Source organism: Cupriavidus sp. OTU4054, assembly GCF_038440175.1.
Classification (GTDB): domain Bacteria; phylum Pseudomonadota; class Gammaproteobacteria; order Burkholderiales; family Burkholderiaceae; genus Cupriavidus; species Cupriavidus pauculus_D.
Window position 1 is genome coordinate 1 of the sequence record NZ_JASATF010000030.1, and the last position, 56,335, is coordinate 56,335.

At 66.5% G+C, this 56,335-nt stretch carries 53 protein-coding genes and 1 tRNA gene (1 of these 54 cut by a window edge); 41 read left to right on the plus strand and 13 right to left on the minus strand.

Translation table 11 applies throughout. The annotated features are described in order from the left end of the window. The coding region (locus AAHB16_RS27010; protein ID WP_342052461.1) for a 5-formyltetrahydrofolate cyclo-ligase at positions 1-516 on the minus strand (516 nt) is incomplete at its 3' end. A gap of 146 nt (positions 517-662) precedes the next feature. Here AAHB16_RS27010 and AAHB16_RS27015 point away from each other — a divergent pair. The 4 genes from AAHB16_RS27015 to AAHB16_RS27030 all read left to right on the plus strand — a co-directional run bounded on the left by AAHB16_RS27015 (position 663) and on the right by AAHB16_RS27030 (position 5,751). After that, positions 663-2,627, plus strand: coding sequence for a lytic transglycosylase domain-containing protein (locus tag AAHB16_RS27015; protein WP_342052462.1), 1,965 nt, complete (start codon positions 663-665; stop codon positions 2,625-2,627). Between the two features lie 55 nt (positions 2,628-2,682). Continuing rightward, positions 2,683-3,705, plus strand: a complete 1,023-nt coding sequence (locus AAHB16_RS27020; protein WP_150373030.1) for a complex I NDUFA9 subunit family protein — start codon at positions 2,683-2,685, stop codon at positions 3,703-3,705. Between the two features lie 109 nt (positions 3,706-3,814). Further along, a complete protein-coding gene (locus tag AAHB16_RS27025) occupies positions 3,815-4,498 on the plus strand; it encodes a glutathione S-transferase family protein (RefSeq protein ID WP_150373029.1) in 684 nt (227 codons plus the stop codon). Positions 4,499-4,512: 14 nt separating this feature from the next. Next, positions 4,513-5,751, plus strand: coding sequence for a multifunctional CCA addition/repair protein (locus AAHB16_RS27030; RefSeq protein WP_150373027.1), 1,239 nt, complete (start codon positions 4,513-4,515; stop codon positions 5,749-5,751). Positions 5,752-5,772: 21 nt separating this feature from the next. On the opposite strand, the gene AAHB16_RS27035 is transcribed toward AAHB16_RS27030, so the two are convergent. Continuing rightward, entirely contained in the window at positions 5,773-5,967 is a 195-nt protein-coding gene (locus tag AAHB16_RS27035; RefSeq protein ID WP_150373026.1) for a DUF2905 domain-containing protein, read from the minus strand. Between the two features lie 3 nt (positions 5,968-5,970). Further along, a complete protein-coding gene (locus AAHB16_RS27040; protein WP_150373024.1) occupies positions 5,971-7,176 on the minus strand; it encodes a class I SAM-dependent methyltransferase in 1,206 nt (401 codons plus the stop codon). 16 nt (positions 7,177-7,192) lie between these two features. Here AAHB16_RS27040 and AAHB16_RS27045 point away from each other — a divergent pair, with 16 nt between their 5' ends. The 4 genes from AAHB16_RS27045 (at position 7,193) to AAHB16_RS27060 (ending at position 10,625) form a co-directional block, all read left to right on the plus strand. Then, positions 7,193-7,993 carry an SDR family oxidoreductase gene (locus AAHB16_RS27045; protein WP_150373023.1) on the plus strand — a complete coding sequence of 267 codons (801 nt, stop codon included), beginning with the start codon at positions 7,193-7,195 and terminating at the stop codon, positions 7,991-7,993. A gap of 4 nt (positions 7,994-7,997) precedes the next feature. After that, on the plus strand, positions 7,998-8,399 hold the full coding sequence (locus tag AAHB16_RS27050) for a dihydroneopterin aldolase (protein WP_109582296.1): 402 nt from the start codon (positions 7,998-8,000) through the stop codon (positions 8,397-8,399). A gap of 58 nt (positions 8,400-8,457) precedes the next feature. Next, positions 8,458-9,387, plus strand: coding sequence for a tRNA 2-thiocytidine(32) synthetase TtcA (ttcA, locus tag AAHB16_RS27055; RefSeq protein ID WP_150373021.1), 930 nt, complete (start codon positions 8,458-8,460; stop codon positions 9,385-9,387). A 128-nt stretch (positions 9,388-9,515) separates the two neighbouring features. Continuing rightward, positions 9,516-10,625: an ornithine cyclodeaminase gene (locus AAHB16_RS27060; RefSeq protein WP_342052463.1), complete on the plus strand. Its 1,110-nt coding sequence runs from the start codon at positions 9,516-9,518 to the stop codon at positions 10,623-10,625. A gap of 48 nt (positions 10,626-10,673) precedes the next feature. Here AAHB16_RS27060 and AAHB16_RS27065 read toward each other — a convergent pair whose 3' ends face one another. After that, positions 10,674-11,561: a DUF6279 family lipoprotein gene (locus AAHB16_RS27065; protein ID WP_223851335.1), complete on the minus strand. Its 888-nt coding sequence runs from the start codon at positions 11,559-11,561 to the stop codon at positions 10,674-10,676. 199 nt (positions 11,562-11,760) lie between these two features. Here AAHB16_RS27065 and glmU point away from each other — a divergent pair, with 199 nt between their 5' ends. Further along, positions 11,761-13,125, plus strand: a complete 1,365-nt coding sequence (gene glmU, locus AAHB16_RS27070; RefSeq protein WP_342052464.1) for a bifunctional UDP-N-acetylglucosamine diphosphorylase/glucosamine-1-phosphate N-acetyltransferase GlmU — start codon at positions 11,761-11,763, stop codon at positions 13,123-13,125. Between the two features lie 29 nt (positions 13,126-13,154). Next, positions 13,155-14,993, plus strand: coding sequence for a glutamine--fructose-6-phosphate transaminase (isomerizing) (glmS, locus tag AAHB16_RS27075; protein ID WP_150373017.1), 1,839 nt, complete (start codon positions 13,155-13,157; stop codon positions 14,991-14,993). A 287-nt stretch (positions 14,994-15,280) separates the two neighbouring features. Here glmS and AAHB16_RS27080 read toward each other — a convergent pair whose 3' ends face one another. Both AAHB16_RS27080 and AAHB16_RS27085 read right to left on the minus strand, forming a co-directional pair. Continuing rightward, on the minus strand, positions 15,281-16,273 hold the full coding sequence (locus tag AAHB16_RS27080; RefSeq protein ID WP_342052465.1) for a tripartite tricarboxylate transporter substrate-binding protein: 993 nt from the start codon (positions 16,271-16,273) through the stop codon (positions 15,281-15,283). A 118-nt stretch (positions 16,274-16,391) separates the two neighbouring features. Continuing rightward, the gene (locus AAHB16_RS27085) at positions 16,392-17,558 is read right to left on the minus strand and encodes a mandelate racemase/muconate lactonizing enzyme family protein (protein ID WP_342052487.1); all 1,167 of its coding nucleotides are present in this window, start codon (positions 17,556-17,558) and stop codon (positions 16,392-16,394) included. 120 nt (positions 17,559-17,678) lie between these two features. On the opposite strand from AAHB16_RS27085, the gene AAHB16_RS27090 reads away from it, so the two are divergent. Next, positions 17,679-18,575, plus strand: coding sequence for a LysR family transcriptional regulator (locus AAHB16_RS27090; RefSeq protein WP_150373004.1), 897 nt, complete (start codon positions 17,679-17,681; stop codon positions 18,573-18,575). A 451-nt stretch (positions 18,576-19,026) separates the two neighbouring features. On the opposite strand, the gene AAHB16_RS27095 is transcribed toward AAHB16_RS27090, so the two are convergent. Next, positions 19,027-19,314 carry an ArsR/SmtB family transcription factor gene (locus tag AAHB16_RS27095; protein WP_150373003.1) on the minus strand — a complete coding sequence of 96 codons (288 nt, stop codon included), beginning with the start codon at positions 19,312-19,314 and terminating at the stop codon, positions 19,027-19,029. Between the two features lie 440 nt (positions 19,315-19,754). Here AAHB16_RS27095 and AAHB16_RS27100 point away from each other — a divergent pair, with 440 nt between their 5' ends. The 23 genes from AAHB16_RS27100 (at position 19,755) to AAHB16_RS27210 (ending at position 41,162) form a co-directional block, all read left to right on the plus strand. Then, a complete protein-coding gene (locus AAHB16_RS27100; protein WP_150373001.1) occupies positions 19,755-20,042 on the plus strand; it encodes a Flp family type IVb pilin in 288 nt (95 codons plus the stop codon). A gap of 22 nt (positions 20,043-20,064) precedes the next feature. Further along, a complete protein-coding gene (locus AAHB16_RS27105) occupies positions 20,065-21,597 on the plus strand; it encodes a Tad domain-containing protein (protein ID WP_342052466.1) in 1,533 nt (510 codons plus the stop codon). Between the two features lie 8 nt (positions 21,598-21,605). Continuing rightward, entirely contained in the window at positions 21,606-22,385 is a 780-nt protein-coding gene (locus AAHB16_RS27110) for a hypothetical protein (protein ID WP_342052467.1), read from the plus strand. Further along, positions 22,382-23,092 (plus strand): hypothetical protein, encoded by a 711-nt coding sequence (locus tag AAHB16_RS27115; protein WP_342052468.1) that lies wholly within the window; start codon positions 22,382-22,384, stop codon positions 23,090-23,092. Before AAHB16_RS27110 ends, AAHB16_RS27115 begins: the two co-directional genes overlap by 4 nt. Next, entirely contained in the window at positions 23,089-23,253 is a 165-nt protein-coding gene (locus tag AAHB16_RS27120) for a hypothetical protein (RefSeq protein WP_191002151.1), read from the plus strand. The genes AAHB16_RS27115 and AAHB16_RS27120 overlap by 4 nt, the downstream gene beginning before the upstream one ends. Before the next feature lie 62 nt (positions 23,254-23,315). Continuing rightward, positions 23,316-24,410: a Flp pilus assembly protein CpaB gene (cpaB, locus tag AAHB16_RS27125; RefSeq protein WP_342052469.1), complete on the plus strand. Its 1,095-nt coding sequence runs from the start codon at positions 23,316-23,318 to the stop codon at positions 24,408-24,410. A 53-nt stretch (positions 24,411-24,463) separates the two neighbouring features. Continuing rightward, entirely contained in the window at positions 24,464-26,044 is a 1,581-nt protein-coding gene (locus AAHB16_RS27130; RefSeq protein ID WP_223851333.1) for a type II and III secretion system protein family protein, read from the plus strand. A gap of 11 nt (positions 26,045-26,055) precedes the next feature. Continuing rightward, positions 26,056-27,960 carry an ATPase, T2SS/T4P/T4SS family gene (locus tag AAHB16_RS27135; protein ID WP_342052470.1) on the plus strand — a complete coding sequence of 635 codons (1,905 nt, stop codon included), beginning with the start codon at positions 26,056-26,058 and terminating at the stop codon, positions 27,958-27,960. A 40-nt stretch (positions 27,961-28,000) separates the two neighbouring features. Then, positions 28,001-28,849, plus strand: a complete 849-nt coding sequence (locus tag AAHB16_RS27140) for a type II secretion system F family protein (RefSeq protein ID WP_150372993.1) — start codon at positions 28,001-28,003, stop codon at positions 28,847-28,849. A 10-nt stretch (positions 28,850-28,859) separates the two neighbouring features. Then, positions 28,860-29,741 (plus strand): type II secretion system F family protein, encoded by an 882-nt coding sequence (locus tag AAHB16_RS27145; protein WP_150372992.1) that lies wholly within the window; start codon positions 28,860-28,862, stop codon positions 29,739-29,741. Beyond that, the gene (locus AAHB16_RS27150; protein WP_342052471.1) at positions 29,738-30,112 is read left to right on the plus strand and encodes a DUF192 domain-containing protein; all 375 of its coding nucleotides are present in this window, start codon (positions 29,738-29,740) and stop codon (positions 30,110-30,112) included. The genes AAHB16_RS27145 and AAHB16_RS27150 overlap by 4 nt, the downstream gene beginning before the upstream one ends. Beyond that, positions 30,109-30,804 carry a TadE/TadG family type IV pilus assembly protein gene (locus AAHB16_RS27155; protein WP_223851331.1) on the plus strand — a complete coding sequence of 232 codons (696 nt, stop codon included), beginning with the start codon at positions 30,109-30,111 and terminating at the stop codon, positions 30,802-30,804. Before AAHB16_RS27150 ends, AAHB16_RS27155 begins: the two co-directional genes overlap by 4 nt. 43 nt (positions 30,805-30,847) lie before the next feature. Beyond that, positions 30,848-31,288, plus strand: coding sequence for a hypothetical protein (locus AAHB16_RS27160; protein ID WP_150372991.1), 441 nt, complete (start codon positions 30,848-30,850; stop codon positions 31,286-31,288). Positions 31,289-31,350: 62 nt separating this feature from the next. After that, positions 31,351-32,757: an OmpA family protein gene (locus AAHB16_RS27165; RefSeq protein ID WP_342052472.1), complete on the plus strand. Its 1,407-nt coding sequence runs from the start codon at positions 31,351-31,353 to the stop codon at positions 32,755-32,757. A gap of 257 nt (positions 32,758-33,014) precedes the next feature. Further along, entirely contained in the window at positions 33,015-34,133 is a 1,119-nt protein-coding gene (locus tag AAHB16_RS27170; protein WP_342052473.1) for a transglycosylase SLT domain-containing protein, read from the plus strand. A gap of 24 nt (positions 34,134-34,157) precedes the next feature. Beyond that, positions 34,158-34,520 carry a hypothetical protein gene (locus AAHB16_RS27175; RefSeq protein WP_342052474.1) on the plus strand — a complete coding sequence of 121 codons (363 nt, stop codon included), beginning with the start codon at positions 34,158-34,160 and terminating at the stop codon, positions 34,518-34,520. 292 nt (positions 34,521-34,812) lie between these two features. Beyond that, a complete protein-coding gene (locus AAHB16_RS27180; RefSeq protein WP_150372988.1) occupies positions 34,813-37,059 on the plus strand; it encodes a catalase in 2,247 nt (748 codons plus the stop codon). Positions 37,060-37,248: 189 nt separating this feature from the next. Then, entirely contained in the window at positions 37,249-37,845 is a 597-nt protein-coding gene (ribA, locus tag AAHB16_RS27185; RefSeq protein ID WP_150372986.1) for a GTP cyclohydrolase II, read from the plus strand. Between the two features lie 144 nt (positions 37,846-37,989). Beyond that, positions 37,990-38,445: a PA2169 family four-helix-bundle protein gene (locus AAHB16_RS27190; protein WP_150372985.1), complete on the plus strand. Its 456-nt coding sequence runs from the start codon at positions 37,990-37,992 to the stop codon at positions 38,443-38,445. Positions 38,446-38,634: 189 nt separating this feature from the next. Further along, positions 38,635-39,120, plus strand: a complete 486-nt coding sequence (bfr, locus tag AAHB16_RS27195; protein ID WP_150372984.1) for a bacterioferritin — start codon at positions 38,635-38,637, stop codon at positions 39,118-39,120. A gap of 77 nt (positions 39,121-39,197) precedes the next feature. Then, positions 39,198-39,272, plus strand: a tRNA-Cys gene (locus tag AAHB16_RS27200). Positions 39,273-39,627: 355 nt separating this feature from the next. Next, entirely contained in the window at positions 39,628-40,071 is a 444-nt protein-coding gene (locus AAHB16_RS27205; RefSeq protein WP_150372983.1) for a GNAT family N-acetyltransferase, read from the plus strand. A 107-nt stretch (positions 40,072-40,178) separates the two neighbouring features. After that, entirely contained in the window at positions 40,179-41,162 is a 984-nt protein-coding gene (locus AAHB16_RS27210) for a quinone oxidoreductase family protein (protein WP_150372982.1), read from the plus strand. Positions 41,163-41,190: 28 nt separating this feature from the next. On the opposite strand, the gene AAHB16_RS27215 is transcribed toward AAHB16_RS27210, so the two are convergent. Next, on the minus strand, positions 41,191-42,108 hold the full coding sequence (locus AAHB16_RS27215; RefSeq protein WP_150372981.1) for a LysR family transcriptional regulator: 918 nt from the start codon (positions 42,106-42,108) through the stop codon (positions 41,191-41,193). A gap of 109 nt (positions 42,109-42,217) precedes the next feature. Here AAHB16_RS27215 and AAHB16_RS27220 point away from each other — a divergent pair, with 109 nt between their 5' ends. Then, positions 42,218-43,096 carry an alpha/beta fold hydrolase gene (locus AAHB16_RS27220; RefSeq protein ID WP_150372980.1) on the plus strand — a complete coding sequence of 293 codons (879 nt, stop codon included), beginning with the start codon at positions 42,218-42,220 and terminating at the stop codon, positions 43,094-43,096. 529 nt (positions 43,097-43,625) lie between these two features. Then, positions 43,626-44,243: an acyloxyacyl hydrolase gene (locus AAHB16_RS27225; RefSeq protein WP_150372979.1), complete on the plus strand. Its 618-nt coding sequence runs from the start codon at positions 43,626-43,628 to the stop codon at positions 44,241-44,243. Here AAHB16_RS27225 and AAHB16_RS27230 read toward each other — a convergent pair whose 3' ends face one another. Then, positions 44,244-45,698, minus strand: coding sequence for an aminotransferase-like domain-containing protein (locus AAHB16_RS27230; protein WP_150372978.1), 1,455 nt, complete (start codon positions 45,696-45,698; stop codon positions 44,244-44,246). 322 nt (positions 45,699-46,020) lie between these two features. Here AAHB16_RS27230 and AAHB16_RS27235 point away from each other — a divergent pair, with 322 nt between their 5' ends. Both AAHB16_RS27235 and AAHB16_RS27240 read left to right on the plus strand, forming a co-directional pair. Next, the gene (locus AAHB16_RS27235; protein WP_342052475.1) at positions 46,021-47,352 is read left to right on the plus strand and encodes an aspartate aminotransferase family protein; all 1,332 of its coding nucleotides are present in this window, start codon (positions 46,021-46,023) and stop codon (positions 47,350-47,352) included. A 24-nt stretch (positions 47,353-47,376) separates the two neighbouring features. Further along, a complete protein-coding gene (locus AAHB16_RS27240) occupies positions 47,377-48,894 on the plus strand; it encodes a CoA-acylating methylmalonate-semialdehyde dehydrogenase (RefSeq protein WP_150372976.1) in 1,518 nt (505 codons plus the stop codon). A 72-nt stretch (positions 48,895-48,966) separates the two neighbouring features. Here AAHB16_RS27240 and AAHB16_RS27245 read toward each other — a convergent pair whose 3' ends face one another. Next, a complete protein-coding gene (locus AAHB16_RS27245) occupies positions 48,967-49,881 on the minus strand; it encodes a LysR substrate-binding domain-containing protein (RefSeq protein ID WP_150372975.1) in 915 nt (304 codons plus the stop codon). A gap of 127 nt (positions 49,882-50,008) precedes the next feature. On the opposite strand from AAHB16_RS27245, the gene AAHB16_RS27250 reads away from it, so the two are divergent. Genes AAHB16_RS27250 through AAHB16_RS27260 form a run of 3 tightly spaced genes read left to right on the plus strand, consistent with a single transcriptional unit; the run spans position 50,009 to position 52,990 of the window. Next, positions 50,009-50,815, plus strand: a complete 807-nt coding sequence (locus tag AAHB16_RS27250) for a citryl-CoA lyase (protein ID WP_342052476.1) — start codon at positions 50,009-50,011, stop codon at positions 50,813-50,815. 11 nt (positions 50,816-50,826) lie between these two features. Next, entirely contained in the window at positions 50,827-51,969 is a 1,143-nt protein-coding gene (locus AAHB16_RS27255; protein ID WP_342052477.1) for a CaiB/BaiF CoA transferase family protein, read from the plus strand. 37 nt (positions 51,970-52,006) lie between these two features. Next, positions 52,007-52,990, plus strand: coding sequence for a Bug family tripartite tricarboxylate transporter substrate binding protein (locus tag AAHB16_RS27260; RefSeq protein ID WP_150372972.1), 984 nt, complete (start codon positions 52,007-52,009; stop codon positions 52,988-52,990). Between the two features lie 88 nt (positions 52,991-53,078). Here the strand turns inward: AAHB16_RS27260 and AAHB16_RS27265 are convergent, their stop codons facing one another. The 3 genes from AAHB16_RS27265 to icmF all read right to left on the minus strand — a co-directional run. Then, on the minus strand, positions 53,079-53,933 hold the full coding sequence (locus AAHB16_RS27265; RefSeq protein ID WP_150372971.1) for a 3-hydroxybutyryl-CoA dehydrogenase: 855 nt from the start codon (positions 53,931-53,933) through the stop codon (positions 53,079-53,081). A 31-nt stretch (positions 53,934-53,964) separates the two neighbouring features. Further along, positions 53,965-54,411: an HIT family protein gene (locus AAHB16_RS27270; protein WP_342052478.1), complete on the minus strand. Its 447-nt coding sequence runs from the start codon at positions 54,409-54,411 to the stop codon at positions 53,965-53,967. A gap of 77 nt (positions 54,412-54,488) precedes the next feature. Beyond that, a protein-coding gene (gene icmF, locus AAHB16_RS27275; RefSeq protein WP_342052479.1) for a fused isobutyryl-CoA mutase/GTPase IcmF crosses the window boundary here: on the minus strand, positions 54,489-56,335 show its 3' portion. Its footprint extends 1,483 nt past the window's final position; the window shows 1,847 of its 3,330 coding nt (coding positions 1,484-3,330); its start codon lies off the right edge, out of view — the gene reads right to left on this strand; it ends in the stop codon at positions 54,489-54,491.

Sequence of the window (56,335 nt, forward strand, 5' to 3'; positions counted from 1 at the left end):
CACGGGTCGTGGCGACATGGCCGCGAGCGTGCGGTCGTAGAAGCCGCCTCCATAGCCAAGGCGGAACTTATCGGCGCTGAATCCGACACAGGGAATGATCAGTGCGTCGGGCGATGCCGCCTCGGTGCCATCGGGTACCGGAATGCCGTAGCGCCCCTCGCGCATCGGCGTGTCGGGCGTCCACAGATGGAAATCGAGCGGCGTGGCCGGCGCGCTGACCACGGGCAGCGCCGCGCGCCGCCCGGGCATGCCGCCGAGCCAGCGCGTCACGACCGCGCGCGCGTCGTATTCCTGATGAATCGGCCAATAGAATCCCACGCAGTGCACGGCAAGGCGCTCGAGCAGTTCGGCGAGTGCCTCGGCGATGTGTGCATCGGCGGTGGCACGGTCGGGCAGCGACGCCCGCCGTGCCAGCAGCCGTGCGCGCAGCGCACGGCGGTCTTCGGGCGCGGCGGGCCCGGACGCGGGGAATAGAGGGCTGTCGGGCGGGTTGTCTGGCGCTTTGGCGGGGGGCATGGCGTGCAATAATGTTCGGCCAAATGTCTGGTTCCGGTCCGATTTCGATCGCAGACCCGAACCCATACCAATTCCGGCGGCGCGGTCAGCGGCGAGTGCAAGAGCGTGCACCCGTGACCGCGTGCCATCGACGAGGAAGACGAAGCATGTTCAAGGGAGTATATCTGCGCCACGTGGGGCGTGCCGCATGGATCGCATTCTTGGGCGGTCTGTCGGGTGCGCTGCTGACCACCCCGGTATATGCGCAGAAACGCCCGGCAGCCGCCGCCCCGGCTCCGGTGCTCACGATTCCGAGCAATCCCGACGACGCGTTCGTCGCGCTGCGCGAGGCCTCGCGCAAGAACGACGCGGACCGCGCGGCCACGCTGTCGGCGGCGCTGGTCGACTATCCGATTCCGTCGTACGTCGAATACTTCCGCATCAAGCCCCAGATGTTCGATGCCAGCGGCCTCGCGCGCATCGATGCGCCCGACGAGCAGGTGCGCACGTTCCTCCAGCGGTACCAGGGCGAGGCGATCGCCGACCGCATGCGCAACGACTGGCTGCTGGTGCTGGGCAAGAAGCGCGACTGGGCCAACTTCGACGCCGAGTATCCGAAGTTCGTGCTCAAGGACGACACGCAGGTGGAGTGCTATGCGCTGCTGTCGCGCGCGCTCAAGGGGCAGAACGTCGCGGCCGAGTCGCGCGCGGCGCTCTCCGACGTGCGTTACTACGGCGAGGGCTGCGTCGATCTGATCGGCTACCTCGCGCAGAGCCAGCAGATCCAGCGCAGCGATGTCGCGTTCCAGGCGCGGCAGGCGCTCGAGCAGAACTACACGACGCTGGCCGCGCGCATCGCCGCGACCGCGCCCGACTCGCGCGGCGACAGCGACACGCTGGCCACCATCGTCAAGATGGCGCGCAACGATCCGTCGCAGGCGGCCGCCTATCTGAACGCGAGCGCGGCGAGCCTGTCGCGCGACGAGCAGGGCGCGGCATGGGGCGTGGTGGGCCAGTATGCGGCGAAGAAGCTCGCGCCCGAGGCGGCCGGCTATTTCCGCCGCCAGATCGACCTCGGCGGCAATCAGTGGCTTTCCGATGAAACGCAGGAATGGCGCGTGCGCGCGGCGCTGCGCCAGGGCGACTGGCGCCAGGTGCGTCAGTCGATCGAACTGATGCGTCCGGAGCTGCGCGCCAAGGATCCGGCATGGACCTACTGGTACGGCCGCTCGCTGGCCGCCGACAAGCGTCCGGACGAGGCCCGCGCGCAGTTCGAGTCGATTGCCGGCCAGTTCAATTTCTACGGCCAGCTGGCCAGCGAGGAACTCGGCAATCGTATCTCGCTGCCGGCCCGCACGGCGGTCAGCGACGCCGAGGCGATGGCCATGCGCACGCGCCCCGGTTTCGTGCGCGCCCAGAAGTTCTATGACCTGAACCTGCGCTTCGAGGGCAACCGCGAGTGGAACTGGGAGCTGCGCGGCATGAGCGACCGCGAACTGATCGCCGCCGCCGACTACGCGCGCCGCATCGAGCTGCTGGACCGCGCCGTGAACACCGCCGACCGCACGCGCACCGAACACGACTTCGCGCTGCGCTTCCTGATGCCGTACCGCGACATCATGCAGCGCGCGACCGACGACGTGGGCCTCGACATGGCATGGGCGTATGGCCTGATCCGCCAGGAATCGCGCTTCATCATGAATGCACGATCCTCCGCGGGCGCGCATGGCCTGATGCAGGTCATGCCCGCTACCGCGAAGTATGTGGCGCGCAAGATCGGCATGAACGACTTCTCGCCGTCGATGATGGGGGATCCCAATATCAATATCCTGCTCGGTACGAATTACATGAGCATGGTATTGACGGATCTGGACAGTTCGTGGACGCTGGCCTCCGCGGCCTATAACGCGGGCCCGGGACGGCCGAAGAACTGGCGCAGTTCGCTGAACCGTACCGTGGAAGGCGCGATCTTTGCAGAGACGATCCCGTTCACGGAAACGCGAACTTATGTGAAGAATGTGCTCTCCAATGCGACGTACTATGCTGCATTGATGAGTGGCCGTTCCCAGTCGCTCAAGGATCGCCTGGGTTCGGTTGCACCGTCTTCGGTCACGACCACCAGCCTGCCCTGATGGCTGGCTCCGTGATCGCATGACTGTCTTGTAGACCAGCGACACGGAGCCAACCATGCAGACCAGCAATGTCCTCGTCATCGGGGGCGCCGGTTTCATCGGCAGTCACCTCATCTCGCGCCTGGCCGGCGCGGCCTCGGCGTCGGGCGCACCGCTCGACCCCACCTCCAATCCCGATAGTCCCATCGCGCCCGAGCGCATTCTCGCGGGGTCGCGCAACCTCGAGCACGCGCAGCACCTGTTGCTGCTGCCGCGCGTGGAAGTGGTGGAGCTCGGGCTCGCCGATGGCGCCGCGCTCGACGACGCGATCGGTTCGCTCGGTGTCGATGGCATCGTCGTGAACCTCGTCGGCGTGCTGCATGGCGAGCGCGGCGATCCGTACGGCGAAGCGTTTGCCACCGCGCACGTGGAGATGCCGCGGCAGATCGTCGAGTCCTGCCAGCGCACCGGCGTTCGCCGCCTGCTCCATATGAGCGCACTCGGCGCGGACAGCGCGGGCCCCTCGATGTACCTGCGCAGCAAGGGCGATGGCGAACGCATCGTGCGCGAGTCGGGCCTCGACTGGACCGTGTTCCGCCCCTCCGTCGTGTTCGGTCCCGACGACCATTTCCTGAACCTCTTCGCGCAGATGCAGCAGATGGCGCCCGTGGTGCCGCTCGCCTGCGCCCATGCGCGCTTCCAGCCCGTGTTCGTGCAGGACGTCGTGCAGGCCTTCCTGAATGCGATGGTCACGCCCCAGACTATCGGGCATGCATACGATCTGGGCGGTCCGCAGGTCTATACGCTCGAGGAACTCGTGCGCTTCGCGGGCCGCGCCTCGGGGCATCCGCGTCCCGTCATCGCGCTGCCCGACGCGCTCGCGCGCGTGCAGGCCGCGGTGCTGGAGCATATGCCGGGCGGGCCGGTGATGACGCGCGACAACCTCGACTCGATGCGGCTCGACAACGTCCTGGAAGCGCCGCTCGCGCACGAGCTGAACCTGCGTCCGGCGAGCCTCGAATCGGTCATGACGGATGTGCTGGCCGGCCGCAATCGCGAAGAGCAGCTACAGGTCATGCGCGGGAGCGTCCACCGCTGATGTGAGTCCCGCTCACACCGTTGCGAGCGCAATTCATTTGATGGCTGCCGGTGACGCTGGCTACAATGGCCGGCTGCAGGCCACAACCGTTCCCCCAAGGATTTGCGTCATGAAGCTCGTCATCGGCAACAAGAAATACTCGTCCTGGTCGCTGCGCCCGTGGCTGCTGCTGCGGGAGGCGGGCATCCCGTTCGAGGAGATTCCCGTGCGCCTGTCGACGCCGGAGTTCGACGCCGAGATCCGCAAGCATTCGCCCGCGGGCAAGGTGCCGGTGCTGATCGACGGCGACGTGCATGTATGGGACTCGCTCGCGATCAGCGAGTACGTGGCCGAGCGCTTTCCGGAGAAGCGGCTGTGGCCGGCCGACACCGCGGCGCGCGCGCATGCGCGCTCGATCTGCGCGGAGATGCATTCGGGCTTTCCGCACGTGCGGAGCCAGTTGCCGATGAATTGCACCGCGGTGCTGCCCGGCATGGGGTGGAACACGTCGGTGCAGCGCGACGTCGATCGCATCGCCGCCATCTGGAGCGATCTGCGTGCGCGACACGGTGGCAAGGGGCCGTTCCTGTTCGGCACGTTCACGGTCGCCGATGCGTTCTATGCGCCCGTGGTGTCGCGCTTTGCGACGTACGGCATCCATCTGCCCGACGACGCGAAGGCATACGCGGACTTCATCCTCTCGCTGCCGTCGATGCAGGCATGGGTGGCCGCCGCGCGCGAAGAGCGCGACTTCCTGCTCGCCGACGAGCCGTATCGCACGACGCCCGATCGCGACGACGCGATCGTGCTCTGAGCGGGCATCGCGACATGCAGGTCTACGCCGTGGGTGGCGCCATTCGCGACGAACTGCTCGGCAAGCCGAGCCAGGATCGCGACTACGTGGTCGTGGGCGCCACGCCCGAAGAGATGGAGCGCCTTGGCTACAAGCCCGTGGGCAAGGACTTTCCGGTATTCCTGCATCCGCAGACGAAGGCCGAGTACGCGCTCGCGCGCACCGAGCGCAAGACCGCCGTGGGCTACAAGGGGTTTGCGTTCTACTGCGGCGCCGACGTGACGCTCGAGGACGACCTCGTGCGGCGGGACCTCACGATCAATGCGATGGCGCGCGCCGTCGATGACGCGGGCAACCTCGTGGGTCCGGTCATCGATCCGTACAACGGGCGGCAGGACCTTGCGGCGAAGCAGTTCCGCCATGTGTCCGATGCATTCGCCGAGGACCCCGTGCGCATCCTGCGCGCGGCCCGGTTCGCGGCGCGCTTTCATGACTTCACGGTCGTGCCGGAGACCGTCGCGCTGATGCGCGCGATGGTGGAGGCGGGCGAGGTCGATGCGCTGGTGCCCGAACGCGTGTGGCAGGAGCTCGCGCGCGGGCTGATGGAAGCGAAACCGTCGCGCATGTTCGCGGTGCTGCGCGAGTGCGGGGCGCTGGCGCGGCTGATGCCCGAGCTCGAGCGTCTGTGGGGTGTGCCGCAGCGCGCGGACTACCACCCCGAGGTCGATACGGGCGTGCATGTGATGATGGTGCTCGACTACGCGGCGTCGGTCGGCGCGTCGCTGCCCGTGCGGTTCGCCGCGCTCGTGCACGACCTAGGCAAGGGCACCACGCCCGACGATGTATTGCCGCGTCATACCGGCCACGAGGAGCGCAGCGTCAAGCTGCTCGAACAGGTCTGCAAACGCCTGCGCGTGCCCAACGAATGCCGCGAGCTGGCACTCGTGGTCGCGCGCGAGCACGGCAATATCCATCGCTCTATGGAATTCGGCGCGGCGGCCGTGACGCGGCTGCTCGAACGTTGCGATGCGCTGCGCAAGCCCGAGCGCTTTGCGGAGGCCCTGCGTGCGTGCGAGGCCGATGCGCGCGGCCGGCTCGGGTTCGAGGATCGCGACTACCCGCAGACCGCGCGCCTGCTGGAGGCACTGGATGCCGCGTCGTCCATCGACGCGGGGGCCATCGCGCGGGAATGCGCGGATGACGTGTCGCGGATCAAGAGCCGCGTGCACGAAGCACGCGTGGCGGCCGTGGCCGGGCGGCTGGGCGTGGCGTAACGCTGTCTGGCGGGACGCGTCCTACAACAGCCGGCCGATCACCAGCGCGGCCAGCGACAGCAGGATCGTCGATGCGAACGGCAGCACGTATTCGCGGCCGAACAGGCGGAAGCGCACGTCGCCGGGCAGTCGGCCGAGGCCGAGCTTCTGCAGCCACGGCAGCGCGGCCGACAGCACGATCACGCAGAAGAAGATGGTCAGCGTCCAGCGCAGCATGGGTCAGAGGGAATGGGTGCGATCGCCGCGCTGGAATCCGGCGAGGACGGGATGGAGGTCGTCATCGGCACCGATCGTACCGAAGCCGCGCGACAGCGCGATGACCTTGAACAGTTCGCCCATCTCCGCCTCCGACAGCAGCTTCTGCACCGCATTGGCGGCCGGCAGGAAAGCCCGCGTGTCATTGGGATCGAGCGTCATCAGCAGTTCGGTGATGCCGGCGTTCATCAGGAATCGCGCCTGCGAGCAGAATCCCGCGACCTGCATCCCGGCCTCGACCGCCGCTTCGGCCACGCCCGTGAAGTTCACGTGCGCGGTGATGTCCTGCAGGCCGGGGTAGAGGAACGGGTCGGGGTGCGCGTGATGGCGGTAGTGACACATCAGCGTGCCGCCGGAGCGCTGCGGGTGGTAATACTCGCTGGCCGGAAACCCGTAGTCGATGAAGAATGCGACCCCGCGCGTGAGCAGCCCGCCCACCGCGCGGATAAAGCCCTCGGCCTCCGCATGGGTTTCGGTGACCATATCGTGGTCGCCTGGGATGGCCGCGATCGTGGCGGGGATTTCGGCGTCGGCGAGCACGCGGTCCTGATAGGCGAAGCCCGCGGTGCCTTCCCGCTTGACGCCACGTTCATGCCAGCGGCCGCCCTCGCGCGCGAACAGCCGCACAGGCATCGCGTCCAGCACCTCGTTGCCGACGATCACACCCTCGAAGCGCTCGGGCAGCATGTCGTGCCAGATCACGCGGTCCGCGAGGTGCGGCGCGCGGTCGGCCAGTGTCTGGCGCTGGCGCTCGCGCAGCTCGCCCGACAGCTCGACGATCGCATATTGCGCCGGCAGCGCGCCTTCCGACTCGAGCGCGAGCAGCAGGTCGGCGGCCAGGCGGCCCGTGCCGGCGCCGAATTCCATGACCGCGGGGAGGCCCTGTTGCACGATCAGTGGCGCGAACTCGCGCGCCAGCGTGCGCGCGAAGAACGGCGTGAGCTCCGGCGCGGTAATGAAGTCGCTGCCGTCGCGCGCGTCGCGGCCGAACTTGGCGGCGCCGCCGCTGTAATACCCAAGGCGAGGGGCGTACAGCGCCATCGACATATAGCGGTCGAAACCGATCCAGCCGCCGCCGGCGTCGATCGCATCGCCAATGCACACGGCAAGGGCATTCGACGCTTCCTGCGCGTCCTGAGGGGGAAGGGGTAGACTAGCGACTTTCTGCATACCGCGAATTGTAGCAATGCCCGCATCCCAGACCCCTGACACCTCAACCGCGCGCGGCGTCGCGCTGGTCACCGGTGGCGCGCGCCGGCTGGGCCGCGCCATCTCGCTCGAACTGGCCGCGCACGGCTGGGACGTGGCCGTGCACTGCAACCGCTCGGTGGCCGAGGCCGAGGCGCTGGCCGGGCAGATCCGCGCGCTGGGCCGCCGCGCGGCCGTGCTGCGCGCGGATCTCGCGAACGAGGCCGAGACCGGCCGCCTGATCGCCGACTGCGCGGTGGCGCTCGGCACGCCGACCTGCCTCGTCAACAATGCCTCGCTGTTCCAGTACGACGTGGCAACGAGCTTCTCCTATGCGTCGCTCGACACGCATATGCGCACCAACGTGGCCGCGCCGCTGCTGCTCGCGCGCGAGATGCACAAGGCGCTGGCCACGGACGCCGACGAAGGTCCCAGGGGTGTCGTGATCAACCTGCTGGACCAGAAACTCGACAACCTGAACCCGGACTTCCTGTCGTACACGCTGTCCAAGGCCGCGCTGCAGACGGCCACGATGCAGCTGGCGCAGGCGCTCGCGCCGCGCCTGCGCGTGGTGGGCGTCGCGCCCGGCATCACGCTGGTGTCCGGCGAACAGACCGGTACCGGCTTCAGCCGCGCGCATCAGATGACGCCGCTCGGCAAGTCTTCCACGCCGGAGGATATCGCGCAGGCCGTCGCCTATCTGGCGGCGGCCCGTGCGGTGACCGGCACCACGCTGTACGTCGACGGCGGGCAGCACCTGATGCCGCTGCACCGCGACGTGATGTTCCTCACAGAATGACCCCATGACCATGCTCGCCGCACTATCCCACCCCAGCCTGACCGATTGCCGCCGAATGTTCCTGCGCAACTATGAAGTGCAGATCAATATCGGCGTGCATGAATTCGAGAAGAAAGGCGAGCAGCGTGTGCTGGTCAATATCGACCTGTTCGTGCCGCTGGCCGAATGCACGCCGCACGCCGACAAGCTCGACGAGGTCGTGGACTATGACTTCATGCGCAGCACCGTGGCCGCGCGCATGGCGCAGGGCCATATCCACCTGCAGGAAACGCTGTGCGACGACCTCGCGCGCGCGATGCTCCAGCATCCGCAGGTGCGCGCGGTGCGCGTCTCCACCGAGAAGCCGGACGTGTATCCGGATTGCGACTCGGTGGGCGTGGAAGTCTTCCACATCAAGCCGGTCTGAACGTTCGGGGCGGCTCAAGTAGAATACGGGCCCGCCGCCGATCTCCCTGCAATGCCCTATGAGTCACTCCGCTAACTTCTATCGTCTCGAAACGCGCCTCCAGTCGCTGACTGGCAAGGCCATTGGCGACTTCGGCATGATCGAGGACGGCGATACCGTGCTCGTGTGCATGAGCGGCGGCAAGGACTCGTACACGATGCTGTCGGTCCTGATGGCGCTGCAGAAGCGCGCGCCCATCCAGTTCAAGCTGATCGCGATGAATCTCGATCAGAAGCAGCCGGGTTTCCCCGAGCACATCCTGCCCGAGTACCTGAAGTCCACCGGCGTGGAGTACGTGATCGTCGAGGCGGACACGTATTCGATCGTCAAGGAGAAGGTGCCCGAGGGCAAGACCACGTGCTCGCTCTGCTCGCGCCTGCGCCGCGGCGTGATCTACCGCACGGCGAAGGAGCTCGGGGCCAACAAGATCGCGCTGGGCCATCATCGCGACGATATCGTCCAGACGTTCTTCCTGAACATGTTCTTCGGCGGCAAGATGAAGGCGATGCCGCCCAAGCTCGCCACCGACGATGGCCAGCATATCGTGATTCGCCCGCTCGCCTACTGCCCGGAGAAGGAGATCGCGAGCTATGCGCGCGCGATGGCCTTTCCGATCATCCCTTGCAATCTGTGCGGCTCGCAGGAGAACCTGCAGCGCAAGAAGGTGAGCGAGATGCTGCAGTCGTGGGAGCGCGAGAATCCCGGCCGCATCGACAATATCTTCGCGTCGCTGCGCAACGTCGTGCCCTCCCATCTGGCCGACACCGATCTGTTCCCGTTCACGGGGCTGGCCACGGGCCTGGCCAAGGTGGACGAGGCCTCGCTGTTCGGCGAGACCACGTTCTCGCAGCAGCCGCTCGTGTTCGCGGGCAGCGCCGAGGAGAACCGCATCGAGTTCGTGCGCTTCGAGCGCGGCGATGCGGGGGCCGAGGCCAAGGCGCACTCCTGAGCAAAACGTTCGATCCATGCTGGCGAAATGTCAGCGCGGCTGCGTTTTCGTCACGAAACGGTGGCTTCTGCGTGGCGCGGGCCGCTGGAACAATGGATCCGGTTATCACTGCATTGGATTACCGGACCATGGCCCGCTCGCTTACCCACTCGTTTACCCGCTCGTTTACCCGTTTCCTGTCTCTCACCGACGTCTCCCGCATCGTCGCCGTCCAGGGCCTGCCGCACGTGCTGCGGCAGATGGCGCGCTACATCGAGGAGGACTACCTGCGCTGGCAGGACTTCGACAAATCCGCGCGCACCGCTGCCCATTCGGCGCGTGGCGTGATCGAGCTGATGCCGATCGCCGACGCGGATCTCTACAGCTTCAAGTACGTGAACGGCCATCCGGCCAACACCGCCGACGGCCTGCCCACCGTGATGGCCTTCGGCACGCTGGCCGAGGTCTCGACGGGCATGCCGCTGCTGCTGTCGGAACTCACGCTGACCACGGCGCTGCGTACCGCGGCCACGTCGGTGGTGGCGGCGCGCCGGCTGGCGCGGCACGACGCGGCCACGATGGCGCTGATCGGCAACGGCGCGCAGGCCGAGTTCCAGGCGCTGGCGTTCCACTACCTGCTCGGCATTCGCACGCTGCGCGTGTATGACGTGGATGCGGACGCCACGCGCAAGCTCGCGCGCAACCTGCACGGCATCGACGGTCTGGAGATCGTGGCGTGCGCCAGTACGGCCGAGGCCGTGCGCGGCGCGGATATCGTCACCACCGTTACCGCCGACAAGGCCTACGCGACGATCATCACGCCGGACATGCTCGCGCCGGGCCTGCATCTGAACGCCGTGGGCGGCGATTGCCCCGGCAAGACCGAGCTCCATCCGGACGTGCTGCGCCGGGCAAGCGTATTCGTCGAGTACGAGCCGCAGAGCCGCATCGAGGGCGATTGCCAGCAGATGCCGGCGGACTTCGCGGTGACGGAGCTCTGGCAGGTGCTGGCCGGTAGCGTGCCCGGCCGGACCGAGGCAAGCCAGATCACGGTGTTCGACTCGGTGGGCTTTGCGCTCGAGGACTACTCGGCGCTGCGTTACCTGCGAGACAGCGCGGAGGCACTCGGCCTCGGCCAGGCGCTCGATCTGGTGCCGCGGCAGGACGATCCGAAGGATCTGTTCGCGCTGCTTCGGGAGGTCGCGCCGGCTGGCTGTGCGGCCTCCGGGCGGGTCACGGCCGAGGCGGCCATCGCCTGACCGCCGGCCGACGTCTGAAGCGGCCGTCTCAAACGGCCCATTGCGCGATCAATTGTTGGACGCCTGCGACGGCGACGGACCGTTGCCTTCCCGGATCAGCGAGCGCGTATCGTCGATCCACTTCTGGAACCGGTCCACCGCGTGGGCCTTCTGCTCGGGCGTCGTCAGGTTCGCGATCGTGACCGTCAGGTCCACGCCCGGCTGGCTGTTCTCCTTGCCGGGGCGCTGCCACTGGTCCGCATAGCGGCGCAGCATCTGCTCCACCTGCGGTTTGGGCGGGTGCGAGCCCTGGACTTCCTTCGCCAGCGCCACCCACTCCTTCTGCCGCTGCACACGCTGGGCATAACGGGCTTCCGCGCCCTGCATGTACGGCCCCATGGCCTCCCGGATGGCCTTTTCCTGCTCGGTCGAGAACCGGCCGTAGATCAGCTTCGCGTACTCCATCACCTTGTCGAAGCGCGCATCGGTGCGTGCTGCCTCGTTGCCGCGCAGGAACTCCTTGCGGTATTTGGCGTTGCTCTCGTCGAACTTGGCCTGCATTCGCTCGATCTGCTCCGGCGTCAGCGTCAGCAGCAGGTCGGCCAGATCCGGCACCGCGTTCTCGAAGGCCTGCCGGCCCAGCCGCTGGGTGTCCTGCTGGACCTGCTGGACCATCGCGGCGCTGACGGGCTGGGCGACCTCGCCCTTGACGCGCGTCAGCACCGTGGCGATCTCGGGCAGCTGCTGGCGGCGGTGCCAGCTGAAGAACCGGTGGATGGCCTCGCGCGTCGGCGGCTCCTGGGCGTCGGAGACGTCCACATACCGGTCCACCCACCAGTAGGCCAGCCGGTCACCCTGCTGATAGCCAAGCTTCATCGCGTTGCAGCCGCCCAGTGCCACGAGCGCCACACAGGCGGTAATAGCTGCAAACCATGAAAAAATGCGCTGTCGTTGCATATGTTGCGTTTTGTGAGAATCGGAAACCACGGGGCGTCGGGCATAACCCGCCATGCTAGAATCGGCGCGCATGTTTACTGGGGTCGCAGAACGTCCCGCAACCCAGTCCTGACAACGATTTCGCCGCATTGGATGGTGAAACGATCCGTGGCGCGGATTTTCAAGTTTCTCTCCGGACACACTCACTTAGGACCTCCTTGTGAATATCGTCATTCTTGCCGCGGGCATGGGAAAGCGCATGAACTCGGCGCTGCCCAAGGTACTTCATCCGGTTGCAGGCCAGCCCATGCTGGCTCACGTCATTGCGACCGCGCGCACGCTTTCGCCGGGCAAGCTCGTCGTCGTCGTGGGCCACGGTGCCGAGCAGGTTCGCGCGGCCGTCGGCGCCAGTGACGTCCAGTTTGCCGAACAGGCCCAGCAGCTCGGCACGGGCCATGCGGTCATGCAGGCGCTGCCGCTGATCGACGACAGCCAGCCGACGCTGGTGCTGTACGGCGATGTGCCGCTCACGAGCGCCGCGACGCTCAAGGCGCTGCTCGATGCCGCGGGCAACGAACGCCTGGGCGTGCTGACGGTCGAGATGTCCGATCCTACCGGATACGGCCGCATCGTACGGAACGCGGCGGGCAGCATCACGCGCATCGTCGAGCAGAAGGACGCGAGCGACGACGAACGCGCGATCCGCGAGATCAATACCGGCATCATCGTATGCCCCACCGCGCGTCTGCGCACATGGCTCTCCACGCTGCGCAACGACAACGCGCAGGGTGAGTACTACCTGACCGATACCATCGAGCGCGCCGTGCAGGACGGCGTGGAAGTCGTGTCGGCACAGCCGGCCGCGCTGTGGGAGACGCTGGGCGTCAACAGCAAGGTCCAGCTTGCCGAGATCGAACGCATCCATCAGCGCAACATCGCGCAGAAGCTGCTCGAGAGCGGCGTGACGCTGCTCGACCCCGCGCGGATCGACGTGCGTGGCGAGCTGACGTGCGGCCGCGATGTGACGATCGATGTCGGCTGCGTGTTCGAAGGCATCGTGCATCTGGAAGACGGTGTTCATATCGGCGCGCATTGCGTGATTCGTCATGCGAAGATCGGCAAGGGTTCGCGTCTGCAACCTTTCTGCCATATCGACGAAGCAACAATCGGGCCGGACGGACGCATCGGTCCGTATGCGCGCCTGCGCCCGGGTACGGAACTCGGCGAGGACGTGCATATCGGCAACTTCGTCGAGGTCAAGAACAGCCAGATCAGTCACCACAGCAAGGCGAATCATCTCGCCTACGTGGGGGACTCGACGGTGGGGCAGCGCGTCAATATCGGCGCGGGCACCATCACCTGCAATTACGATGGCGCGAACAAGCTGCGCACGGTGATCGAGGACGACGTGTTCATCGGTTCGGACACGCAGCTCGTGGCGCCGGTGACGGTGCGGCGTGGCGCGACGATCGGCGCGGGCACGACGCTGACCAAGGAAGCGCCCGAGGGCAAGCTGACGCTGTCGCGCGCGAAGCAGATGACCCTGGAGGGCTGGACGCGTCCGGTCAAGCCGGCCAAGAAGTAAAGCAAGCAAAATTCATCGGGGGTTTAAAAATGTGTGGCATTGTCGGCGCGGTTTCTACCCGCAATATCGTACCGGTCATGATCGAGGGCCTGCGGCGCCTCGAGTATCGTGGATATGACTCGTGTGGCGTGGCCATCGTGCGCGACGAGATGCTGGAACGCGCGCGTACCGTGTCGCGCGTGGCCGATCTCGACACGCAGACGCAATCGTCGGGCCTCGCCGGCATGACGGGCATCGCGCATACGCGCTGGGCCACGCACGGCAAGCCCGATACGCTGAATGCCCACCCGCATTTCTCGGACGAGACCATCGCGCTCGTGCACAACGGCATCATCGAGAACTATGAGCCGCTGCGCGAAGAACTGCGTGCCGCGGGCTACGGTTTCGAGTCGCAGACCGATACCGAAGTGGTGGCCCACCTGATCCATCAGGCCTACACGTATCCGAGCAGCGCGACGCGCGGCGACCTCTACGCCTCGGTGCGTGTGGTGACCAAGCGCCTGCATGGCGCGTATGCGATTGCCGTGATCGCCAAGGACCAGCCGCAGCGCGTGGTTGGCGCGCGCGCGGGTTCGCCGCTGGTCGTGGCGCTGGGCGACAACGAGGCGTTCCTCGCCTCGGACGCGCTGGCCGTGGCCGGTACCGCGAACCGTATCGTCTATCTGGAAGAGGGCGACGTCGCCGAGATCTCGCTCGATGGCGTGGTCATCCGCGATGGGTCGGACCATGTGGTCGAGCGTGAAGTGCGTGTGGTGGAAGCCCACGCCGCGGCGGTGGAGCTTGGGCCGTTCCGACACTTCATGCAGAAGGAAATCTTCGAGCAGCCGCGCGCGCTCGGCGACACGCTCGAGGGTGTGGACGCGATTACGCCGGAGATGTTCGGGGAGGGCGCCGAGGCGGTGTTCGCCGGCATCGACAGCATCCTGATTCTCGCCTGCGGCACGAGCTACTACTCGGGCTGCACGGCCAAGTACTGGCTCGAGTCGATCGCGAAGATCCCGACGCAGGTCGAGGTCGCCAGCGAGTACCGCTATCGCGACACGGTGCCGAATCCGCGCGCGCTTGTGGTCGTGATCTCGCAGTCGGGCGAGACCGCCGACACGATGGCCGCGCTGCGCCATGCGCGCTCGCTGGGCCATACGCATACGCTCGCGGTCTGCAACGTCGCGACGAGCGCGATGGTGCGCGAGACCGAACTGCGCTTCCTGACGCGCGCGGGCACCGAGATCGGCGTGGCATCGACCAAGGCGTTCACCACGCAGCTGGCGGCGCTGTACATGCTGACGCTCGCGCTGGCGAAGGTACGCGGTTACCTGAGCGGCGACGACGAAGCCAGGGCGCTGACGAACCTGCGCCACCTGCCGGCGGCGCTGCACGGCGTGCTGGCCCTGGAGCCGCAGATCATCGCCTGGTCGGAAGACTTCGCCCGCCGCGAGAACGCGCTGTTCCTCGGGCGTGGCCTGCACTACCCGATCGCGCTGGAAGGCGCGCTGAAGCTCAAGGAAATCTCGTATATCCACGCCGAAGCGTACCCGGCGGGCGAACTGAAGCACGGCCCGCTGGCGCTCGTGACGGAGGCCATGCCCGTGGTCACGGTCGCGCCGAACGATGCGCTGCTGGAGAAGCTGAAGTCCAACATCCAGGAGGTCCGCGCACGCGGCGGCCGCCTGTATGTCTTCGCCGACTCGGATACGCATATCCAGTCGTCGGACGGCATCCAGGTCATCCGCATGCCCGAACACTACGGCGCGCTGTCGCCGATCCTGCACGTGGTGCCGCTGCAATTGCTGGCGTATCACACGGCATGCGCACGTGGCACGGATGTGGACAAGCCGCGGAATCTGGCGAAGTCGGTGACGGTGGAGTAAGGCGGGTTGCGGTAAGCGATTCGCGTACGAAAAAATGGCCTCCGACTGGAGGCCATTTTCTTTGTCCACGGGTCAGCTCGGCGGGCCCCGCCCGGGACTCATCTCCTCGGGATCAGCGTGAACAATTCCGTCGATCTGCGTGCGTCGGCTGCGCAAAACGAAAGGCCTCCCATCGGGAGGCCCTTCACCTTTCGCATCGTGGCGACAGGCCGATCGATGCGTGATGGCAACTCTATGAAACAGCGTGCAGCGCGTACATCGCCGCGCTACGAAATCGCCTTACTCGTTCACTCCGGCTGGATCCCCGCGTCCTGGATGATCTTGCCCCAGTGCGCGACCTCCGCGTCGTAGAACTTCTTGTGGCCCGCCGGCGACAGGCGGTCGTCGGTGACCATCGTGATGCCGAGCGCCTCTTCTCGTTTGATGAGTTCGGGATCTTTCAGCGCGGCGCGCAGGGCCGTGTTGAGTTTGGTGAGGACCGCGGGCGGGGTGCCGTGTGGCGCGTAGAGGCCGTGCCAGACCGTGAAGTTGAAGCCGGGCAGGCCCGCTTCGTTCAGCGTGGGGACGCTTGCCAGCGCGGGCACGGCGGAGCGCTGGAGGCTGCTGACGCCGTAGGCCTTGACCTTCTTGCCTTCGATTTGCGGCGTGCTGTTGGTGGCCTGTTCGCACATCAGGTCCACCTGTCCGCCCATCAGGTCCGACATCGCCGGGCCCGTACCCTTGTACGGCACGAACGTCATCTTGCTCTTGAGCATGCTCTGCAGCATGAGCCCGCACAGGTGCGAGGCCGACCCTACGCCTGCATTCGCGAGGTTCAGCTTGTCGCCGTCCGCGGAGATCAGCTTGCGCAGGTCGGCGAGCGTGTTCGGCGCGAGCTGGGGTTTGCCGATCAGCGTCGACGGCGCTTCGTTGATCAGCCCGAGAAACTCGAGGTCGGAGCTCTTGTAGCCGAGCTTGCGGTAGAGCGACGGCGCGGTGGCCAGTCCGATATGGTGCACCAGTAGCGTATAGCCATCGGGCGTCGCGCGCGCGCCGCGGGCGGTGCCGATCGTGCCGCCGGCGCCCGTCGTGTTCTCCACGACCACGGTCTGGTTGAGCTGCTTGCGCAGCGCCTCCGCCACGTCGCGGGCGATCTTGTCGCTGGGCCCGCCAGCGGCGAACGGCACGACGAGCGTGATGGGTTTGTCGGGATAGTCGGCGAGGGCGATGGCGGGGGTGACAGCGATACCACAGGCTACAGCGAGGCCTGCGGCACGGAAGATCGTGCGCGGGTTCAGCATGTTGTCTCCTGATTCTTGTGGTGGTACTGCGGTGCAAAGCGTACAGCGAAAAAGCGAAGCCCGCCTGCGTCGCAGGCGGGGGGCGTGGGATCAGAACGAAGGCATCAGGCCGACAGCATCAAGCCGACAGCGCCTGCATCACGCTGTAGAGATCGGACTTGCCCTCGAAGCCGATGCCGGGCAGATCGGGCATGGTCACGTAGCTGTTCTCCACCTTCACGCCATCGGGGAAGCCCCCATACGGCTGGAACAGGTCGGGGTAGCTCTCGTTGCCGCCGAGGCCCAGGCCCGCGGCGATGTTCAGCGACATCTGGTGCCCGCCGTGCGGAATGCAGCGGCTGGCCGACCAGCCATGCTGCTTGAGCATCTCGAGCGTGCGCAGGTACTCGACGAGGCCATACGACAGCGCGCAGTCGAACTGCAGCCAGTCGCGATCGGGGCGCATGCCGCCGTAGCGGATGAGGTTGCGCGCATCCTGCATCGAGAACAGGTTCTCGCCAGTCGCCATCGGCTTGTCGTAGTAGTTGCGCAGCGTGGCCTGCAATTCGTAGTCGAGCGGATCGCCGGCTTCCTCGTACCAGAACAGGTCGTATTGCGACAGCGCCTTGGCGTACTGGATCGCGGTGTCGAGATCGAAGCGGCCGTTGGCATCGACGCAAAGGCGCTGGCCGTCCTGCAGGATGCTCAGGATCGAATCGATGCGGCGCAGATCCTCATCGAGCGACGCACCGCCGATCTTCTTCTTGACCACCGTGTAGCCGCGGTCCAGATAGCTGCGCATCTCGTCCTTGAGCTTGCCGTGGTCCTGGCCCGGATAGTAGTAACCGCCCGCGGCATAGACGAACACCTTGCGGTTCGGCTTGCCGTCGCCGTAGCGGTCCGCGAGCAGCTGGAACAGCGGCTTGCCCTCGATCTTCGCGACGGCATCCCATACGGCCATGTCGATCGTGCCGATGGCCACCGAACGCTCGCCATGGCCGCCAGGCTTTTCGTTCGTGAACATCGTGTCCCAGATCTTGTGCGGATCGAGGTTGTTGCCGGTGGCGTCGACCAGCGAGTCGGGGTCCGCCTCCATGATGCGGGGGATAAAGCGCTCGCGCATCAGCATGCCCTGGCCGTAGCGGCCGTTGGAATTGAAGCCGTAGCCGACCACGGGCTTGCCGTCGCGGATCACGTCGGTGATCACGGCCACGAGGCTCAGCGTCATCTTGCTGAAGTCGATATAGGCATTGCGGATGGGCGAGCTGATCGGCAGCGTCTTCTCGCGAATTTCAACGATTCTCATCATGTCTCCGGGGGCGTCCGCCTGAACAGGATGGCGGAAACGAGTCGGTAGCATAGAAGCCACGATCGCACCTAGAATTCACCGGCAGTCAATTGACTATTAACCGACGGTGAATAGACGATGAAGTCCGACCTCGCGTCCGAACTCGAATTCTTCGTGCTGATCGCGCGCCGCGGCAGCCTTGCCGCGGCCGCGCGCGAACTCGACCTCACGCCGCCCGCCGCGACCAAGCGGCTTGCGCAGACGGAGGCACGTCTCGGCGTGCGTCTGGTCAACCGTACCACCCGCAGCGTCAGCCTCACCGACGAGGGCGAGACCTACCTGCGCTACGCCACGCGCATCCTCGCCGAGTTGCGCGCGATGGAAGAGGCCGTCTCCAGCGGGGGCGTGGCGCCGCGCGGCCTGTTGCGCGTCAACGCCACGCTCGGCTTCGGCCGCACTACCATCGCGCCGCTCGTGTCGGAGTTCGCGCGCCGCTTCCCCGAGGTCGAGGTGCAGCTGCAGGTGACCGATCGCCCGATCGACCTCGTGGAGACGGGGTTCGACCTCGCTATCCGCTTCGGTACGCTGCCCGACAGCCGCCTGGCCGCGCGCCGCATCATGTCGAACCGGCGTTTCCTGTGCGCGTCGCCCGGTTACCTCGAACGCCACGGCACGCCCCGCACGCTCGCCGACCTCGCACGGCACCGCTGCATCATCCATCGCCAGAACGACGATGCGTATGGCATCTGGCGTTTTACGCATCAGGAACATAGCGAAGCGATCAAGGTGGAGGGCAGCCTGTCGAGCAACGATGGCGACATCGTGCTGGGCTGGGCGCTCGATGGCCACGGCATCCTGATCCGCTCGGAATGGGACCTCGCCAAGTATCTCGAAAGCGGTCGCCTGCGCGTGGTGTTGCCGGAATGCACACTGCCGTCCGCGGACCTGTTCGTCTACTACCCCAACCGCCGTAACCAGACCGCACGCGCGAGGGCGTTCATCGACTTCCTCGCGGAAGCCTTCGCGCGCGGATGATTGCGTTTGAAACGAACGGCGACGCGCGGCGCGCGTGCAGCCGCCGTTCGCCCCGTTCTCGGCAAGGTTCTTTGCTACGGGCGGCGCGCCAAACAGCGTCGTTGATTAAGTAAACGCTGTAATAAGGCGAAGGTCGCAAATCGCCGTCGAAACGCTGGCGAAAAACCGTGCGAATGCGCGCATTCCAATGTGAAAGAAATAACAGGAGTGACAATCCGCGGGCGGATGGTGCGATTGCGCGGTGCCGCAAATGCTTCAAAACTGAAACAAAATCGAGACAAGCGGTCGGCAATTGGACATGTTGCTTATACCCCTCATCGGAGGGGTAATTGCCGCCGCCATCCTCCCGACGAGGGGAGCATATGTCACGCGAAAGTCATCGAGCGGCGCAGCCCCGGACCGGCCCCCGGCCGACGCCCCGAAAGCCGCCTCCGGCGCGGCTATCGGGCCATCAGCAAAGCATGGCGCATTTGGTATTGAGAAAATCGAGAACGGGCGCGATGCCCTCGCAGGTGGCGGAATAAATCATGAATCGACCCTGCTGCCGGCACTTTACCAGACCGGTCCTGACTAATTCCTTCAAATGAAATGTCACCGCGGAAGGTGTCAAATCGGAAGAGGCGGATATAATTCCCGCCGAAATACCTTCTGGCCCGGCTTCTGTTAATAATAAAAATATACGCAGACGATTCTCCTGGGCGAGTGCTCCCAGAATATCTGCAGCGTTCTTGATATCCATCGGATTATACTTCCCTGCTTATTATTGAATTCCCGACAAATACAACGGCATGCCTGCCGCCGCTCCCCTTAGCCTGCCATTCTCGCTCCCAGTGCCTTGTACTGCAAGGCCCCGCGCGGGATAGAAGAACGGCATGTCGAACGTTCCATACAACGAAATTTCAAACGCGGACCATGTAAAAATGACACATCCGCGCAGAATTTATATACCGTAGCGAACGCCGAATAATAGGCTTACCAGCATTAAACTACAAACTATTCGTGACATTTCAATGCTGCTAAAAACATTGAAACTATTCTGCTTCAGACAAAACGGTGGCTTTGCTACGATTCTCGCCGCCGTCCCATTGGACCGGTGTCCGGGATGGGGCCGCTTAATCGAGCCATTTGGCCCAGCAGGTGCCATCCATTTCCCCGTATTCCACGCAGAAGGAGTCCGTCATGAAGTTCGCACAGCTTCGCCGCAAGTTCCGCCAGGCCGGTCAGGGCATGACCGAATACATCATCATCGTGGCCCTCATCGCGGTGTCCGCGATCGGCGTGTACGCGATGTTCGGCCAGACCATCCGCAACCAGACCGCCGCGCTGGCCTCGGAAATGTCGGGCAAGACCGACGAGTCGCAGAACAACATCAACCGCGCCGGCGAGTCCTCGGGCCAGGCCACGAGCAAGGCCAATCAGGGCAAGGGCCTGAACAACTTCAACGTCGGCAACGACACCGGCAAATAATTAGAAGATTGGTGTCGATATCATGTGCAGCGTGCGTCACCGGCGCACGGCCGCGCCCGCCCGGCAACGAGGGCAGGCGCTGGCCTTCGCCCTCATCTTCCTGGCCGTGGGCGCGGTGGCGCTGTACGTGGCGTTCAACGCTTCGCAGCTGACCACCGCCAAATCCAAGCTGCAGAACACGGCCGATGCCGCCGCGTACAGCGTGGCGGTGATGCAGGCACGGGACTACAACTTTGCCGCGTACACCAACCGCGCGATGGTCGCGAACCAGGTGCACGTGGCCCAGCTGCTGAGCCTCAAGTCGTGGATCGAGGAAGTCGACGAGACTGACGGCAAGGATCACGTCACCGACGAACTGGTCAACATTTTCGCGGACCTCGGCGCCGTGCAGTGGACCCTGCCCAAGCAGGTCGCGCGGCCCATCATCGCGCCGCTGAAGGCGACCGTGAATTCGGTCGCGCCAACCGCGGTGAAGGGCCTCGACGTGCTGATCGAGGGCCTGTCCCTCGCGCAGCAGGCCTATACGGTGGCCACCAAGCTCAACATGCCGTTCGTCGCCGAGGAGGTCGCGCAGGCGAACCAGCGCGACACGCATGCCGACAAGGGCTACCTCGCCACGCTCGGCGCGCCACGCATCGCGGCATGGCAGAAATTCACGACACGCACGGACCCGCAGGCTACCGGCGCCAAGGGTGCGGGCGGTACGGGCGACCGCTTTGCGGACGTGGTGACCGACGACGCGAGCATGGACGGTTTTACGCCCGAGCGCGGCAATATCCGCACGCCGTTCGTCGCCAGCACCGCGTACAAGGGCTGCACGGGCGCCTCGGTAACGTTCATGCTGGTCGGTCAGCCGCATTCGGGCGCCACGCAGCTGCGCCCGGACATGAAGGGCTGGGAAGCGCTCGACGCAACCGCGGCCGAAGGCTTTATCAGCTGCCTGTTCCTGCCGGAACCGGTGCCGCTGATCATCCCGATCATCGAGTCGATGGGCCGCGGCGGCGCCGCGAACGGCCCCGGCAATCGCTACTCGGGCACGAGCGGATATCGCGGCACGGGCCATATCGGCGATGCGATCGCCAGCGCGGCGGCCGTTGCCGCCGGCATGCAGTACTCGGCCGGCCCCGGCACCTCGCTCGACAACAGCAGCCGCGCCGGCCTGCAGCAATACTACGACCTTTCCACGCCGGCCAATGCCACGCCGGCGAAGGGCGCGGACTTCAATCGCGCGCCGACCCTCACGCTGCAGGTCTCGCGCAATATCGCAAGCACGCGCACGACGTCCACGCTGCGGGTCGGGGTGGGCCGCGTGGGCCTGCAGGAAGGCGCCCCGTCGAGCGAGCTGCGCGCGCTCGCAAGCGCCAGCGCGTACTTCATCCGGCCGCGCAATAGCAGCGGCGCGGGCGCGCTGCTGCGCGCGGCGTCGTGGAACCGTTCGGACAACCGCTACGAGTATCCGAGCCTGTTCAATCCGTACTGGCAGGCATCGCTCGTCGATACGCCGACGGTCGAGCTCGAAGCGGCCGCCGCCGCGCAGGCCGCGGGAGCGCCATGATGCGAGCGATGCGTCTTCGTCAACGCGGCCAGGCCCTCGTCGAACTCGCCGCGGCCGCCGGCGGCGTGCTCGTGCTGCTGTTCCTCGCGCTTGCGATGCTCGGCCGTTTTCACGACGTGCGTACCAAGACGCTGATGGCCAGCCGCTATGCGGCGTGGGAACGCACCGTGTACCTCGACGACGCGGGCTGGAACAAGTACGGCGCGTCCGTCACCAAGACGCCGCAGGCGCTGCGCAGCGAAGCGGTGCAACGCGTGTTCGGCCACGACGCGCCGGCATTGCGCGCGGACGACGGTACGCGCAATGCCCTGCCGCAGGGCGGCCTGCCGATGTGGCATGACGTCGCGGGCAAGGACCTGCTCAAGCGATACGAAGACATACAGCTGCGCACCTCGCGCACCAGCACGGGCACGGCGCTCGACACCGCGATCGGCGTCCTCGATGCGGGCGGCGCGGTCGGCGTGGGGCCGGACCTGTCCATCACGAACCAGCAGCGCGCGCAGATCGACGTCGCCGTGGGCGCGGACAGCCAGACGCTGCGCAAGCTGTGGCCGGGCTGGACCGGCTTCACGGCCAGCGACGCCAACGTGCTGCTCACCAATGCATGGACACCGGACGGGCGTGACGGGACGCTCGCGCAGGTGACCAACCTCGCGCCGCTGCATCGCGGCGAATTCCTCGGCAGCGCCATCTTCATGCCGCTGGCCGTCTTTGCGCCGGATATCACGGGGCTCGATCTCGGCAAGATTGCGCCGGACGTGGTCCCGGCGGACAGGGTGGGTCAATGAACTTCGCAGCCTTCATGCGCGCCGCATCGGTCGCGCTACTCATGACGTGTGCCGCGCACGCGGCCGCCGCGGGCGCGTGCGCGCGCAAGCCGATGAAGCCCGACGCGGCCGCGTGGCTCGGCGAGGACACGCTCGTCGATGGCATGCCCGTGACCGTGATGGCGGTCTCCTACAAGGACAGCCCCGACGAGGTGGCACGCCGCTGGCGCGCTTACTGGGAGGACGCCGGCGTGCCCTCTCGCGCGTTGCGCAGCCGCAAGGGTTGGCTGATCACCGCGATCGAGAACGACTGCAGCTATGTGCTGCAGATGCCCGCGCAGCGCGGCGCGGATGGCATGAGCGGCGGCCTCTTCAGCGCCATGCGCCTGCAGCGCGCCGATCTGCCAACGGAAGTCGGCGCGCGCGCCATGCCGTTGCCCGTGGGCGGACGCGTCGTGTCCGATACCGTGAGCCGCGACCCGATGGCGGTCGCGCGCACCGTGGTCGTCGATGTCGACGGCAGCGCGCGCGGCACGCATGCGCGCTTCCTGTCGAGTCTGCTCGCGAGCGGCTGGCGCGTGCTGGCCGATGCCGGCGTCCCGCGCGCGGCCGGACTGCGCGGCGGGCGTGCCATCGCGCTGCAAAAGGAAGGCTACAAGCTGGACGCGACCTTCGTGCCGCGCGGGGCCGCCACGCGCGCGGTCATCAACGTGTCGAGGACGCTGTGAAGCGGGGCCAGGCCGGTCAGGCCTACGCCGAGTACGTGGTCATGCTCGTGGTCGTGATCCTGTTGCTCATCGTGGGGGGCGACAACTCCGTGATCAATCAACTGCTCGCGGCCTTCAGGACCTTCTACCAGTCGTACAGCTACGCGATCGCCGTGCCCTGAGCGCGTCGCCGCCTCTGCCGCTTCTGTCGCTTCATCGGGTTTTTTCATCGGGTCTGTCTCTCATGCTGAAGAAAATAAAAGTCCAGTCACTGGCCAGTAATCCCTGGGTCCTGCTCGTGATCGCCGTGCTTGCCGCCGGCCTGCTGACGTTCTGGGTGTACCGCTTTCTGGAGGGGCGCGAGGACGCGCTCAAGGCCAGGCTCGCGGAGGAGATGAACCGCCAGCAGCGCGTATCGGTCATGGTGCCGACGCGAGATCTGCCGGTCGGCACGCCCGTTGACAACAGCGCGTTTGCCGCGCGCGACGTGCCCGCGGATCTCGTGTTCGAGGACGTGATTCGCGCGAGCGACTTCGACGCGGTGTCCAACCTCAAGCTCGTGCGCCCGGTCAGCCGCGGCCGTCCCGTGCGCCGCGCGGATCTGGAGGCGCTGCAGGCGCGCGACTTCTCGGACATGCTCGAAGTGGGCAAACGCGCGCTGACGATCGAGATCGACGCCACCAACTCGGCGGCCAAGATGCTCAAGCCCGGCAACCATATCGACCTGTATCTGCTCACGTCGGGGGCGGGCGGCAGCGGCGCCAAGGCTGGCGGAGCCCCCGGACCGAAGGACACCGACAAGACCGCGCGCATGCTGCTCTCCAACGTGGTGGTGCTGGCCACCGGCCAGGACGTGCGCCCGCGCGACCTCGGCGAGGCATTCGAGCGTCAGCGCGCGGCGCAGCGCAATGGCGACCCCAACGACGAAGCCGCGGGCTACGACAGCCTGACGCTGTCGGTCACCTCCGAGCAGGCCGCGCGCATCGCGCTGGCGCAGAAGGTCGGCGCGCTGCGCGCGGTGCTGCGCAATGCGGCGGACAAACGCGAAACGCCCGCCATCGCGCTGCACGAACGCACGTTGTTCTCCGCCGAAGACACCGGCGACACCGTGCAGTACATCGTCGGCAACAGCGGCGGCAACATGCTGGGTACCGTGCCCGAGTTGCCCGCGGCCGCGGTGGCCGGCAATGCGGCGGGCAATGACGGTCGCGGCGCGCAGGCCGATGCGGCGCTCGCGGCCGCGCAGAAACTCGCGGCCGCGCAGCAGGCGAACATGGAGCGCCTGGCCAGTGCCCTCAGTGGCAGCCCCCCCGGAAGTGTCTCCGGCACCGGCAACTAGCCGCGCGAGCCTCCCTCTCTCCCCGAGTCCATCCATTACAGAAGAGCGATTGCATGTCCAGTCAAAACAGAGCCGCCCGCAACGCGGCCAGCCAGGGTAGGGTCCTCGTGTGGTTGATCGGCGTGGCGATGGCCGCGCCGTACCTGCCGGCCCGCGCGGCCACGGCCACCGCAACCGAAGGTGCGAGTCAGCCCAATGCGAGCGGCGTGGTGCGCGGCGTTCCGGGCAGCGTGAAGCCAGAAGCCGCGACGCTTGCCATGGTCACGCCAACGCCCGTGACGGCGGGCGCGCGCGCCCAGTACGAGATCGTGCTGTTCCGCGGCGAAGTGCGCGTGGTGGATGTGCCGGGCACCATCAAGCGCGTGGCCGTCGGCGACGGCAGCCTCGTCAGCAGCACCGTGGTCGATCGTCGCCTCGTGCTGCTGGCGGAAAAGGCGGGTGTCACGAGCCTGGTGATCTGGAACGAAGCGGGCATCGCGATGCATGTGCGCGTGCGCGTCACCGATCAGGACCTCGGCGATGCGGCCGATCAGATGCGCGTGGCGCTGTCGCCGTTCGTGCGCAAGCTCGAGATCACGCAGCGCGGCGGATCCGTCATCGTGCGCGGCTATGTGCATCCGGAACGCAAGGACGATGCGCGGGCGGTGGTCGAGCGGTTCCGCATGGCGACCAACCTGATCCAGACCGAGGACGGCGGGCCCATCAAGAAGGCCGTGATGTTCAAGGTCCATATCATGGAGATCACGAAGACCGGGCTCGAGAACATCGGCATCTCGTGGGACCAGCAGATCAACGGCCCGCAGGCGTCGGTGGCCGGTAATGCCGTGCACACGGGCCGTTACCGCACGGTGCCGCCGATCCAGAGCGGCTCGCCGTACGACTCCATTCCGGGCTCGGTCAACGGCGCGGCCGGCGGGGTGTTCCTCGGCATCGCCACGTCGATCTTCTCGAAGATCAATCTCGCGGTGAGCCGCGGCGAAGCCTACGTGCTGGCCGCGCCCGAACTCAACACGCGCAGCGGCGGCACCGCGAGCTTCCTCGCGGGCGGCGAGGTGCCGATTCCGCTCGCGGGCGCGCTTGGCGCGCAGACCGTGATCTACAAGCAGTACGGCATCAAGCTCGACGTCAAGCCCGCGGTCGATGGCGACAACGTCATCAGCACGTCGCTCGGTACCGAGATCAGCCAGATCGACCCGTCGCTGTCCGTCAACGGCTATCCGGCGTTCCTGACGCGGCGCACGTCGTCGGAACTCACGCTCCGGCCGGGCGAGACCATCGCGATGTCGGGCCTCGTGCAGGCACAGGCCAGCAGTGCGGTGGACAAGCTGCCGCTGCTCGGGGACATCCCCGTGCTGGGCCAGCTGTTCCGCTCGACGAATTTCCGCAGCAACAAGAGCGACCTCGTGATCTTCGTGACGCCGGTGCTGTACGACCCGGCGGAGCCCATGGCCGCGGACGTGATGAACCGCGGCGAATCGATCGATCGCAACTTCCGGTACGAGAACGGGGATCCGAGCCCGCTGCCGGAGATCGACCGCCGCCGCGAGCAGGAGATCGATCGCGAGAAGCGCCATGGCCAGTTGCTGGAGCAACCGGCGCCCGATGCCGCGGCCGCGCAGTACCGCGGAGGCTGAGGAGGAACGTCATGCTCAAGCTGACCATCACGGCGCGCAACGGCGCCAGCGACGTGTACCAGGTGGGACACGCGTGCTCCATCGGCAAGGACCCGGCCTGCGATATCGTGCTCAAGGGGCTGCTGATTGGCAAGCTGCATGCGCGCATCGAGAATCGCGAGGGGCACTATTACCTCGAGGACGAGGGCGGGATTGCCTCGACGATGATCAACGGGAATCCCGTGACGTCTTATGGGCCGCTGACGGCGGCGGACCGGATCGAGATCGGCAACTATACGTTGGCGGTGGCGGTGAATGGCCAGGCGAACGGGCATTCGCAGGCCGCGACGCCCGTGCGTCCCAATGACGAAACCGTCGCCGGGCCGGTCGCGGTTTCGGGCTCGGTGTCGGGCCCGGTGTCGGACCCGGCGTCGGACCCGATGTCGCGCCCGGTGCCGACCTCCATGTCGGGTCGGGTGTCGGCTCCCACTGTACCGCCCCAGATGGCGGCCGCGACGCCGTCCGCAGTGCCCGGGCCGACCCCGGCCACACCGGCGACACCACCGAACCCATCGACATCGACACCGACGATGATGTCACCGGCCGCGCCACGGCCCGCCGCCGGACGGCACGAGGACGAGTCCCTTGCCCCCATCAACAGCGCATTCGGCATCGAGCTCCGCAAGGCCGCGCATCAGGCACTGATCAGCGCGATGGATCTGCGGCGCGTCAACGTCGCGCGCATGCCGGAAGAAGAACTGCGCCAGCTCGTGGGCGGCCTGCTCGACGACATCCTCGACGGCGACAAGCGCTACAACACGCCGCAGATTCCGCGCGGCGTGCTCAAGAAGAGCGTGTTCGACGAAGTGATCGGCCTGGGCCCGCTCGAGGAGCTGCTCGCCGACGACGCCGTGACCGAAATCATGGTCAACCGGCATGACGAGATCTTTGTCGAACGCTCGGGACGGCTCGCCAGATCGTCGGTGATCTTCACGGACGACCGCGCCGTGCTCGGCGCGATCGAGCGCATTGTCGCGCCGCTCGGCCGCCGTATCGACGAATCGTCGCCGATGGTCGATGCGCGGCTCAAGGACGGCTCGCGCGTGAATGCCGTCATTCCGCCGCTCGCGCTCAAGGGCCCCAACATCACGATCCGGAAGTTCTCGAAGCGCAAGCTGCAGGCGCGCGACCTCGTCGCATTCGGCTCCATGTCGCCGCAGATGGTCGAGTTCCTGCGCGTGGCCGTGGAGCGTCGCGCGAACATCGTGATCTCGGGCGGTACGGGCTCGGGCAAGACCACGCTGCTCAACGTGCTCTCGAACTTCATTCCCGACGACGAACGCATCGTCACCGTGGAAGACGCCGCGGAACTGCAACTGACGCAGTCCAACCTCGTCTCGCTCGAGGCGCGGCCCGCGAACATGGAAGGCAAGGGCGCGGTGCCGATCCGCGACCTCGTCAAGAACTGCCTGCGGATGCGGCCGGACCGCATCGTCGTGGGCGAATGCCGCGGCGGCGAAGCGCTCGATATGCTCCAGGCCATGAACACGGGCCACGACGGCTCGCTGACCACCGCGCACGCGAACTCGCCGCGCGACTGCCTGTCGCGGCTCGAGGTCATGACGCTGATGGCGGGACTGGACCTGCCCGTGCAGGCGATTCGCGAGCAGGTGTGCTCGGCCGTGGACATCATCGTGCAGCAGACGCGCTTCTCGTGCGGCTCGCGGCGGGTGACGTACATCACCGAGGTCAGCGGCATGGAGACGGGCGTGGTGCAGCTGCAGGATGTGTTCAATTTCCGGCAGGACGGGTATGACGAGCAGGGGCGCATTCGCGGCCGCTTCGTCTCCACGGGCTATATCCCCGATTTCTATCAGGACCTGATTCGCCGCGGTATCTCGGTCGACACGTCGATCTTCGGCGAACAACCGGCGTAACGGTGGCAACCAACGGACGTAACCAACGTAAGAAGCTCCCATGGAAATCGTCGTCGTACTCGCTCTGATCTTCGCGGTGCTCATGTTCCTCGCGTGGGGCGCGCTGTTCCACGGCCGCACATGGTTCGTGCAGCGGACGCAGCGCGTGGCCACCGAGGTGGAATCGAACCTCGCCGATCTGTTCATCTTCATCAATACGCAGCGGCTCGCGGGAATTTCGGCGCTTGCGGTCTTCGTGCTGCCGCTCGTCGTGTGGCTGGTGTCGCAGAACGTGCTGTTCACCGCGGTGTCGATTCCGCTCGCCTTCATGCTGCCGCGGTTGTGGGTCCGGCGCATGCAGACGCGGCGGCTGCGCGAGATCGAGGAACAGTTGCCGGATTCGCTGCTGATGATGTCGGGCGCGCTGCGCGCCGGCGCGAGCTTCCCGATGGCACTGGAAAGCGTGGCGCAGGAATCGCGGCCGCCGGTGTCGCAGGAGTTCGAGCTGCTGTTGCGCGAGATTCGCCTCGGTGTCGATCTGATGGTGGCGCTGCGCCATATGGAGCGCCGCATTCCGGTGCCCGACTTTCTGATGGTGACCGCGGCGATTTCCATCTCGCGCGAGGTGGGCGGGAACCTGGCTGAGACGCTCGAGTCCGTCGCGCGCACGCTGCGCGAGAAGCAGCAGATGGAAGGCAAGATCCGATCGCTCACCGCGCAGGGCAAGATGCAGGGCTGGGTCATGACGGGCCTGCCGATCTTCCTGATCCTCGTGCTCCGCAATATGGAGCCGAAGGCGATGGCGCCGTTGTTCGATTCGCCGCTGGGCTGGGGCGTGCTCGCGGTGATCGGCACGATGGAGTTCATCGGCTATCAGGCGATCAAGAAGATCACGCACATCGACGTCTGACGGAGCCGCCATGCGCATAGCGATTATTTTCCTCATCTGCCTGGCCGTCATCGCGATGATCGGCGCGCTGGTCTACTCGATGCGCCGGCTCACGGGCGTGGTGCCGCAGGAGAATCGCGCCTACCTCGACCCGCTGCCGAAGTCGCTGCGCAAGCTGTGGCCGCTCGTCCGCTTTGTCGAACATCACTTTCTGTGGCTCGTGCCGCGCGCGGTGCTGGCGCGCACCGAAGAGCAACTGCGCCTGACGGGCATGTCGTTCGTGATGACCGCGAGCCAGTTCACGGCATTGTCGCTGGTGTCGGCGCTGCTGTTCGCGCTGATGCTGTGGGTATCGATGCTTGGCATCCATACGTTCTCGTTGCCCGTGCTCGCGCTGGGCGCGCTCGGCGGCTTCTTCTATCCGCGGCTGTGGCTGCGCGATGTGCGCAAGCGCATCGTCGCGCAGGTGACCAAGCAATTGCCGATCTTTCTCGACTTCCTGACGCTGTCCGTGGAAGCGGGCCTCAATATCAACGGCGCGATGACGCAGGCCGTGGAGAAGGGGCCGGCCGGCACGCTGCAGCGCGAGTTCGAGCACGTGCTGCGCGATCTCAAGGCGGGCCTTTCGCGCTCGGAGGCGCTGCGGCGCATGGACGACCGCCTGCGCATGAAGGAGATCACGAACTTCGCGGGCGCGGTCATCCAGGCGGAACGCATGGGTTCGGGGCTCGCGCAGACGTTGCGCTTCCAGTCCGAGCAGCGCCGCACCGAACGGTTCCAGCGCGCGGAGAAGCAGGCGATGGAAGCACCGGTCAAGCTGATCTTTCCGCTCGTGGTGTTTATCTTCCCGGTGACGTTCATCGTGCTGGGCTTCCCGATCGTGATGAAGTTCATGCAGGAGGGGTTGTTGTGAAGCACGGCACGCTGTGGCGCGGCGAGGAGCCGCTGTGCCCGCGCGCGGAACTTGCCGAGCACGCGCGCGAGCGCATGCGCGGGCTGCTCGGGCGCGCGTCGCTCGAGGCCTCGCAGGCGATGTGGATCCCGTCGTGCAATGCCGTGCATACGCTCGGCATGCGCATGCCGATCGACGTCGTCTTCGTGGATGGCGGGGGCACCGTGCTCGCGGTCCATGCGAACGTGGCGCGCGGACGCTTCCGTGCGCACTGGCGTGCGCGCGCGACGGTGGAGCTCGCGGCGGGGCGCGCGGCGGCGCTCGCATTGCGCGCCGGCGATCGGCTGCGGTTCGCGGAAGCCGGTGTGCGGGACGAGGAGGCGGCGGCATGAACCGCAACCGCATCCGTGGCGCCAGCATGGCGGAGTTCATCGTCGTGCTGCCGATCCTGCTGCTGCTGTGCCTCGGCATCGTCCAGTTCGGCCTGCTGTACCAGGCCAAGGCCACGCTCGACTATGCGGCGCTGCAGGCGGCGCGCGCGGGCGCGCTCGACCATGGCCGCAACGCGTCGATGCGCAGCGGGCTCGCGCGTGGCCTTGCGCCGCTGTTCACGCATTCGGCCGATCTCATCGGGCAGCAGAAGGCATTGCTGTACGTGAATTCGATCGAGTTGCTCAAGCCCGGCGCGTATCGCATCGATGTCATCAATCCGACATCGGCCGCGTTGCAGGATTTCGGCAAGACCAACCAGTATGCGGGCCAGACCGTGCGCGAGATTCCGAACGATACGCTGAGCTTTCGGAGCACGAGCGCGGGCGGCAGCTCGGGCATCTCGATCCAGGATGCGAACCTGCTCAAGATCCGCGTGACCTATTGCTACGCGATGGCCGTGCCTTTCGCCAATCGCACCATCTTTTCGCTGATGAACGCCATCGACGATATCTATGCGACGGGCAAGCCCGGATCGGGGCTGCCGAAGCGGCCCAATACCTGCTACGCGCTGTCGACGGTCGAAGGGAGCTGGCGTATTCCGCTCGAGTCGGAGGCGATCGTGCGTATGCAGACGCCGTATCGTGGTGGATAAGCGGGATAGATAAGCGGGGGTGGATGAAGTGAGGCGGATGAACATGAGGCGCACCACGCGATTCGTACGCGCGTTTGGCTGTGCGTTTGCCTGCACGATGGGCGGCGCCGCGGCGCTCTGCATGGCCGCGCCGGCATCGGCGATGGACGTGCACCGTGCCGAGGGTGTGGAGATCATCAACGGCCGTCCACCGCAGCCCGCGGCGCCCGCCACGGCGCGGCCCGCGCGCGGTACGCCGGGCGCTCCCGTACAGCCGGCGACGTTCGCGCCCGCCACGAAAGCGTCGGTGGAAGCGGCCGCCGCGACCGTGCCGCAGCGATTGCGCGCGGCGCAAGGGGTGCTCGAAGCACAAATTAGCGAATACAATCGTGCGCTGCTCGAGAACGCACCGCCCGAATCGCTCGGGCCGCTCGAGGCCGCCATCGGCCAGACGCTGGAGCAGATCGACACACTCGTCCGCACACCGCGTGCGCGCGAACCCTGAATCAATGCGAGAGCGTGCTGCCCGCGCGGGCAGCGAGACGCTCCGTTGCCAAGGAGTCCTCGTTGTCCGCTGCATCATCCCTCCGCCCCACCGTGCTCCCTCTGCTGATTGCCGCCATCGCGATGGTGGCCGGTTGCAAGGAGAAGTCGAAACACGAGCTGCCGAAGCCCGGCGTGCCGAAGCCCGTCACCGAGCAATCGGTGCCCGCGACGGCCGCGGCACCGGCACCTTCGGCATCCGCATCCGCCGATCCGCCCGCGCCGGCGGCGCCGAAGCTGGTCAATGTGGCCGGCATGTCCGCCGGCGCATTCGTCGTCAACAAGCCGCGCGACGACCAGCGCTGGCTGTCACTGATCAACGAGGTGCCGGACTCGGTGGGGATTACCGCGAATGGCGACGGCTATGACGCGGTGATCGCGCTTGCCGCGCCCGCGACGATCGAACGTGTGCGCTTCGTCCGCGCCGCGGAGATCTCGGCCGCGAAGCACGCGCAGGTGCAGGTCTCCGAGCAGGGACAGGATGGCCCATGGCAGACCGTGTACGACGCCGACCTGACCGCGATCGGTTCGTCGCAACGCGACAGCCGCGGCGTCAGCGACGAGGCCGCGTTGCCCACGCCCGCGCGCGCGCGATGGGTGCGCGTGAACTTCACGGGCGGCGGTGGGGGCACGATCTCCGTGCGCCAGTTCGAAGCGCTTGCGCAACCTGCCGAAGGCGCGCCGGCCGAGCGCAGCGTATCGGGCGTCTATCGGCTGCTGCGCGGCTTCAGCGGCGCGTCGTATGTCGCGATCCGGCAGGATGGCGCGACCGTACGCGGATGCTTTGGCGACGGCGAGGAGAAGGGCGGCCGCGTGACGTTCCGGCGCGTTGCCGGGGAATTCGCGGGCGGTGCCGAGCCCGGCGGCTATCTGCGCTACGCGCGCGGGAGCGGCAAGGATGCGTGGCGCGGCGTCATGAGCTTCAGCCCCGATGGCGCGCGCACCGCGGTGCTCGAGTTTCCGGGCGCGACGGGCGGGAGCGGCACCATGGCGCAGTCGGTCAATGGCATCGGCTGGCGCGTCGGCGATTATCGCGATGCCTGCCCTGGCGATGCGAAGGCGACCGATCCCGTTGACGATGCGCTGGAAGCGGAAAAGCGCGTCACGCTCTATGGCGTGAACTTCGACCTCGATGCCGATACGCTGCGGCCCGAGAGCCGGCCTGCGCTCGACGCGGTGGTCAAGGCAGCGCGCGCGCATCCGGACTGGCACCTCGCGATCGAGGGCCATACGGACAGCAGCGGGGGCGATGCCCACAATCAGGACCTGTCGCAGCGGCGCGCCGAGAGCGTGCGCCGATACCTCGCGGCGGCGGGCGTGGCGGGCGATCATCTGGGCGCGCAGGGGTTCGGCGCCAGCCGGCCGGTGGCACCAAACGACAATCCCGCGGGCCGCGCGCAGAACCGGCGGGTGGAGGTGGCGCGGCAATGAGTGGGGGGGCAACGCGTGGCGTGTCAACGCGAGGGGCGCCGACGCATGGCGTGCCAACGCGTGGAATGGCAACGCGGGGTGCGCCAACGCGGGGTGTGCCAACGCGTGGGATGGCAAGGCGGGGTGCGCCAACGCGTGGGGGGGCAACGCGAGGTGTGCCAACGCGTGGGATGACGCAGGGTGCGCCTACGCGTGGTGTGCCAACGCGTGGTGTGCCAACGCGTGGGATGGCAACGCGGGGTGTGCCTACGCACGGGATGGCAACGCGTGGGGAGGCCGTACGCGGGATTGCCGCTGTGCGCGTGGTGGCATCCCTGATGGCGTGTGCCGCGCTGCTGTTGCCCACGCTGGCCCGTGCCGAAGTGACCACCGTGCGAGCGCACGGGGTGACGTGGCTGCAGGGCGGCGGGGCCGTGCAGCCCATCCGCTCGGCGCCGCGCGCGCGGGCGGGCGGTCCGATGATGGTCTCGCTAACACGCGGGAACGATCGCGACCACGGCCGACCTGATAGCGGCCCTGCCATTGATTCCGCTAGCGGTTCCAACATCCGCGCCCACCTCGGGCCGGATATCCGCGCCAGCATCGGCCCGGACATCCGCGCGAACCTCGGGCCGGACATCCGCGCGAACCTCGGCCCGGACATCCGCACCAGCATCGGCCCGGACATCCGCGCCAACCTCGGGCCGGACATCCGCACCGGCATCGGCCCCAACATCCGCGCCAATCTCGGTCCCAACATCCGCGCCAATCTCGTCCCTAACCTCGTCCACAACATCGGCTCCTATAGCCGCTCCCCTAACGGCCCCGCTATCCGTCCCAACACCGACCCCGGTAGCAACTCCAACACCGAGCCCGGTAGCGATCCCGACACCGACCCCGATAGCGAAGTCGCCGCAGTCCCCTTCATCGGGCTGCCCGGCCTCGCCAGCATGTTCCCGGCGCCCGCGCCCCGCACCGGCGACCTGCTTCGCACCGTGCTGCCATTCGTCACGCAGGCCGCCTCCGACAATCGCCTCGACCCCGCGCTTCTGCTCGCCGTGATTCACGCCGAGTCCGGCTTCAATCCCGCCGCGCTGTCGCCGAAAGGCGCGGTCGGCCTCATGCAGCTGATGCCCGCAACCGCCGGGCGCTATGGCGAGCCCGACCCGCGCGACCCCGCGCGCAATGTGCGGGCCGGTGCCGCGCATCTGCGTTACCTGATCGGCCGCTACGGCGACCTGCCGCTCGCGCTGGCCGCCTACAACGCCGGCGAAGGCGCGGTGGAGCGCCACGGCCTCCAGATCCCGCCCTACGCGGAGACGCAGCAATACGTGCCGCGCGTGATGGCGCTGTATCGCGGCTATCAGGCCCGGCTGCCGAATCCTCTGAATCCCTGAATCCTCGAACGACAAGGAGAAACCATGAGCAAGTACCGCTTCCGTACCGTCCGTGCCGCACTCGCGATCACCTCGCTGACCATGCTGATGGCCGCATGCGGCAAGGACGAAGGCAAGACCGCGGGCACGTCCGGCGCGGACGACAGCCTGCCGAAGGAGTGCGTCGAGGCCGAAGCCGCGCAGCGCGCATGTACCGAGGCGATGGCATCCGGGTACGACCGTCTGGGCCAGAGCGCGGCGGCGAAGACGCTGCGCGAGGCGATTCCGCAGGAGATGGACAAGGTGCGCGCACACTGGCGCGCGATCCCCGACAAGGAGAACCTCGCGCGCGCCTGCGCGGCCACGCGCGACGGCATTCGCGCGCAGCCGCAATGCAACAAGGGCTGACGCGCGCCTCCGCAGCTTTTACACGACGATGTAAAAAGGCCGTCGACCCCCAGGGCGCCGGGCACCGGCACGCCAGGCGCCATGCGGGGACGGAAGCCCGCATGGCGCAGACCGGCGCAAGCGGCGCGTGCAGGCGCGTGCAAGCGCGCTGGCAGCGTTCCGGCCATGCGCCGCGCGCGCGGGGCGCGGCGAGGATGTGGCGAGGATGTGGCCGGTACGGGGCAGCGCGCGGACTGGTGGCACGCAATCTGCGGGAGGACAGGGTTCGATCACTCTTCAGATGGAATCGGCCATGACCAAGAAGACAGCCTCCCCCGCAAAGCCGCCTCGCAACGATGCGGCCTCGACCGCGTCGCAGGTGCCGCCAGACACGACCCCACCCAAGCCGCAGGGCGCCGGCAACAACGACGACGGCAGCTACGAGCGCGCGGTGGCCGACCGGCTGAACCCGCGTCCAAAGCGGCTGGGCTCCGACTCCGTCGGCAACCTCGTATCGAACGAGGGCCGCACGCTGACGACCAATCAGGGTCTGCGGCTCCCGCAGGACGACGATTCGCTGAAGCTCGGTTTGCGTGGCCCGACGCTGCTCGAAGACTTTCATCTGCGCGAGAAGATCACCCACTTCGATCACGAACGCATTCCCGAGCGCGTCGTGCACGCGCGCGGCGCGGCCGCACATGGCTACTTCGAACTCACCGAATCGCTGGAGGACGTGACCACCGCCGATATCTTTACGCGCGTGGGCGAGAAGACGCCGGTATTCGTGCGCTTCTCGACGGTGGCGGGCTCGCGCGGCTCGCCCGACGTCGCGCGCGATGTGCGAGGCTTTGCCACCAAGTTCTATACGCGCCAGGGCAACTTCGATCTCGTCGGCAACAATATGCCCGTGTTCTTTATCCAGGACGCGATCAAGTTTCCGGACTTCGTGCATGCGGTGAAGCCCGAACCGCACAACGAGATTCCGCAGGCCGCGTCGGCGCACGATACGTTCTGGGACTTCGTGTCGCTGCAGCCCGAGTCCATGCACATGGTGCTGTGGACGATGTCAGGTCGCGCGCTGCCGCGCAGCTTCCGCACGATGGAAGGGTTCGGCGTGCACACGTTCCGCCTCGTCGATGCCGAGGGCCGCGGCACGCTGGTCAAGTACCACTGGAAGCCCGTGGGGGGCGCGCATTCGCTCGTGTGGGACGAAGCGCTCAAGATCAACGGCAAGGACCCGGACTTCCATCGGCGCGACCTGTGGGATTCCATCGACGCGGGCCTCTATCCCGAGTACGAACTGGGCGTGCAACTGGTGCCCGAGACCGATGCGCTCAAGCTCGGCTTCGACCTGCTGGACGCGACCAAGCTGATTCCCGAGGAACTCGTTCCCGTGCGGCGTATCGGCAAGATGGTGCTGAACCGGAACCCCGACAATTTTTTCGCCGAGACCGAGCAGGTGGCCTTCCACCCGGGCCATATCGTCCCCGGCATGGATTTCACGAACGACCCGCTGCTCGCGGGGCGGCTGTTCTCCTATACCGATACGCAGATCACGCGGCTCGGCGGTCCCAACTTCCACGAACTGCCGATCAACCGCGCGCTCTGCCCCGTGCATAACAACCAGCGCGACGGCTTTATGCGCCAGACGGTCGTGCAGGGCCGCGAGAGCTATCAGCCGAACAGCATCAGCGGCGGCTGCCCGTTCCTCGCGGGCGACACCGACGGCTACAAGCATTTTCCGCAGCCCGCCGAGGATGGCGCGGTGAAGGTCCGCATGCGTAGCCACACGTTCGCCGATCATTTCTCGCAGGCCAACCTGTTCTGGCGCAGCCAGTCGGCCGTGGAGCAGATGCAGATCGTCGATGCATACACGTTCGAGCTGTCGAAGGTGTCGAGCCCCGAGATTCGCGAACGCGTGGTGGGACAGCTCGTGCATATCGCGCCGGAGCTGGCCCAGCAGGTCGCGGACAAGCTCGGCATCGAGGTCGTGCCGGTCGGCCCCGACGTTCCGATCAACGACTACGGGATTGCCGCCTCCCCCGCGCTGAGCCTCGATGCGCAGCCGAAGGGCGTGATCAAGGGCCGGCAGATCGCGGTGCTGGTCAACGACGGCGTGCGCGATGAAGCCATCGCGTCGCTGCGCAAGCTGGCGGAGCAGGGCGGCGCGGTGGTCAAGATCATCGGGCCGCGCGCGAGCGCGGTTACCACGGCCAAGGGCGCCGCGCTCGCCGTCGATCACGCGCTGGCGTCGGTCGGCTCGGTGCTGTTCGATGCCGTCTATGTTCCCGATGGCGACAATCCGCCGACGGTGCCCGAAGCGGCCGCGCTGCTGTTCGTCAGCGAGAGCTACAAGCACTACAAGCCGATCGGCGCGGGCGGCTCCGGTGCGCTGCTCGTCGCGGCTGCCGCGCGCGCCGCGGGGCTCGACGGCGGCTTCGGCGGCGCCGGCGTGCTCGTGGCGGAAAAGGACCAGGCGGCGGGCCACAAGGCGTTTCTCGAGGCCGTGGGCCAGCATCGCTGGTGGGATCGCCCGGACGCGCTGCAAGTGCCTGTCTAGGCGCTTGTGCGGGTGCCGCGGGCAACGCGTTCTTCCGCGGCGCACGGTTCTTCCCGCTTTCCCTCTCCGCGAGGGATGCCGGCGTGCCGCGGGGCAGGCCGGTAACCCCTGCCGCGAGCATGTCCTGCCGTGGTGCGGTATCCTTGCCGCCATGCGCCGCTTCGGCGGTCACCGCACCACATTGACAACATGAATGACACAGAAAGCGAGCTGATTGGCTCCGCGCGCCTGCCCACGCGGTACGGCGAGTTCACCGCGCATGCCTTCAAGGGCGCGCACACGGGCACCGAGCACCTGGCCCTCACCATTGGCGATATCTCCGGCGAGAACGTGCTCACGCGCCTGCATTCCGAATGCCTGACCGGCGACGTGTTCGGCTCGTGCCGCTGCGACTGCGGCGAGCAACTGGACCTCGCGATGCAGAAGATTGCCGAGGAAGGCCGCGGCATCCTGCTGTACCTGCGTGGCCATGAAGGCCGCGGCATCGGCCTCTCGAACAAGATTCGCGCCTATGCGCTCCAGGATGGCGGCCTCGACACCGTCGATGCGAATCTCGCGCTCGGGCAGGCCATCGACTCGCGCACCTATGCGTTCGCGGCCGATCTGCTGCGCCAGTGGGGTGTGAAGTCGATTCGCCTGATGAGCAACAACCCCGTCAAGCAGCGCGCGCTCGAGGACGCCGGTATCGTCGTCGCCGAGCAAATGCGTCACATCGTGCCCTCGAACGCCGAAAACGAGAAATATCTCGCGACCAAGCGGTCTCGCATGGGTCACCTTCTCGACTGATTCCGCCGTCCGCGCGCGGTTGTAGGCATAGACCGACAACCGGTTGCGAGGGCACCCGACAGTTTGCGTGTGCCCACTCTTCTATCTTGAACTCATGCCGCGCCTGCGATGGACGCAGGGGCAAAATTCAGAAAGGAGAGAACGATGGCTGATAACAACGTATCCGTACTGAACGATCTGATCGAAGTGTCGCGCGACGGCGAGGAAGGTTTTCGCAAGGCTGCGGAGGACGCCAAGAACCCCGAGCTCAAGACCCTGTTCTCGAGCCGTGCCGCGGAAATCGGCGCCGCCGTGCGCGAGTTGCAGAGCCAGGTGGCCGCACTGGGCGGCAAGCCGGAAGATCACGGCAGCGTGGCCGGCGCCCTGCATCGCGGCTGGGTGAGCCTGCGGACCGCCGTGTCGGACCGGTCGGACCTTGCCATTCTGGAAGAAACCGAGAAGGGCGAGGACGTCGCCAAGAAGAAGTATGGCGATGCGCTGCAGGACGCAGACCTCAGCTTCGATATCCGCGCGCTGATCGAGCGCCAGTACCAGGGTGTGCTGCGCAATCACGATCTGATTCGCGATCTGCGTAACCGGTATCGCGCGAGCGGTGCCTAAATAAAAAATGGCGCTCTCCGGAGCGCCTTTTTTTTTGCCACGCGAATGGGGACGTGAATCGAAATCAGATGCATTCACGTAAAAAAATATTTGCGAAAAATGCAGCGTGCTGCCCGCAACGCCAATCCCAGCTTGATATTGCGGTCTCCGCGATTACCATGAAATGGTAATGATGGTTGGAGATGCACGATGAAAGGCGATAAGAAAGTCATTCAGCTGCTGAATACGCAATTGAAGCACGAGCTGACGGCAATCAACCAGTATTTTCTGCATGCGCGCATCTACCGGCATTGGGGTCTCCTCGCGCTCGGCAAGCACGAGTACGACGAATCCATCGAGGAGATGAAGCACGCGGACAAGCTCATCGAGCGCATTCTGATGATCGACGGGCTGCCCAACCTGCAGGACCTCGACAAGCTGCTGCTCGGCGAAAACACCGAAGAGATGATCGGCTGCGATCTGAAACTCGAGCGCATCTCGCAGACGAGCCTCAAGGAATCGATCAAGTATTGCGAGTCGGTGGGCGACTATGTGTCGCGCGATGTCCTGACCCCGATCCTCGACGATACGGAAGACCATATCGAGTGGCTCGAGACCCAGCTGGAGCTGATCCGCAAGATCGGCCTGCAGAACTATCAGCAGTCCGCGATGGGCGAGGTCGGCGAAAGTCACTGAGCCGCTGCACGTTTTTCCATCTTCGGCTACACTGCGGCCCGCAACAAGCAACGCGCGTCCATGGAGACGCCATCCGGGGCGGGGTGGCAGAGTGGTTATGCGACGGCCTGCAAAGCCGTTTACGACGGTTCGATTCCGTATCCCCGCCTCCATCGTTTTCCTTTCCGTTTTCCTTTCCGTTTTTCCTTCCCGTTTTTCTTTCCCTCGGCGCCTCTCGCTGGCGCGTTTCATGCTCGCACTCCGTGCGTCGATACGCTGCGGACGAACATGAACCAAAGGCGTGCATTTGCCTCTGGCAAGGTGCGGCCGATTGCGCTACTGTGAGTCCCGCGCGCGCCGCGATTGTCAGCATGTCACCGCTCGCCCGGCGCCGCCGTTTCTTTCCCGTTTCATACCCCCGTGTCATGTGTCGTCGTACGACGCGGGGCAGGGAAAGACACAGCAGTATCCATGCAGGGCTTCCATGGTGAATGTCGTCCATAGCGTTCAGCGATAACGAGGCTCCCGATGATCAAAGACATGCAGATCCGAGCCGCGCGGGCGGCCGATATCCCTGCCATCGAGGCCGTTCTGGAGCGGTGCGGCCTGCCGGCAACCGACGTGGCGTTGCTCGTGGATCATTTCCATGTGGCCGTGCTCGAGACGCGCGTGGTGGGATGTGCCTGCGCCGAGCGCTTTGGCGATACGGCGATGATCCGCTCGGTGGCGGTGTTGCATGACTGCCGCGACCAGGGCATTGCCACCCACCTCGTGCGCGCCGCGATGATGCGCGCGCGCGCGAACGGCAGCCGGCGCGCGGTGCTCCTGACGTCGAGTTGTCCCGATTACTTCGCTCGCTACGGGTTCTCGCTGATCCAGGCCGCGCAGCTGCCGGCCGAGGTGCGCGACTCCGAGGCGTTCCGAAGGCAGAGCAGCGGTTCGGCGCTCTGCATGTGCGCGCAGCTGGACTGATCTCGCAGCGTCGGCGGTGTCCGTATTTGCGGTCCGGCAGGATTTCCGGAATCACTCGATAATCCGGAGTCCAACGCTCATCGATACCCCATCCAGAGGAGACCAGCATGCCGATCACCGTTCGTGCCGTACGCCTTCATGAATTCGGCGCCCCGCAGGTCATGCGGCTCGAGAATGTCGAGCTGCCCGATCCGGGCCCCGGCGAAGTGCGTGTCCGGCAGACCGCGATCGGCTTCAATTTCATCGATACGTACCAGCGCCGCGGCACCTATCCGCTGCCCTCGCCGACCGGGCTCGGCCACGAGGCGGCCGGTGTCGTCGAAGCCGTCGGTCCCGGCGTGACCGATTTCGCGCCCGGCGCGCGCGTGGCGTACATGAACGCCGGTCTCGGCGCCTATGCCGAGGCGCGCAACGTGCCGGCCGACAAGCTCGTGGCGCTGCCCGACAACGTCTCCGACGAGCATGCCGCCGCAATCCTGTTCAAGGGCATGACCGCGCAATATCTCGTGCGCCATACGTACGCGATCCAGCCCGGCGACAAGGTGCTCGTGCATGCGGCCGCCGGTGCGGTGGGCCAGATCCTGAGCAGCTGGGCCAAGGCGCTTGGCGCGTTCGTGATCGGCACCGCGGGCTCGCCCGCCAAGTGCGAAATCGCGAAGCGCATGGGCTGCGACGTGGCCATCGACTATTCGAACGACGACTGGGTGGAACAGGTGCGTGCCGCGAGCGGCGGCACGGGCGTGCGCGTGGTCTACGACGCGGTCGGCAAGTCGACGTTCCTCGGCTCGCTCGATTGCGCGCAGACGTTCGGCCTCGTGGTGCTGTACGGCGCCGCATCGGGTCCCGCGCCGGCGATCGAGCCCGAGCTGCTGGCCAAGAAGGGCTGCCTGTTCCTGACGCGGCCGTCGGTGTTTCCGCATAACGCGGACGCCGCGCGATTCCGCGCAAACGCGAAGGATCTATTCGACGCGATCGCGGCCGGCCATGTGAAGGTGGAGATCGGTCAGCGTTTTCCGCTGGCCGACGTGGCGCGCGCGCACGAAGCGGCCGAGCGCCGCGAAACCACGGGCGCGATCCTGCTGGTCCCCTGACCGAGTGTCTGTCGGCGCGGGGCGCCGGTCACCACCCGTGAAACCGCGCGCCCTCGTCATGCCCCGCGAACCGCGCCGCCAGAAAATCGACGAATGCGCGCACGCGGGCGGACAGCTTGTCCCCGCCCAGATAGACGGCATGGATATCGGCGGGCGGGGAAGCCCAGTCCGGCAGCACCTGCCGTAACCGCCCCGAGCGCAGCAGCGGCGCCACCTCCCACTCCGATCGCAGCAGCACCCCATGCCCCTGCAGCGCCCAGCCGACGGCCACTTCACCATCGTTGGTCGCGGCGGGGCCGCGCACCTTCACGGTTTCATGATGCCCGCCCGACTCCAGGTGCCACGTGCCGTAGGCCGATTCGTTTTCGCGAATGACGAGGCAGCGATGGCGGTGCAGCGCGCGCGGCGATGTGGGCTCGCCGTGCGCTTCCAGATAGGCGGGCGCCGCGCACAGCAGGCGCCGGTTGGCCGCGAGCCGTCGCGCGTTGAGGCGCGCATCGGGCGGCTCGCCGACGAGAATGCCGATATCGTGTCCGCTCTCGGCCAGGTTCAGCGCGCGGTCCGTCAGCTGCAGCTGGACCTCGACGTCGGGATAGGCCACGAGGAAATCGGCGATGGCGGGTGCCAGATGGCGCCGTCCGAAGCCCAGCGACGCATTGACGCGCAGCAATCCGCGCGGCGCGACGCGGCTGCCGCCGAGTCCCTGTTCCAGTTCTTCGAGTTCCGCGAGGATGCGCCCGCCCTGCGCCAGATACGACTCGCCTTCGGGGGTCACCGACAGCCGCCGCGTGGTGCGCTGGAGCAGCCGCACGCCGAGCCGCGATTCCAGCGCGGACAGCCGCTTGCTGGCCGCGGACGGCGTGATGCCGAGCTGCTGCGCGGCACCGGCGAGGCTGCCGCGCTTGACGAGCAGGACGAAGAACGCGACGTCGGAGAACGGATCCATCGATTCGTGAAACGGATGACTGAATGAAAGTCGATGCCGGGCATTATATCGGCGCGCTTCGTGATTACACTGTCCGGTATTCCGCGCGGAGGCGCGGCAAGGAGACGAGATGTTCGAAGGATTCACCGAACGCAGCTTCGACTGTGACGGCGTCAACATTCACGCGGTGGTCGGCGGGCAGGGCCCGGCCCTGCTGCTGTTGCATGGTCATCCGCAGACGCACGTGATCTGGCACAAGGTCGCGGGCGAACTGGCGCGGCACTTCACCGTGGTCGCCACGGACCTGCGCGGCTACGGCGACAGCGACAAGCCGGCGGGCCTGCCCGACCACAGCAACTACAGCAAGCGCGCGATGGCGGCCGACCAGCTCGCGGTCATGCGGGCGCTCGGCTTCGCGCGCTTTCGCGTGCTGGCGCACGACCGCGGCGGCCGCGTGGCGCACCGGCTCGCGCTGGACCACCCGCAGGCGGTGGAAAAGCTGGTCACGCTCGATATCGCGCCCACGCTCGCGATGTATGCACAGACCAACGAGGCGTTCGCGCGCGCCTACTATCACTGGTTCTTCCTGATCCGGCCGGCGCCGTTCCCGGAAACGCTGATCGAGGCCGATCCCGCCCTGTATCTGCGCCAGACCATGGGCACGCGCAGCGCGGGCCTCGCGCCGTTCACGGAGGCCGCCCTGGCCGAATATCTGCGTTGCCTGAAGCTGCCCGGTGCCGCGCATGGGCTCTGCGAGGACTACCGCGCGAGCGCGGGCATCGACCTCGAACACGACCGCGCGGACTTCGAGGCCGGTCGCAAGGTCGAGTGCGAGATGCTCGCGCTCTGGGGCGCCGAGGGGGCGGTCGGCCAGTGTTTCCAGCCGCTGGAGGAGTGGCGCAAGGTCGCACGCCACGTCAGCGGACATGCTTTGCCGAGCGGTCACTATATCGCCGAGGAAATTCCCGAGCGGTTACTGGAGGAAGTGCTTCCTTTCCTCAGAAGCTAATAGCAGCAAGCCTCGTGGCTTTTCGAATGGGTTGCCGGGATGGCGCGCCGCAGGGCGCGCCATCGTGCTTTTGTGCAGGTATGCACAAATTTTTTGAAAAGAGAATTGAACCCTTGCCGTGCACGGTTTCTCACACACTGGCATCATCGTCCCCTTGTGAGGTTTCTGCGCCGTCCGATATCGACCGTGATACCGGATAGCGGACCGGGGGATCCCGAAACATACATTCATGAATGAATGTATAATCGCGCGTCTCACGAAGAACCTGACAAGAAGAAATACCCATGACGTACCGTTTTATTGCAGGCTGCCTCGCCATCTGGCTTTCGATCTGTGTGTTCGCGAACTGGATCGCGGAGCGGCTTTGGGCCTGACGTACCGGATTCTGGGAGGGACCGGGCGCTGACGCCATGGGGCACGGCCATTCGCCATGCCCCATTCCCCGCGCGCGATGTCTCGCAGAGCCTCGGCATGTCCGGCTTTTTGTCGTCCCTTTGCCGGGTCCTCTCTTCATCGCCGACGCTCTCTCATGCATCCACAACTACAACAGCGTTCCCTGTGCGCGCCTGCCTCGCGCGCTTCGTCCGTATCCCTCGCCGCCCGTTGTCTCGTTGCCGCCGCGCTCGCCGCGGGGGTCAGCACTGCCGCCCAGGCCGAGCCGTGGTTTACGGACCCGGGTGTTCACGTTGCATACGGCCGTGACACGAGTCACGACGTCAACAAGTACGAGCTCGGCATCAACTTCAACACGCCGCTCCAGTACGGAAATCCCGATAGCTGGCTGCTCCGCGTGCAGGTCGAATTCAATATCGCGCAATGGCAGTCGCGCGGCGGCACGAACTCGCAGAACCTGCAGGAGTTCGGCTTCACGCCGATCCTGCGTGTGGAAAAGCGCGGCAGCTTCCCGTTCACGCCGTTTATCGAAGGCGGCCTCGGGCTGCGCCTGCTCACGCATACGCACACGTCCGACGAGCACAACATGAGCAGTGCGTTCCAGTTCGGCGACATGATCGGCGTGGGTGCGGCGTTCGGCAAGAACAACGCCATGGAAGCCGGTTTCCGCTTCCAGCACATCTCCAACGCGGGCATCCGCGAGCCGAACCCGGGCGCCAACTTCTACACGGGCTACGTGCGCTACCGCTTCTGATCAGGCGGTCAGCGCGGACTCGGCGTCCTGCCCCGCACGGCAGGCGCCGAGGAACGCCCACAACTGCGGCGCATCGCTCGTCGCCACGTTGAAGCGGATCCACGGCGAGTCGCTGCCATCGGGCTCGAAGTAGACGCCCGGTGCGAGCCAGATTCCGTGGCTGAGCGCCCGCGCGGCCAGCGCCTGGCCTGGCTGCCCGCCCTCGGCACGATCGTCCCAGCGCGGCCGTGCCCACGTGAACATCCCGCCTTCCGGCCGCAGCAGCACTTCCATGCCATGCGCCTCCAGCTTTTCCGATACGAGATCCTGTTGCGCGCGCAGCCGTTCGCCCAGCGCCGTGACATGGCGCGCGTAATGGCCGCTGGTCAGCACCGAATACACGAGCCGCTCGGTCACCTCCGATGAGGTCAGCCCCACCGCCATCTTCGTCTGCGCGAACGCCTTGGCGAGGTCGGGGCTCGCCGCGAGATACCCCACGCGCACCGACGGCGCGATGGTCTTCGAGAATCCGTTGATGTAAACCACCTGCGACAGGCCGTCCATGGCCGCCAGCATCGGCGAGCCCGCCGGCGCGAGCTCGCGATAGATATCGTCCTCCACCACGAGCAGCCGGTGGGTCTCGGCCAGCTGCAGCACGCGATACGCGTTCATGCTCGTCAGCGTGGCGCCGGTCGGGTTCTGCAGCACCGTGTTGACGAACAGCGCGCGCGGTCCGTGCGCGCGGATGGCATCCTCGAGGGCATCGGTGTCGAGCCCCGCGGCCGTGCGCGGGACGCCGATCACGCGTAGCCCCGCGAGCTTCAGGATCTGCAGCAGATTGCAGTAGCACGGCGCTTCCACGAGCACCGTATCGCCGGGACGCAGCAGCGTGCGCACCACGAGGTCCAGCGCCTGCGTGGCCCCCTGCGTGAGCACCACCTGCTGCGACTGCACGGGCATGCCGTACTGGCTCAGATGCGTGGCGATATGCTCGCGCAGCGGCGCGAACCCATAGGGATGGCCGTAGCCCGAGACCTGCGCGGCCGGCACGCGCGACGCCGTGCGCATGGCCTGATGCAGGCCTTCCTCGTTGAGCCAGTCGCCGGGCAGCCAGCCCGCGCCGGCCTTGATCGGCACCGAATGGTCGGCGAACACGTCGGCAAGCAGCCATGCCGCGTTGAGTTCGGGCGCCTGCCACTGCGGTGTGCGTGCCTGCCCGGCCGGCGCATGCCGGTGCGCGACCGTATAGCCCGATCCCGGACGCGCGCTCAGGTATCCGAGCGCGGTCAGGCGTGCGTAGGCTTCCGCGACCGTGAACGTGCTGACGTGATGCTGCTGCGCCAGCCGCCGTACCGATGGCACGGCCGCCCCCGCGCGCAGCGCGCGGCTGTCGATCAGCGCGACGATGCCGGAGACGATCTGTTCGGTCAGCGTATCGCTGCCGCGGCGGCTGCGGGCGAGGTGGAGGGCGAGCATCGAAGGCGGCTTTCCGGTCTGGGGACCTGCACAGTTTAGCGGGGTTAGGGCGCGCGCGGGAAGGATATCGTCATGGTGCAGCGCAGCGGGCCGTATGCCCGCAATGGCCCATCTGCTGGCCGGGTTCGCGATGTGCGAACGCGTGCGTGCACCAGGCCGGGGAAGCGTGCGGGCACAGATACCTGTACGGTTCATAAAGCCTAAACTGTACGGTGAGTGCGCGAACTCGCGACCGTATATTCTGCGGGCCGCCACGCGCCGGTAGAGTGGCCGAATCGAAATCGAACCGCAACCGAACCGACACCGGATACCAGGAGAAGCTATGGACGCCGCCAAGACCGTGATCCCCGACCTCGAAGCGCTGTGGATGCCGTTTACCGCCAATCGCCAGTACAAGGCCGCGCCGCGCCTGCTGGCCTCGGCGAGCGGCATGTACTACACGACCCATGACGGCCGTCAGGTGCTCGACGGTTGCGCGGGCCTGTGGTGCGTGGCCGCGGGCCACGGCCGCAAGGAGATCGTGGAAGCGATCGCCCAGCAGGCCGCCACGCTCGACTACGCGCCGCCGTTCCAGATGGGCCATCCGCTCGAGTTCGAAGCCGCGACCAAGGTCGCCGCCCTCATGCCGAAGGGTCTCGACCGCATCTTCTTCACGAACTCGGGTTCCGAGTCCGTCGATACGGCGCTGAAGATCGCACTGGCGTACCACCGCGCACGCGGCGAAGGCCAGCGCGTGAAGATCATCGGCCGCGAGCGCGGCTATCACGGCGTGGGCTTCGGCGGCATGGGCGTTGGCGGTATCGGACCGAACCGCAAGATCTGGTCGGCCAACGTGATGCCGAACACGGACCATCTGCCCGCCACGCTGAACATCGCCGAAGCCGGCTATTCGAAGGGCCAGCCGGAATGGGGCGCGCACCTTGCCGAAGACCTCGAGCGCATTCTGGCGCTGCACGATCCGTCGAACGTCGCGGCCGTGATCGTCGAGCCGGTGGCCGGCTCCACGGGCGTGGTGATCCCGCCGGTCGGCTATCTGGAAAAGCTGCGCGAGATCACGAGCAAGCACGGCATCCTGCTGATCTTCGACGAAGTGATCACCGCATTCGGCCGCCTCGGTGCCGCCACCGCCGCCGAGCGCCTGAACGTCACGCCGGACTTGATCACGATGGCCAAGGCCATCAACAACGCCGCGGTGCCGATGGGCGCGGTGGCGGTGCGCCGCGAGGTGCATGACGCGGTCGTCAACGGTGCCGGTCCCGGCGCCATCGAGCTGCCGCACGGCTACACGTACTCGGGCCACCCGCTCGCCTGCGCGGCCGCGATTGCCGCCATCGACCTGTACAAGCGCGACAAGCTGTTCGAACGCGCGGCCGAGATGGCGCCGAAGTTCGAGGCCGCCGTGCATGGGCTGCGTGGCGCGCCGTACGTGAAGGACATCCGCAACCTTGGCCTGATGGCCGGCGTCGAACTCGAGTCGCGTCCGGGCGCGCCGGGTGCGCGCGGCTACGAAGCGTTCGTCAAATGCTTCGAGCGCGGCGTGCTCATCCGCTACACGGGCGACATCCTCGCGTTCTCGCCGCCGCTGATCATCTCCGAAGCGGAGATCGGCCAGCTGTTCGACACCGTGCGCGAAGCGCTGCAGGACGTGAAGTAATCAGGAAACCGAGGGGACATCGCAGTGAACATCGCAGAAAACAAGCAGATCACCGAGATCCATCACTACATCGGTGGTGCCATCAGGCAGGCCGGCAGCGACCGCTTCAGTGACGTCTTCAATCCGGCCACCGGTGAAGTCGCGGCCCGCGTCGCGCTCGGCTCCGCCGCCGACGTGGATGCGGCCGTGGCTGCGGCCAAGGCCGCCGCGCCGGCATGGGCGGAGACGCCGCCGCTGCGCCGCGCGCGCATCCTGTTCAAGTTCAAGGAGCTGCTCGACAGGCATCACGACGACCTGGCCGCGCTGATCACGCGTGAACACGGCAAGGTGTTCTCGGATGCGAAGGGCGAAGTCACGCGCGGTATCGAGGTGGTGGAATTCGCGTGCGGCATTCCCAATCTGCTGAAGACCGACTTCACCGACAACATCGGCGGCGGCATCGACAACTGGAACCTGCGCCAGCCGCTCGGCGTGGTGGCCGGCATCACGCCGTTCAACTTCCCGGTGATGGTGCCGATGTGGATGTTCCCGGTCGCGCTGGCCTGCGGCAACACGTTCGTGCTCAAGCCGAGCGAGCGCGATCCGTCGCCGAGCCTGCTGATCGCCGACCTGCTCAAGCAGGCTGGCCTGCCCGATGGCGTGTTCAATGTCGTGCAGGGCGACAAGCAGGCCGTCGATGCGCTGCTCGCGCATCCGGACGTGCAGGCGCTGTCGTTCGTGGGCTCGACGCCGATCGCCGAGTACATCTACACGGAAGGCACGAAGCACGGCAAGCGCGTGCAGGCCCTGGGCGGCGCGAAGAACCACCTCGTGGTGATGCCCGATGCCGACCTCGACCAGGCCGTGGATGCGCTGATCGGCGCGGCCTACGGCTCGGCCGGCGAGCGTTGCATGGCGATCTCGGTCGCGGTGGCCGTCGGCGACGTGGCGGACAAGCTCGTGCCGCGTCTGGCGGAACGCGCGAAGGCGCTGAAGATCCGCAACGGCATGGAGGCCGATGCCGAGATGGGGCCGCTCGTGACCGGCGTGCACAAGGCGAAGGTGGAGGGTTATATCGCCAAGGGCGTGGAAGAGGGTGCGACGCTCGTGACCGATGGCCGCGGCCACAAGGTCGAGGGGCACGACAAGGGCTTCTTCGTCGGCGGCACGCTGTTCGACCACGTCAAGCCGGACATGACGATCTACAAGGAAGAGATCTTCGGGCCCGTGCTGTCGGTGGTGCGCGTGGACGACTTTGCGGAGGCCGTGTCGCTGATCAATGCGCACGAGTTCGGCAACGGCGTGTCTTGCTACACGAGCGACGGCGGTATCGCCCGCGCCTTCGCGCGGCAGATCCAGGTGGGCATGGTCGGTATCAACGTGCCGATTCCGGTCCCGATGGCATGGCACTCGTTCGGCGGCTGGAAGCGCTCGCTGTTCGGCGATCACCACGCCTACGGCGAGGAAGGCGTGCGCTTCTACACGCGCTACAAGAGCGTGATGCAGCGCTGGCCGGACAGCATCGCCAAGGGCGCGGAATTCACGATGCCCGTGGCGAAGTAATAGACCGGGCGACGGGGCGACCGATCGCTTGAGGCCCTCCCGCCGTTCGAGGCGAGAGGGCCGCGAGAGGGCCTATCGTTTCTCCATCGACTCCACGACGCGCCGCACGGCCGTCGCGAAATACTTCACCGGCACCGCACGCGGCGCGCCGCGCCGCCACAGCAGCCCCGGCGTGCGCTGCGGCGTCGGACTCTCCAGCGGTATAAAGCGCAGGTCCTCGTTGCCGAGGTCGGCCGACTCGCCGATCACCGCCGCAATATCCAATCCCCCCGCCGATCCCCCCGTCGCCTGCCGTACGAGCTCGAGCATCGGCGCGATCGAATTCAGTTCCGCGATGACCAGTGGCTCCGCGCCCGCCGCGCGGAAGCATTCGTCGAGCAGTTGCCGCGTGGCGAAGTACTGCGGCAGCAGCACCATGCGCAGGCCGTGCAGCTCCACCATGCGCGCGCGCCGGCGGTTCGCCATCGGGTGGTGCGCGCCCACCACGAGCTTCAGCTCCTCGTTGTACAGCGGCTCGAATCGCAACGCATCGGTCTGGGCGGGACGATACGACACGCCGAGGTCGAGGTCCCCGCTTGCGAGCCGGGCCGTGATCTCCGCGGCCGACAATTCCTCCACGATCACGCGCACGGACGGGTAGCGCGTGAGGAACGACGACACGCACTGCGGAATCAGCCGGATATTGAAGCTGTGCGTGGCCCCCACGCGAATCTCGCCGGCCACGGGACCCTGCTCGTCGCGCACCGCATGGAGGGCGAGATCGACCTGCCGCAATGCGGGGCCGATATGGAGCAGCAGCGTCTCGCCCGCCTCGGTCATCGTCACGCGCTTGCCGATGCGGTTGAACAGCGCCTGCCCGATCTCTTCCTCCAGCTGCCGGATCTGATGCGACAGCGTGGACTGCGTCACGTGCATGCGCTCGGCCGCGCGCGTAAAGCTCAGCGTATCGGCCAGCGCCTCGAAGTAGCGAAGGTGTCGGAGTTCCATGCCGCGATCTTACTGCGCCGTTATCGATGCTGTCGATGCATAGCAGAGAAATTCATCACTGTTATCTGTGCATCGGAGCTCATAGACTGGCAGCCACTACTACGAGATCCATCAGGAGACAGTCGCCATGAAGATTGGCAAGGAAACCGTTCCGCGTACCGCGATCTGCACTTCCAACACCGAAACCATCGTCGTGCGCGGCGCCGACCTGTGCCAGGACCTGATCGGCAAGCTGAGCTTTACCGAATACTTCTGCTTCCTCGTCACGGGCGAGCGCCCCACGCGCGCGGCCGTGCGCGTCATCGACGCCACGCTCGTCGCTATTGCCGAGCACGGCCTCGTGCCGAGCGTGCAGGCGAGCCGCATGACGCTGGCCGCGGCACCGGACGCGCTGCAGGGCGCGGTGGCCGCGGGGATTCTCGGCTGCGGCTCGGTCATCCTCGGCGCATCGGAGACCGCGGGCGTCATGCTCCACGAGGTCTGGCAGCGCGTACAGAAAGGGGAGTCGATCGAGGACGCCGCGCGCGCCGTGATCACGGCCTATCGCGCCGAACGTCGCGCGATTCCCGGCTACGGCCATCCGGTGCACAAGTCGCGCGACCCGCGTGTGGCCGCGCTGTTCGCGGTGGCACGCGAAGCCGGTGCCGACACCGTCTACGTCGATATCGCCGAAGCGATCGAAACCGTGATTCCCGATATCGTCGGCAAGGACCTGCGCCTCAACGTTTCGGCCGCAATTCCGGCCGTGCTGCTCGGCGTCGGCTTTCCGCTGAACGCGCTCAAGGGCGTGCCGATCCTCGCGCGTACGGGCGGCCTCATTGCCCACCTGAGCGAGGAGCTGCGTCAGTCGATCGGCTTCGCGCTGTCGTACCAGGCCACGCGCGAACTCGTCTACACGGGCAGTACGCCGGCCGGCTTCGACCCGCAGGCCTGAGGGGAGCATTCATGACCAAAGTTCTCGCGGGCCTCAAGGTCCTCGAACAAGGCACCTTTATCACGGGCCCCGCATGCGGGATGCTGCTGGGCGACCTCGGTGCCGACGTCATCAAGATCGAACAGCCCGAGACCGGCGACCCGTTCCGCGCGTTCGAAGGCGGGCTCTACAGCCCGCATTTCCAGACGTACAACCGCAACAAGCGCAGCCTCACGCTCAACACCAAGAACCCCGAAGATCTCGAGGTTTTCGACCAGCTGATTCGCGAGGCCGACGTCTATATCCAGAACTTCCGCCCCGGCGCGGCAGAGCGGCTCCATGCTGGCGAGGCGCGCCTGCGCGAGATCAATCCGCGGCTGATCTATTGCGCCATCAGCGGGTTTGGCGCGACGGGCCCGGCCGCCACGCGCCCGAGCTACGATACCGTGGCCCAGGCCGCGAGCGGCTTCCTGAACCTGCTCGTGAATCCGGCCAATCCGCGCGTGGTGGGCCCGGCGATCGCCGATTCGATGACGGGCTTCTACGCGACCTATGGCATTCTCGGCGCGCTGTACGAGCGCCAGCGCACGGGCGTCGGCCGCAAGGTCGAGGTGTCGATGCTCGAGGCGATGAGCCACTTCAACCTCGACGCCTTCACGCATTACTATTCCGCGGGGGAGGTGATGGGCCCCTACAGCCGCCCGAGCGTGTCGCAGTCGTATGTGCTCGAATGCGCGGACGGCAAATGGGTGGCGCTCCATATGTCGTCGCCCGAGAAGTTCTGGCAGGGGCTGGCCAACGCGATCGAGCGGCCGGACCTCTTCCAGGATCCGCGCTTCGCCTCGCGCAAGGCGCGTATCGACAATCAGGAAGTACTGATCGATCTGCTCGGCGAGCTGTTCCGCCGGCATCCGCGCGCGGAATGGTGCGCGCGGCTCGAAGCGGAGGATGTACCCCATGCGCCGATGTACGACACGAGCGAGGCGCTCGAGGATCCGCAGGCCCGGCATCTGGAGTTGCTGGTCACGGGCCACCATCCGACGCTAGGCGAATTCCGCACGGTGCGCAGCCCGGTGTCGTTCGACGGCGAGCGCGCACTGGACGTCACGGCGCCGCCGCTGCTGGGAGAGCATGACGAGGAGATTCGCGCGCAGCTGAAAAGCCGTACCCAATAAGAACGACTCGATAAAACCACCGCCAGACGGAGGAGACATGTACAAGACGAAGACGCTACGGGCGGCGCTCGCCGCATTGCTGCTGGCAACCGGCTTTGCCCACCTGCCGGCACACGCCGACGACTATCCCAACCGGCCGATCCGCATGATCGTTCCGTTCGGCGGCGGCACCTCGACCGACCTGATCGCACGCGTGGTCGGCGAAGGCATGGCGAAGAAGCTCGGCCAGCCCGTCGTGGTGGAGAACCGCGCGGGCGCGGGCGGTGCCATCGGCACCGACTTCGTGGCCAAGTCGAAGGCCGACGGCTACACGATCACGCTCGGCACCGTGGGCACGCACGCGATCAACAAGGCGCTGTACCGCAAACTGCCGTACGACCCCGACAAGGACTTCACGTACCTGGGCATGCCGGGCTACACGCCGACGCTGCTCGTCGTCCGGGCCGAGGCACCCTACAAGAACCTCGCGGAACTCGTGGCATATGCGAAGGCCAACCCGGACAAGCTGTCGTTCGGGTCCGCCGGCAACGGCACCTCGGGCCATCTCGCGGGCGAACTGCTCAAGTCGATGGCGGGCGTGAACATGACGCACGTGCCGTTCAAGGAGGGAGGGCAGGCACTGACCGCGGTGCTGGGCGGACAGGTCGATTTCATGTTCTACCATCCGGTGGCGGTACTGCCGTACCTGAAGGCGAACAAGCTGCGCGCGCTGGCTGTCAGCAGCCAGCGCCGCTCGTCGGCGGCACCGAACGTGCCGACCGTCGCGGAGTCGGGCTATCCGGGCTTCGACCTGACCGCATGGTTTATCCTCGCGGCGCCCGCGGGTCTCGATGCGGGCACGCGCACCAGGCTGCTGCAGACCGTGTCGAACGTGCTGCAGGATCCCACCGTGCATCAGCAACTGGCCGCGCAGGGATTGGAGGCGAACACCCTGGAGCCCGGGCAGTTGCAGGGATTCGTGGATGGCGAGGTCCGCAAGTGGACCGAGGTCGTGAAGAAGAGCAACGCGCAGGTCGATTGAAGCGGGGGGCGTAAAAAAGGCCGGGTGGAGTCGAGGCTCCCGCCCGGCCTTTCCTTGCGCTTTCGGCAAGCTGGCGATGACTTGCTGCTTACTTGCTATACACGTAAGCCCCGCGTCCGGTCTTGCGGCCGAGATACCCGGCCGCCACCATCTCGCGCAGCAGCATCGCCGGACGATACTTCGGATCGGCGAACTCGGTGTAGAGCACTTCCATCACCGCGAGCATCGTGTCGAGGCCGATCATGTCTGCCAGCGCGAGCGGGCCGATCGGATGATTGCAACCGAGCTTCATGCCCTCGTCGATTTCCTCGGCCGACGCCAGGCCTTCGCCGAGCACGCAGAACGCCTCGTTGATCATCGGGCACAGAATGCGGTTCACGACGAAGCCCGGGCTGTTCTTCACCGTGATCGGATACTTGCCGAGGCGCTTCGCGAGGTCTTCCACGGCCGCATGCGTGGCGTCGCTCGTCGCCAGCCCGCGGATCAGCTCGACCAGTGCCATCATCGGCACCGGGTTGAAGAAGTGCATGCCGATGAAGCGATCGGCGCGGCCGGTGGCAGCGGCGAGCTTCGTGATCGAGATCGACGACGTGTTCGATGCGATGATCACGCCGTCGCCCACCAGCGCATCGATCTGCTTCAGGATCCGGATCTTGAGCTCGTGGTTCTCGGTAGCGGCCTCGATGACGATATCGGCGCGCTTGAGGTCATCGTAGGCGGTGCTGCCCTGGATGCGCGACAGCGCGGCCGTCTTGTCCGCCTCGGTGGCCTTTTCCTTCTTGATCAGCCGGTCCAGGCTGCCCGCTACCGTCGCGATGCCCTTCTGCACGGCAGCATCGTTGATATCGACCATCACCACATCGAGTCCCGCCACCGCGCATGCCTGCGCGATGCCATTGCCCATGGTGCCGGCACCGACGATGCCCACTGTCTTGATCTGCATGTTGGATCCTTTGATGGATGGAACGCGCGCGTCAGTCGGACAGTTCCGACAGCGCGGCGATAAGACGGTCCGCGTGTTCCTTGAGCACTTCCGCCTGCTGCTGTTCGCGCGCATGGCGGCGGAACGACTGGTCCGTATAGCGCGGCAGCACGTGGAAGTGGATATGCGGAACGGTCTGGCCCGCGGCTTCGCCGTTGAACTGCGTGACGAGCAGGCCGTCGGGGGCGAACGCCTTGTTCACCGCGCGCGCGATGCGCTGCGTGGTGTGGATGGCGGCTGTCGCGGCTTCCGGCGACAGCGTGAGAATGTCCGGCGCGCCTTCCTTCGGCACCACGAGCGTGTGGCCGTCGGCCTGCGGCATGATGTCCATGAACGCAATGGTGTGCGCGTCCTCGTAGACCTTGTAGCAGGGAAGCTCGCCGCGCAGGATGCGGGCGAAGATGTTGCCGGCGTTGTATTCAGGGGATTGGTAAGACATGGCAATCTCGGAGAGTGTGGGGCAAGGGGCGCAGCCTTCGAGTGTAGCGCAGCGCTCCCCTTGCCGGAACCCGCCTTTCACATGTTGCGGCGATATTGTCCGCCCACCTCGAACAACGCGTGCGTGATCTGGCCCAGCGAGCACACGCGCACCGCATCCATCAGCACCGCGAACACGTTGCGGTTCTCGATCACCGCCTCGCGCAGCCGCTGGAGCATCGCGGGCGCGTCGGCGGCATGGTCGTGCTGGAACGCATCGAGCCGCTGCAGCTGGCTCTGCTTCTCTTCCTCGCTCGATCGCGCGAGCTCGATGGTCTGCGGCACCGGATCCGCTTCCGGATTGCGGAACGTGTTCACGCCAATGATCGGCAGGGTGCCGTCGTGCTTGAGCTGTTCGTAGTAGAGCGACTCTTCCTGGATCTTGCCGCGCTGGTAGCCGGTCTCCATCGCGCCGAGCACGCCGCCGCGTTCCGCGATGCGCTCGAACTCCTGCAGCACCGCCTCCTCGACGAGGTCCGTGAGCTCTTCGATCAGGAACGCGCCCTGATTCGGGTTCTCGCACTTCGCCACGCCCCACTCGCGATTGATGATCAGCTGGATGGCCAGCGCGCGGCGCACCGATTCGCCCGTGGGCGTCGTGATGGCCTCGTCGTACGCGTTGGTGTGCAGCGAATTGCAGTTGTCGTAGATGGCAATGAGCGCCTGCAGCGTGGTGCGGATATCGTTGAAGTCGATCTCCTGCGCATGCAGCGAACGGCCCGACGTCTGGATGTGGTACTTGAGCTTCTGGCTGCGCTCGTTGGCGCCGTACTTGTCGCGCATCGTCACGGCCCAGATACGTCGCGCAACGCGACCCAGCACGCTGTACTCGGGGTCCATGCCGTTGGAGAAGAAGAACGACAGGTTCGGCGCGAAGTCGTCGATATGCATGCCGCGCGCGAGATACGCCTCCACATAGGTGAAGCCGTTGGAGAGCGTGAACGCGAGCTGCGAGATCGGGTTCGCGCCGGCCTCGGCGATGTGATAGCCCGAGATGGAAACCGAATAGAAGTTGCGCACCTGATGGTGGACGAAGTATTCCTGGATATCGCCCATCACCTTCAGCGAGAACTCGGTGGAGAAGATGCAGGTGTTCTGGCCCTGGTCCTCCTTGAGGATGTCCGCCTGCACGGTGCCGCGCACGTTCTGCAGCACCCATGCGCGAATCTTCGCTTCCTCGTCGGCCGTGGGCTCGCGCGCGTTGTCGGCGCGGAAGCGGTCGAGCTGCTGGTCGATCGCGGTGTTCATGAACATCGCGAGCAGCGTCGGCGCGGGACCGTTGATCGTCATCGATACCGAGGTGCTCGGGCTCGTGAGGTCGAAGCCGTCGTAGAGCACCTTCATGTCGTCGAGCGTGGCGATGGACACGCCCGAGTTGCCGACCTTGCCATAGATATCGGGCCGCAGGTGCGGATCCTCGCCGTATAGCGTGACCGAGTCGAACGCGGTGGACAGGCGTTTGGCGTCCATGCCTTCGGAGACGAGCTTGAAGCGGCGGTTCGTGCGGAACGCATCGCCTTCGCCCGCGAACATGCGCGTGGGGTCCTCATTCTCGCGCTTGAACGCGAAGACGCCCGCCGTATAGGGGAAGCTGCCCGGCACGTTCTCGCGCATGAGCCAGCGCAGCACCTCGCCTTCGTCCTCGAAGCGCGGCAGCACGACCTTGCGGATCTTCGTCCCTGACAGCGTGGTGGTGACGAGGCCCGTGCGGATTTCCTTGTCGCGGATCTTCACGACGTACTCGTCGCCGCTGTAGGCGGCGCGCATTTGCGGCCACATCGAAAGCAGCTTGCGTTCGACGGCGCCCATAGCCGCGTCGCGCTCGGCGGCGAGGGCCAGCAGACGATCGTCGTTGTCCGTCCCATCGCTGCCCGACGCGCCGCTCG

What these genes read in the sequence shown, in the direction of transcription:
- AAHB16_RS27175 (WP_342052474.1), top strand. Translation starts at nt 34,158, where the DNA reads ATGAGCAAGTACCGCTTCCGTACCGTCCGTGCCGCACTCGCGATCACC.
- AAHB16_RS27190 (WP_150372985.1), top strand. Translation starts at nt 37,990, where the DNA reads ATGGCTGATAACAACGTATCCGTACTGAACGATCTGATCGAAGTGTCG.
- AAHB16_RS27215 (WP_150372981.1), bottom strand. Translation starts at nt 42,108, where the DNA reads ATGGATCCGTTCTCCGACGTCGCGTTCTTCGTCCTGCTCGTCAAGCGC.
- AAHB16_RS27210 (WP_150372982.1), top strand. Translation starts at nt 40,179, where the DNA reads ATGCCGATCACCGTTCGTGCCGTACGCCTTCATGAATTCGGCGCCCCG.
- AAHB16_RS27090 (WP_150373004.1), top strand. Translation starts at nt 17,679, where the DNA reads ATGAAGTCCGACCTCGCGTCCGAACTCGAATTCTTCGTGCTGATCGCG.
- AAHB16_RS27180 (WP_150372988.1), top strand. Translation starts at nt 34,813, where the DNA reads ATGACCAAGAAGACAGCCTCCCCCGCAAAGCCGCCTCGCAACGATGCG.
- AAHB16_RS27205 (WP_150372983.1), top strand. Translation starts at nt 39,628, where the DNA reads ATGATCAAAGACATGCAGATCCGAGCCGCGCGGGCGGCCGATATCCCT.
- AAHB16_RS27130 (WP_223851333.1), top strand. Translation starts at nt 24,464, where the DNA reads ATGTCCAGTCAAAACAGAGCCGCCCGCAACGCGGCCAGCCAGGGTAGG.
- AAHB16_RS27260 (WP_150372972.1), top strand. Translation starts at nt 52,007, where the DNA reads ATGTACAAGACGAAGACGCTACGGGCGGCGCTCGCCGCATTGCTGCTG.
- AAHB16_RS27080 (WP_342052465.1), bottom strand. Translation starts at nt 16,273, where the DNA reads ATGCTGAACCCGCGCACGATCTTCCGTGCCGCAGGCCTCGCTGTAGCC.
- AAHB16_RS27155 (WP_223851331.1), top strand. Translation starts at nt 30,109, where the DNA reads ATGAACCGCAACCGCATCCGTGGCGCCAGCATGGCGGAGTTCATCGTC.
- cpaB (WP_342052469.1), top strand. Translation starts at nt 23,316, where the DNA reads ATGCTGAAGAAAATAAAAGTCCAGTCACTGGCCAGTAATCCCTGGGTC.
- AAHB16_RS27045 (WP_150373023.1), top strand. Translation starts at nt 7,193, where the DNA reads ATGCCCGCATCCCAGACCCCTGACACCTCAACCGCGCGCGGCGTCGCG.
- AAHB16_RS27145 (WP_150372992.1), top strand. Translation starts at nt 28,860, where the DNA reads ATGCGCATAGCGATTATTTTCCTCATCTGCCTGGCCGTCATCGCGATG.
- AAHB16_RS27030 (WP_150373027.1), top strand. Translation starts at nt 4,513, where the DNA reads ATGCAGGTCTACGCCGTGGGTGGCGCCATTCGCGACGAACTGCTCGGC.
- ribA (WP_150372986.1), top strand. Translation starts at nt 37,249, where the DNA reads ATGAATGACACAGAAAGCGAGCTGATTGGCTCCGCGCGCCTGCCCACG.
- ttcA (WP_150373021.1), top strand. Translation starts at nt 8,458, where the DNA reads ATGAGTCACTCCGCTAACTTCTATCGTCTCGAAACGCGCCTCCAGTCG.
- AAHB16_RS27100 (WP_150373001.1), top strand. Translation starts at nt 19,755, where the DNA reads ATGAAGTTCGCACAGCTTCGCCGCAAGTTCCGCCAGGCCGGTCAGGGC.
- AAHB16_RS27110 (WP_342052467.1), top strand. Translation starts at nt 21,606, where the DNA reads ATGCGTCTTCGTCAACGCGGCCAGGCCCTCGTCGAACTCGCCGCGGCC.
- AAHB16_RS27160 (WP_150372991.1), top strand. Translation starts at nt 30,848, where the DNA reads ATGAGGCGCACCACGCGATTCGTACGCGCGTTTGGCTGTGCGTTTGCC.
- AAHB16_RS27040 (WP_150373024.1), bottom strand. Translation starts at nt 7,176, where the DNA reads ATGCAGAAAGTCGCTAGTCTACCCCTTCCCCCTCAGGACGCGCAGGAA.
- AAHB16_RS27220 (WP_150372980.1), top strand. Translation starts at nt 42,218, where the DNA reads ATGTTCGAAGGATTCACCGAACGCAGCTTCGACTGTGACGGCGTCAAC.
- AAHB16_RS27015 (WP_342052462.1), top strand. Translation starts at nt 663, where the DNA reads ATGTTCAAGGGAGTATATCTGCGCCACGTGGGGCGTGCCGCATGGATC.
- AAHB16_RS27085 (WP_342052487.1), bottom strand. Translation starts at nt 17,558, where the DNA reads ATGAGAATCGTTGAAATTCGCGAGAAGACGCTGCCGATCAGCTCGCCC.
- AAHB16_RS27105 (WP_342052466.1), top strand. Translation starts at nt 20,065, where the DNA reads ATGTGCAGCGTGCGTCACCGGCGCACGGCCGCGCCCGCCCGGCAACGA.
- glmS (WP_150373017.1), top strand. Translation starts at nt 13,155, where the DNA reads ATGTGTGGCATTGTCGGCGCGGTTTCTACCCGCAATATCGTACCGGTC.
- AAHB16_RS27035 (WP_150373026.1), bottom strand. Translation starts at nt 5,967, where the DNA reads ATGCTGCGCTGGACGCTGACCATCTTCTTCTGCGTGATCGTGCTGTCG.
- AAHB16_RS27250 (WP_342052476.1), top strand. Translation starts at nt 50,009, where the DNA reads ATGAAGATTGGCAAGGAAACCGTTCCGCGTACCGCGATCTGCACTTCC.
- AAHB16_RS27025 (WP_150373029.1), top strand. Translation starts at nt 3,815, where the DNA reads ATGAAGCTCGTCATCGGCAACAAGAAATACTCGTCCTGGTCGCTGCGC.
- AAHB16_RS27265 (WP_150372971.1), bottom strand. Translation starts at nt 53,933, where the DNA reads ATGCAGATCAAGACAGTGGGCATCGTCGGTGCCGGCACCATGGGCAAT.
- AAHB16_RS27065 (WP_223851335.1), bottom strand. Translation starts at nt 11,561, where the DNA reads ATGCAACGACAGCGCATTTTTTCATGGTTTGCAGCTATTACCGCCTGT.
- AAHB16_RS27020 (WP_150373030.1), top strand. Translation starts at nt 2,683, where the DNA reads ATGCAGACCAGCAATGTCCTCGTCATCGGGGGCGCCGGTTTCATCGGC.
- AAHB16_RS27060 (WP_342052463.1), top strand. Translation starts at nt 9,516, where the DNA reads ATGGCCCGCTCGCTTACCCACTCGTTTACCCGCTCGTTTACCCGTTTC.
- AAHB16_RS27135 (WP_342052470.1), top strand. Translation starts at nt 26,056, where the DNA reads ATGCTCAAGCTGACCATCACGGCGCGCAACGGCGCCAGCGACGTGTAC.
- bfr (WP_150372984.1), top strand. Translation starts at nt 38,635, where the DNA reads ATGAAAGGCGATAAGAAAGTCATTCAGCTGCTGAATACGCAATTGAAG.
- AAHB16_RS27230 (WP_150372978.1), bottom strand. Translation starts at nt 45,698, where the DNA reads ATGCTCGCCCTCCACCTCGCCCGCAGCCGCCGCGGCAGCGATACGCTG.
- AAHB16_RS27235 (WP_342052475.1), top strand. Translation starts at nt 46,021, where the DNA reads ATGGACGCCGCCAAGACCGTGATCCCCGACCTCGAAGCGCTGTGGATG.
- AAHB16_RS27115 (WP_342052468.1), top strand. Translation starts at nt 22,382, where the DNA reads ATGAACTTCGCAGCCTTCATGCGCGCCGCATCGGTCGCGCTACTCATG.
- AAHB16_RS27095 (WP_150373003.1), bottom strand. Translation starts at nt 19,314, where the DNA reads ATGGATATCAAGAACGCTGCAGATATTCTGGGAGCACTCGCCCAGGAG.
- AAHB16_RS27050 (WP_109582296.1), top strand. Translation starts at nt 7,998, where the DNA reads ATGACCATGCTCGCCGCACTATCCCACCCCAGCCTGACCGATTGCCGC.
- AAHB16_RS27255 (WP_342052477.1), top strand. Translation starts at nt 50,827, where the DNA reads ATGACCAAAGTTCTCGCGGGCCTCAAGGTCCTCGAACAAGGCACCTTT.
- AAHB16_RS27245 (WP_150372975.1), bottom strand. Translation starts at nt 49,881, where the DNA reads ATGGAACTCCGACACCTTCGCTACTTCGAGGCGCTGGCCGATACGCTG.
- AAHB16_RS27170 (WP_342052473.1), top strand. Translation starts at nt 33,015, where the DNA reads ATGGCAACGCGTGGGGAGGCCGTACGCGGGATTGCCGCTGTGCGCGTG.
- AAHB16_RS27270 (WP_342052478.1), bottom strand. Translation starts at nt 54,411, where the DNA reads ATGTCTTACCAATCCCCTGAATACAACGCCGGCAACATCTTCGCCCGC.
- AAHB16_RS27140 (WP_150372993.1), top strand. Translation starts at nt 28,001, where the DNA reads ATGGAAATCGTCGTCGTACTCGCTCTGATCTTCGCGGTGCTCATGTTC.
- AAHB16_RS27225 (WP_150372979.1), top strand. Translation starts at nt 43,626, where the DNA reads ATGCATCCACAACTACAACAGCGTTCCCTGTGCGCGCCTGCCTCGCGC.